The sequence below is a fragment of the Mesorhizobium sp. M0698 genome, from assembly GCF_040320455.1.
In the GTDB taxonomy this organism is placed as follows: Bacteria; Pseudomonadota; Alphaproteobacteria; order Rhizobiales; family Rhizobiaceae; genus Mesorhizobium.
In genome coordinates, this window is record NZ_JAMYPQ010000006.1 from 170,658 (window position 1) to 225,027 (window position 54,370).

The 54,370-nt window shown below is 63.2% G+C and carries 58 protein-coding genes and 1 pseudogene (1 of these 59 running past the window's edge); 29 read left to right on the top strand and 30 right to left on the bottom strand.

All coding sequences use genetic code 11. From position 1 onward, the window contains the following. Positions 1–74: 74 nt before the first annotated feature. A complete protein-coding gene (locus tag NKI16_RS15735) occupies positions 75–1,907 on the bottom strand; it encodes a DEAD/DEAH box helicase (protein WP_352782315.1) in 1,833 nt (610 codons plus the stop codon). 201 nt (positions 1,908–2,108) lie between these two features. Here NKI16_RS15735 and NKI16_RS15740 point away from each other — a divergent pair, with 201 nt between their 5' ends. After that, a complete protein-coding gene (locus tag NKI16_RS15740) occupies positions 2,109–2,258 on the top strand; it encodes a hypothetical protein (protein WP_352450216.1) in 150 nt (49 codons plus the stop codon). A gap of 106 nt (positions 2,259–2,364) precedes the next feature. Next, positions 2,365–3,399: an aspartate-semialdehyde dehydrogenase gene (locus NKI16_RS15745; protein ID WP_023680535.1), complete on the top strand. Its 1,035-nt coding sequence runs from the start codon at positions 2,365–2,367 to the stop codon at positions 3,397–3,399. 185 nt (positions 3,400–3,584) lie between these two features. Here NKI16_RS15745 and NKI16_RS15750 read toward each other — a convergent pair whose 3' ends face one another. Continuing rightward, positions 3,585–3,992: an ACT domain-containing protein gene (locus NKI16_RS15750; protein WP_352624817.1), complete on the bottom strand. Its 408-nt coding sequence runs from the start codon at positions 3,990–3,992 to the stop codon at positions 3,585–3,587. Positions 3,993–4,252: 260 nt separating this feature from the next. Here NKI16_RS15750 and NKI16_RS15755 point away from each other — a divergent pair, with 260 nt between their 5' ends. After that, positions 4,253–4,663 (top strand): DoxX family protein, encoded by a 411-nt coding sequence (locus NKI16_RS15755; protein ID WP_352541971.1) that lies wholly within the window; start codon positions 4,253–4,255, stop codon positions 4,661–4,663. Between the two features lie 191 nt (positions 4,664–4,854). After that, positions 4,855–5,118, top strand: coding sequence for a YMGG-like glycine zipper-containing protein (locus tag NKI16_RS15760; RefSeq protein WP_023680734.1), 264 nt, complete (start codon positions 4,855–4,857; stop codon positions 5,116–5,118). A 72-nt stretch (positions 5,119–5,190) separates the two neighbouring features. Here the strand turns inward: NKI16_RS15760 and rpsP are convergent, their stop codons facing one another. The 7 genes from rpsP to NKI16_RS15795 form a co-directional block, all read right to left on the bottom strand. Beyond that, a complete protein-coding gene (gene rpsP / locus NKI16_RS15765; protein ID WP_352593759.1) occupies positions 5,191–5,592 on the bottom strand; it encodes a 30S ribosomal protein S16 in 402 nt (133 codons plus the stop codon). Positions 5,593–5,642: 50 nt separating this feature from the next. Further along, the gene (locus NKI16_RS15770) at positions 5,643–5,969 is read right to left on the bottom strand and encodes a chorismate mutase (protein ID WP_352450211.1); all 327 of its coding nucleotides are present in this window, start codon (positions 5,967–5,969) and stop codon (positions 5,643–5,645) included. Between the two features lie 7 nt (positions 5,970–5,976). After that, complete coding sequence (gene ffh, locus NKI16_RS15775; RefSeq protein ID WP_352570044.1) at positions 5,977–7,578, bottom strand: signal recognition particle protein; 1,602 nt, start codon at positions 7,576–7,578, stop codon at positions 5,977–5,979. Positions 7,579–7,887: 309 nt separating this feature from the next. Then, positions 7,888–8,856 (bottom strand): CPBP family glutamic-type intramembrane protease, encoded by a 969-nt coding sequence (locus tag NKI16_RS15780; RefSeq protein ID WP_352782317.1) that lies wholly within the window; start codon positions 8,854–8,856, stop codon positions 7,888–7,890. Positions 8,857–9,007: 151 nt separating this feature from the next. Continuing rightward, complete coding sequence (locus NKI16_RS15785) at positions 9,008–9,610, bottom strand: DUF1236 domain-containing protein (protein ID WP_352782318.1); 603 nt, start codon at positions 9,608–9,610, stop codon at positions 9,008–9,010. A gap of 63 nt (positions 9,611–9,673) precedes the next feature. Continuing rightward, positions 9,674–10,768 carry a zinc-binding metallopeptidase family protein gene (locus tag NKI16_RS15790; protein WP_023680728.1) on the bottom strand — a complete coding sequence of 365 codons (1,095 nt, stop codon included), beginning with the start codon at positions 10,766–10,768 and terminating at the stop codon, positions 9,674–9,676. Between the two features lie 90 nt (positions 10,769–10,858). Continuing rightward, positions 10,859–12,106: a flavin monoamine oxidase family protein gene (locus NKI16_RS15795; protein WP_023680727.1), complete on the bottom strand. Its 1,248-nt coding sequence runs from the start codon at positions 12,104–12,106 to the stop codon at positions 10,859–10,861. A 185-nt stretch (positions 12,107–12,291) separates the two neighbouring features. On the opposite strand from NKI16_RS15795, the gene NKI16_RS15800 reads away from it, so the two are divergent. The 3 genes and pseudogenes from NKI16_RS15800 to NKI16_RS15810 all read left to right on the top strand — a co-directional run. Continuing rightward, entirely contained in the window at positions 12,292–13,092 is an 801-nt protein-coding gene (locus NKI16_RS15800; RefSeq protein WP_352782351.1) for a lytic murein transglycosylase, read from the top strand. A gap of 113 nt (positions 13,093–13,205) precedes the next feature. Further along, the gene (locus NKI16_RS15805) at positions 13,206–13,595 is read left to right on the top strand and encodes a DUF4279 domain-containing protein (protein ID WP_352840095.1); all 390 of its coding nucleotides are present in this window, start codon (positions 13,206–13,208) and stop codon (positions 13,593–13,595) included. 110 nt (positions 13,596–13,705) lie between these two features. Further along, a pseudogene (locus NKI16_RS15810) lies at positions 13,706–13,969 on the top strand (IS5 family transposase); the annotation flags it as partial. Between the two features lie 85 nt (positions 13,970–14,054). On the opposite strand, the gene NKI16_RS15815 reads toward NKI16_RS15810, so the two are convergent. Beyond that, on the bottom strand, positions 14,055–15,278 hold the full coding sequence (locus NKI16_RS15815; protein WP_352615496.1) for an argininosuccinate synthase: 1,224 nt from the start codon (positions 15,276–15,278) through the stop codon (positions 14,055–14,057). A 168-nt stretch (positions 15,279–15,446) separates the two neighbouring features. On the opposite strand from NKI16_RS15815, the gene NKI16_RS15820 reads away from it, so the two are divergent. Beyond that, entirely contained in the window at positions 15,447–16,088 is a 642-nt protein-coding gene (locus NKI16_RS15820; protein WP_023679833.1) for a LysE family translocator, read from the top strand. Here the strand turns inward: NKI16_RS15820 and NKI16_RS15825 are convergent. From NKI16_RS15825 to NKI16_RS15835, 3 genes are all read right to left on the bottom strand, one after another. Beyond that, positions 16,060–16,539, bottom strand: coding sequence for a hypothetical protein (locus NKI16_RS15825; protein ID WP_352708534.1), 480 nt, complete (start codon positions 16,537–16,539; stop codon positions 16,060–16,062). The genes NKI16_RS15820 and NKI16_RS15825 overlap by 29 nt on opposite strands. Then, entirely contained in the window at positions 16,536–17,768 is a 1,233-nt protein-coding gene (rlmN, locus tag NKI16_RS15830; protein WP_352782321.1) for a dual-specificity RNA methyltransferase RlmN, read from the bottom strand. Before rlmN ends, NKI16_RS15825 begins: the two co-directional genes overlap by 4 nt. Positions 17,769–18,071: 303 nt before the next feature. Then, entirely contained in the window at positions 18,072–18,578 is a 507-nt protein-coding gene (locus NKI16_RS15835) for an invasion associated locus B family protein (protein ID WP_023721899.1), read from the bottom strand. A 360-nt stretch (positions 18,579–18,938) separates the two neighbouring features. Here NKI16_RS15835 and NKI16_RS15840 point away from each other — a divergent pair, with 360 nt between their 5' ends. Beyond that, positions 18,939–19,547 (top strand): methyltransferase family protein, encoded by a 609-nt coding sequence (locus NKI16_RS15840; RefSeq protein WP_352840091.1) that lies wholly within the window; start codon positions 18,939–18,941, stop codon positions 19,545–19,547. Between the two features lie 45 nt (positions 19,548–19,592). Here NKI16_RS15840 and NKI16_RS15845 read toward each other — a convergent pair whose 3' ends face one another. The 4 genes from NKI16_RS15845 to NKI16_RS15860 all read right to left on the bottom strand — a co-directional run bounded on the left by NKI16_RS15845 (position 19,593) and on the right by NKI16_RS15860 (position 21,729). Next, a complete protein-coding gene (locus tag NKI16_RS15845; RefSeq protein WP_352782324.1) occupies positions 19,593–19,955 on the bottom strand; it encodes a YkvA family protein in 363 nt (120 codons plus the stop codon). A 92-nt stretch (positions 19,956–20,047) separates the two neighbouring features. After that, complete coding sequence (locus tag NKI16_RS15850) at positions 20,048–20,344, bottom strand: 4a-hydroxytetrahydrobiopterin dehydratase (protein WP_023679826.1); 297 nt, start codon at positions 20,342–20,344, stop codon at positions 20,048–20,050. Between the two features lie 6 nt (positions 20,345–20,350). Then, on the bottom strand, positions 20,351–20,947 hold the full coding sequence (thpR, locus tag NKI16_RS15855) for an RNA 2',3'-cyclic phosphodiesterase (protein WP_352456356.1): 597 nt from the start codon (positions 20,945–20,947) through the stop codon (positions 20,351–20,353). Positions 20,948–21,084: 137 nt separating this feature from the next. Beyond that, positions 21,085–21,729 carry an arylesterase gene (locus tag NKI16_RS15860; RefSeq protein ID WP_352593769.1) on the bottom strand — a complete coding sequence of 215 codons (645 nt, stop codon included), beginning with the start codon at positions 21,727–21,729 and terminating at the stop codon, positions 21,085–21,087. A gap of 107 nt (positions 21,730–21,836) precedes the next feature. Between NKI16_RS15860 and NKI16_RS15865 the strand changes: the two genes are divergently transcribed. The 4 genes from NKI16_RS15865 to NKI16_RS15880 all read left to right on the top strand — a co-directional run bounded on the left by NKI16_RS15865 (position 21,837) and on the right by NKI16_RS15880 (position 26,768). Beyond that, positions 21,837–22,547, top strand: a complete 711-nt coding sequence (locus NKI16_RS15865) for an ABC transporter ATP-binding protein (RefSeq protein WP_352456355.1) — start codon at positions 21,837–21,839, stop codon at positions 22,545–22,547. Continuing rightward, positions 22,547–25,096 (top strand): ABC transporter permease, encoded by a 2,550-nt coding sequence (locus NKI16_RS15870; RefSeq protein WP_352782325.1) that lies wholly within the window; start codon positions 22,547–22,549, stop codon positions 25,094–25,096. The genes NKI16_RS15865 and NKI16_RS15870 overlap by 1 nt, the downstream gene beginning before the upstream one ends. Before the next feature lie 218 nt (positions 25,097–25,314). Further along, positions 25,315–26,094: a Bax inhibitor-1/YccA family protein gene (locus tag NKI16_RS15875; protein WP_254817871.1), complete on the top strand. Its 780-nt coding sequence runs from the start codon at positions 25,315–25,317 to the stop codon at positions 26,092–26,094. 110 nt (positions 26,095–26,204) lie between these two features. After that, positions 26,205–26,768 carry a GNAT family N-acetyltransferase gene (locus NKI16_RS15880; protein ID WP_352570029.1) on the top strand — a complete coding sequence of 188 codons (564 nt, stop codon included), beginning with the start codon at positions 26,205–26,207 and terminating at the stop codon, positions 26,766–26,768. Positions 26,769–26,778: 10 nt separating this feature from the next. Here the strand turns inward: NKI16_RS15880 and NKI16_RS15885 are convergent, their stop codons facing one another. Together NKI16_RS15885 and NKI16_RS15890 are read right to left on the bottom strand one after the other, a co-directional pair. Then, positions 26,779–27,165: a DUF2794 domain-containing protein gene (locus tag NKI16_RS15885; protein WP_031212724.1), complete on the bottom strand. Its 387-nt coding sequence runs from the start codon at positions 27,163–27,165 to the stop codon at positions 26,779–26,781. A gap of 656 nt (positions 27,166–27,821) precedes the next feature. Beyond that, complete coding sequence (locus NKI16_RS15890) at positions 27,822–28,571, bottom strand: DUF1223 domain-containing protein (protein ID WP_352570028.1); 750 nt, start codon at positions 28,569–28,571, stop codon at positions 27,822–27,824. Positions 28,572–28,746: 175 nt separating this feature from the next. On the opposite strand from NKI16_RS15890, the gene NKI16_RS15895 reads away from it, so the two are divergent. After that, entirely contained in the window at positions 28,747–29,427 is a 681-nt protein-coding gene (locus NKI16_RS15895) for a ceramidase domain-containing protein (protein ID WP_352570026.1), read from the top strand. 85 nt (positions 29,428–29,512) lie between these two features. Here the strand turns inward: NKI16_RS15895 and acnA are convergent, their stop codons facing one another. Beyond that, positions 29,513–32,203 carry an aconitate hydratase AcnA gene (acnA, locus tag NKI16_RS15900; RefSeq protein ID WP_352570025.1) on the bottom strand — a complete coding sequence of 897 codons (2,691 nt, stop codon included), beginning with the start codon at positions 32,201–32,203 and terminating at the stop codon, positions 29,513–29,515. Positions 32,204–32,485: 282 nt separating this feature from the next. On the opposite strand from acnA, the gene ccmA reads away from it, so the two are divergent. The 4 genes from ccmA to NKI16_RS15920 all read left to right on the top strand — a co-directional run bounded on the left by ccmA (position 32,486) and on the right by NKI16_RS15920 (position 34,654). After that, positions 32,486–33,085: a heme ABC exporter ATP-binding protein CcmA gene (gene ccmA / locus NKI16_RS15905; protein ID WP_352782326.1), complete on the top strand. Its 600-nt coding sequence runs from the start codon at positions 32,486–32,488 to the stop codon at positions 33,083–33,085. A gap of 37 nt (positions 33,086–33,122) precedes the next feature. Beyond that, complete coding sequence (ccmB, locus tag NKI16_RS15910) at positions 33,123–33,788, top strand: heme exporter protein CcmB (RefSeq protein WP_023679814.1); 666 nt, start codon at positions 33,123–33,125, stop codon at positions 33,786–33,788. A 126-nt stretch (positions 33,789–33,914) separates the two neighbouring features. Then, positions 33,915–34,082 carry a heme exporter protein CcmD gene (gene ccmD, locus NKI16_RS15915; RefSeq protein WP_352456348.1) on the top strand — a complete coding sequence of 56 codons (168 nt, stop codon included), beginning with the start codon at positions 33,915–33,917 and terminating at the stop codon, positions 34,080–34,082. Next, positions 34,079–34,654, top strand: coding sequence for a DsbE family thiol:disulfide interchange protein (locus tag NKI16_RS15920; protein ID WP_352450188.1), 576 nt, complete (start codon positions 34,079–34,081; stop codon positions 34,652–34,654). The genes ccmD and NKI16_RS15920 overlap by 4 nt, the downstream gene beginning before the upstream one ends. An 88-nt stretch (positions 34,655–34,742) precedes the next feature. Here the strand turns inward: NKI16_RS15920 and NKI16_RS15925 are convergent, their stop codons facing one another. Beyond that, positions 34,743–34,910, bottom strand: coding sequence for a hypothetical protein (locus NKI16_RS15925; RefSeq protein WP_023721879.1), 168 nt, complete (start codon positions 34,908–34,910; stop codon positions 34,743–34,745). A 264-nt stretch (positions 34,911–35,174) separates the two neighbouring features. On the opposite strand from NKI16_RS15925, the gene NKI16_RS15930 reads away from it, so the two are divergent. Then, complete coding sequence (locus NKI16_RS15930; RefSeq protein WP_352570023.1) at positions 35,175–36,092, top strand: SMP-30/gluconolactonase/LRE family protein; 918 nt, start codon at positions 35,175–35,177, stop codon at positions 36,090–36,092. A 32-nt stretch (positions 36,093–36,124) separates the two neighbouring features. Continuing rightward, positions 36,125–36,334 carry a tautomerase family protein gene (locus NKI16_RS15935; RefSeq protein WP_023679809.1) on the top strand — a complete coding sequence of 70 codons (210 nt, stop codon included), beginning with the start codon at positions 36,125–36,127 and terminating at the stop codon, positions 36,332–36,334. A 106-nt stretch (positions 36,335–36,440) separates the two neighbouring features. Here the strand turns inward: NKI16_RS15935 and NKI16_RS15940 are convergent, their stop codons facing one another. From NKI16_RS15940 to NKI16_RS15970, 7 genes are all read right to left on the bottom strand, one after another. Continuing rightward, positions 36,441–36,974 carry an NADPH-dependent FMN reductase gene (locus NKI16_RS15940; protein ID WP_352570207.1) on the bottom strand — a complete coding sequence of 178 codons (534 nt, stop codon included), beginning with the start codon at positions 36,972–36,974 and terminating at the stop codon, positions 36,441–36,443. A 40-nt stretch (positions 36,975–37,014) separates the two neighbouring features. Continuing rightward, positions 37,015–37,635 (bottom strand): pyridoxamine 5'-phosphate oxidase family protein, encoded by a 621-nt coding sequence (locus tag NKI16_RS15945; protein WP_352570022.1) that lies wholly within the window; start codon positions 37,633–37,635, stop codon positions 37,015–37,017. A gap of 90 nt (positions 37,636–37,725) precedes the next feature. Continuing rightward, positions 37,726–38,391: a septation protein A gene (locus tag NKI16_RS15950; protein WP_023679806.1), complete on the bottom strand. Its 666-nt coding sequence runs from the start codon at positions 38,389–38,391 to the stop codon at positions 37,726–37,728. A 60-nt stretch (positions 38,392–38,451) separates the two neighbouring features. Then, positions 38,452–40,041 (bottom strand): signal recognition particle-docking protein FtsY, encoded by a 1,590-nt coding sequence (ftsY, locus tag NKI16_RS15955; RefSeq protein WP_352570019.1) that lies wholly within the window; start codon positions 40,039–40,041, stop codon positions 38,452–38,454. Positions 40,042–40,052: 11 nt separating this feature from the next. Beyond that, entirely contained in the window at positions 40,053–41,354 is a 1,302-nt protein-coding gene (gene mtaB / locus NKI16_RS15960; protein WP_031212717.1) for a tRNA (N(6)-L-threonylcarbamoyladenosine(37)-C(2))-methylthiotransferase MtaB, read from the bottom strand. After that, positions 41,354–42,238 carry a diaminopimelate epimerase gene (dapF, locus tag NKI16_RS15965; RefSeq protein WP_352570018.1) on the bottom strand — a complete coding sequence of 295 codons (885 nt, stop codon included), beginning with the start codon at positions 42,236–42,238 and terminating at the stop codon, positions 41,354–41,356. The genes mtaB and dapF overlap by 1 nt, the downstream gene beginning before the upstream one ends. Before the next feature lie 74 nt (positions 42,239–42,312). Then, complete coding sequence (locus tag NKI16_RS15970; RefSeq protein ID WP_031195454.1) at positions 42,313–42,474, bottom strand: DUF1328 family protein; 162 nt, start codon at positions 42,472–42,474, stop codon at positions 42,313–42,315. Positions 42,475–42,712: 238 nt separating this feature from the next. On the opposite strand from NKI16_RS15970, the gene NKI16_RS15975 reads away from it, so the two are divergent. Then, positions 42,713–43,972 carry a flavin-containing monooxygenase gene (locus tag NKI16_RS15975; protein ID WP_352570017.1) on the top strand — a complete coding sequence of 420 codons (1,260 nt, stop codon included), beginning with the start codon at positions 42,713–42,715 and terminating at the stop codon, positions 43,970–43,972. Here NKI16_RS15975 and NKI16_RS15980 read toward each other — a convergent pair. After that, positions 43,969–44,979: an MBL fold metallo-hydrolase gene (locus NKI16_RS15980; protein WP_352782327.1), complete on the bottom strand. Its 1,011-nt coding sequence runs from the start codon at positions 44,977–44,979 to the stop codon at positions 43,969–43,971. The two genes, NKI16_RS15975 and NKI16_RS15980, sit on opposite strands and share 4 nt — an antisense overlap. 303 nt (positions 44,980–45,282) lie before the next feature. Between NKI16_RS15980 and NKI16_RS15985 the strand changes: the two genes are divergently transcribed. Beyond that, a complete protein-coding gene (locus tag NKI16_RS15985; RefSeq protein WP_352593778.1) occupies positions 45,283–45,822 on the top strand; it encodes a protease inhibitor Inh/omp19 family protein in 540 nt (179 codons plus the stop codon). Between the two features lie 144 nt (positions 45,823–45,966). Then, a complete protein-coding gene (gene zapE, locus NKI16_RS15990; RefSeq protein WP_352923215.1) occupies positions 45,967–47,169 on the top strand; it encodes a cell division protein ZapE in 1,203 nt (400 codons plus the stop codon). A gap of 34 nt (positions 47,170–47,203) precedes the next feature. Here the strand turns inward: zapE and NKI16_RS15995 are convergent, their stop codons facing one another. After that, positions 47,204–47,503 (bottom strand): GNAT family N-acetyltransferase, encoded by a 300-nt coding sequence (locus NKI16_RS15995; protein WP_352782329.1) that lies wholly within the window; start codon positions 47,501–47,503, stop codon positions 47,204–47,206. A 362-nt stretch (positions 47,504–47,865) separates the two neighbouring features. Here NKI16_RS15995 and mdh point away from each other — a divergent pair, with 362 nt between their 5' ends. The 6 genes from mdh to NKI16_RS16025 form a co-directional block, all read left to right on the top strand. Then, positions 47,866–48,834: a malate dehydrogenase gene (mdh, locus tag NKI16_RS16000; RefSeq protein WP_023679796.1), complete on the top strand. Its 969-nt coding sequence runs from the start codon at positions 47,866–47,868 to the stop codon at positions 48,832–48,834. Positions 48,835–48,875: 41 nt separating this feature from the next. Then, positions 48,876–50,072, top strand: a complete 1,197-nt coding sequence (gene sucC, locus NKI16_RS16005; RefSeq protein WP_023679795.1) for an ADP-forming succinate--CoA ligase subunit beta — start codon at positions 48,876–48,878, stop codon at positions 50,070–50,072. Next, positions 50,072–50,563, top strand: a complete 492-nt coding sequence (locus tag NKI16_RS16010) for a hypothetical protein (RefSeq protein WP_352593781.1) — start codon at positions 50,072–50,074, stop codon at positions 50,561–50,563. Before sucC ends, NKI16_RS16010 begins: the two co-directional genes overlap by 1 nt. A 32-nt stretch (positions 50,564–50,595) precedes the next feature. Next, a complete protein-coding gene (locus NKI16_RS16015) occupies positions 50,596–50,967 on the top strand; it encodes a cupin domain-containing protein (RefSeq protein ID WP_023679793.1) in 372 nt (123 codons plus the stop codon). 49 nt (positions 50,968–51,016) lie between these two features. Then, entirely contained in the window at positions 51,017–51,928 is a 912-nt protein-coding gene (sucD, locus tag NKI16_RS16020; protein ID WP_023679792.1) for a succinate--CoA ligase subunit alpha, read from the top strand. 118 nt (positions 51,929–52,046) lie between these two features. Continuing rightward, positions 52,047–54,370, top strand: the 5' portion of a protein-coding gene (locus tag NKI16_RS16025; RefSeq protein ID WP_023679791.1) for a 2-oxoglutarate dehydrogenase E1 component. It continues 664 nt past the right edge of the window; 2,324 of the gene's 2,988 nt are visible here — the first part of the coding sequence; the start codon lies at positions 52,047–52,049; the stop codon falls past the right edge of the window.

Genomic DNA, 54,370 nt, shown 5'->3' on the forward strand with positions numbered 1-54,370 from the left:
CATTTCCCCGCCCCAGACTGTGCAAAGTTCCGGCAGACCGCAAGGGGCGTGCGGAAATGGAGAGTGCTGGCTATTTACCCCGGCCGTTTCTTCGATGTCTTGTGTTTCGCAGGTCCGCCTTCGAACTTCGCCTTGGCCGGTTTTCCGGCCCAGGGCTTCGCCTCGAATGCCGGGCGCTGGTCGGCCGGTGCGCGCTTCTCGAATTTGGGCGTGTTCTGATCGAAGGTGCGCTTGCCGCGGTGCGGCTTCTTTTCGGGCCGCGGTTCCTGGTAGCCGGCCCGCGACAAATCCGGCGTGCCGTCCAGCCGCTTGACCGCAATGTTGCCCTGCAGCTTGCGGTCGGGGCCGATCGCAGCGAGGAAACGCTCGGCCCAGTCCGCCGCGATCTGCACGAAGGTTTCCTCCGGCTGCATCTTGATGGCGCCGATCTCGCGCTTGGAAATGCCGCCTGTCCGGCACAGCATCGGGATCAGCCAGCGCGGCTCGGCATTCTGCCGGCGTCCGACCGACAGCGAGAACCAGACGCTGTCGCCGAAATCGTCGCGGCGGCTCGGTGCCTCGTCCCGGCGCGCAAATTTTTCGCCCGACGGCGTGAACGGTGCCACGTCGAGAAGATCCTCCGGCGCCGAGTGGCTGGAGCGGCACATCCGCACGAATGCGGCGGCAACCTGTTCGGGCCCGTGCTGATCGAGAAGCGCCTCGACGAAGCCGCGCTCCTCATCCTTCATAGGCTCGCTGAAGACCGGATCAGCGAGAATGCGCTCGTCGTCGCGCCGTATCACGTCGTCGGCCGACGGCGGGCTCGCCCAGGTTGCCGCAAGGCCGGCACTTTGCAGCAGCCGCTCGGTGCGCCTGCGGGCACTATTGGGCACGATCAGCGCGCTGACGCCCTTGCGTCCCGCACGACCCGTGCGTCCGCTTCGGTGCAGGAGCGTTTCCGGGTTGGTCGGCAGGTCGGCATGGATCACCAGCTCGAGATTGGGCAGGTCGATGCCGCGTGCCGCGACGTCGGTGGCGATGCAGACCTTGGCGCGGCCGTCGCGCATCGCCTGTAGCGCGTGGCTGCGCTCGTTCTGGCTAAGCTCGCCGGACAGCGCCACGACGGAAAAGTTGCGATTGTTGAAGCGCGCCGTCAAATGGTTCACGGCGGCGCGCGTGTTGCAGAACACCAGCGCGTTCTTGGCCTCGTAAAAGCGCAGCACGTTGATGATGGCGTTTTCGCGGTCCGCCTGGGCGACGCTCAGCGCCCGGTATTCGATGTCGAGATGCTGCTTTTCCTCGCCGGAGGCCGAGATGCGCACAGCATCGCGCTGGTAGCCCTTGGCCAGCGTGGCGATGGAGCGCGGCACGGTCGCGGAAAACATCAGCGTGCGGCGATCGGCGGGTGCGGCATCGAGGATGAATTCCAGATCCTCGCGAAAGCCGAGATCGAGCATCTCGTCGGCCTCGTCGAGCACCACTGCCTTGAGCGCCGACATGTCGAGCGAATTGCGGGTGATGTGGTCGCGCAGGCGGCCGGGCGTGCCCACGACGATATGGGCGCCGCGCTCCAGCGCGCGCCGTTCGGTGCGCATGTCCATGCCGCCGACGCAGGACGCCACCGTGGCGCCGGTCAGTTCGTAGAGCCATTCCAGCTCGCGCGTTACCTGCAGGGCCAGCTCCCGCGTCGGCGCCACGGCCAGCGCCAGGGGTGCCGCCGCGTGGGAAAAGCGCTCCGCGCCATCGAGAAGGGTCGGCGCCAAAGCCAGACCGAAGGCGACGGTCTTGCCGGAGCCGGTCTGGGCCGAAACCAGCGCATCGGCCTGGCCAAGCTCGAGAACGGCCTTCTGCACCGGCGTCAGCTCGACATAGCCGCGTTTTTCCAGCGCCTTTGCCAGCGCGGGAACAATAGCTTCGAAATTGGACATCTTGCTCTTTCGAAATTCGGATTCTGAATACCCGGCGACGGGTCAAATGTCGGCAAGCGCCACAGACGGGCGCCACGAGCCAGACGATGCTCGTTCGTACTTGGTGCCGCCGTCATTGTACAGGGCGGGCGGGTCGGCCTTGTTGCGATTGACTCTAGACGTAAACCGCGTAAAAGCCGGCACCGAACGGGATAGTTTTCGATGCGCGGCCTTTTGATGGCGCTTTCTGCCTTCGACATCCCCGGCCCCAATGCGAACCATTGGGCCGGGCGCGTCGCTGCGTCTCCTCGTTCCAGCAAAATCACGTTCTTGCTCAAAAAAACCGGCAAAACGACCACCAAAACGGTCTGATTCCCTTGGCCTAACCACCCTCTCCCGGGTCCGGCCCGGGGGTTGAAACCCGCATCGGCCGGCGGGTTTTCTCCAGAAAACGAGCGGAGAGGGACAGGAGATTTCGATGAGTTTCAAGGTTGCGATCGTCGGCGCCACGGGCAATGTGGGCCGGGAAATGCTCAACATACTCGAAGAGCGCGGCTTTCCGGTGAGCGAGGTGGTGGCGCTGGCCTCGCGGCGCAGCCAGGGCACGGAAGTGTCGTTCGGCGACCGCACGCTGAAGGTCAGAGCGCTCGACCAATATGATTTTTCAGATACCGACATCTGCATCATGTCGGCCGGCGGCAACGTCTCCAAGGAATGGTCGCCGAAGATCGGCAAGCAGGGCTGCGTCGTCATCGATAATTCGTCGGCCTTCCGCTACGACCAGGACGTGCCGCTGATCGTTCCGGAAGTGAACCCGGATGCGATCTCGCTGTTCACGCGCAAGAACATCATTGCCAACCCGAACTGCTCGACGGCGCAGTTGGTCGTGGCGCTGAAGCCGCTGCATGACGCGGCCACCATCAAGCGCGTCGTCGTCGCCACCTACCAGTCGGTCTCCGGCGCCGGCAAGGAAGGCATGGACGAATTGTTCACGCAGACGCGCGCGGTGTTTGTCGCCGACCAGGTCGACGTCAAGAAGTTCACCAAGCGTATCGCCTTCAACGTCATCCCGCATATCGACGTCTTCCTCGACGACGGCTTCACCAAGGAAGAGTGGAAGATGGTGGCCGAGACCAAGAAGATGCTCGACCCGAAGATCAAGCTGACGGCGACCTGCGTGCGCGTGCCGGTGTTCATCGGCCATTCGGAAGCGGTCAACATCGAGTTCGAGAAGCCGATCACCGCCGATGAGGCGCGCGAGATCCTGCGTGAGGCGCCGGGCTGCCAGGTCATCGACAAGCGCGAGGACGGCGGCTACATCACGCCGCTGGAATCGGCCGGCGAGGACGCCACGTTCATCTCGCGCATCCGCGAGGACTCGACCATCGACAACGGCCTGTCGATGTGGATCGTCTCCGACAATCTGCGCAAGGGCGCGGCACTCAATGCGGTGCAGATCGCGGAACTGCTGGTCGAGCGCGGGCTGATCCAGCCTAAGAAGAAGGCGGCATAGTTTCGCTCACGGGCCGCATCGCCGCTGTCGCGGCTGGCCCTCCGCGGGGGCGCCGGACGACCGGCGGCCCGCAGTCGCGGGCTCGGCCTTCGGCCGTTAGCGCCCTTCTCCCCGTTCACGGGGAGAAGGTGCCGGCAGGCGGATGAGGGGCACAGGCGTCTCAAATAGGCAGCAAGGCGACGGCGTCACAGCCGGTTCTCCTCCGCTAGGTCCAACAGCAACTCCAGCGCCTCCTCCGCCCGGTCGGCGGGCACGAACAGATGATCGTGGTAGAAGGCCGAGACCGGATTGACGCCGATGCCGGCGGTGGCCAGCCGCGCGGTGATGGCGGCGAGGAAGCCGACCGCTTCCAGCGACGAATGGATGTTCAGCGTCAGCATCCGGCAGCGGAACACGGTTTTCAGTCCAGCGGCCTTGGCATGGTCTTCAAGCACGATCAGCGTCGTGCCCTCGCGCTCGCGAAACAGCATCACCGGGTGGAGCCTGTCGGGAACGGGCGCATCGGGTGGCAACGTGGTGAAGACATGAACGCCGGCAAGCAATTCCGGCGTCATTGCCGCCAGCAACTGTTTCAGGTCGGTCTCTCCGGCCATCGGTTGCTTTCGTTGTGCGATCAGGCGGCGGCTGCCGTCGAGCGCTCGGAAGACACCTCTACGGTTTTCAATAACGCCCTCCACCTCACCCCGCAACGTGGACTTGGCCAGGTTCGTTGCCGGCTGAACTTGCACATCCAAGGTCGCCGTCCCCCGGAGCTGAAAAAGAGCTGGAGGCGTGTCGGATCGCCGTCATGGGCCGCGTCCTTGGTTCGATCTGGCGAAGGAGCCAGTGCTCACAACGACCGGAGGGAACATCAATGACCATGTCTCAGGCAGCACCCGTCTCACCGCGTGCCCTGTGGGCCGGCCGCGTGCTCAGCGCCGTCATCGTGCTGTTCATGATCTTCGACGGCGTCATCAAGCTACCGCCGCTCGAAATCGTCACCCAGACCATGGTGCAGCTCGGCTGGCCGGCCGATGCCAATGTCTCGCGCATGCTCGGCACCATTGGATTGGTCTCGACAGCGCTTTACGCGCTGCCACGCACCTCGGTGCTCGGCGCCATCCTGCTCACCGCCTATCTCGGCGGCGCCGTCGCCACGCATGTGCGTATCGGCAGCCCTTTGTTCTCGCACATACTGTTCGGCGTCTATCTCGGCGCCATCCTCTGGGGTGGCCTGTATCTGCGCGATCCAAGGGTGCGCGCGTTATTCCCGTTCAGCCAATAGCGGCGACATCGAAAGCCGTTCGATGCTGGCCACGCCGCCAGAGCGGGCGCGGTGTGCCGCCGCCTTTCTACTCTTTGGATCAAATCGAGCGCCGCCGGGCGGCAGCCGATCTTCTTCTTTGGATCAAATCGCCTGGTTGCGAGTTAGGGGGTGCAGCGGCGAGGACGGCACCCTGTTGGAGAGGAACGACAATGAAAAAGGTGATGATCTTGATGGCCTTGCTGGTCCCGCTCGGTGCCTGCTCCCGTACTGAGCAAGGCGCGGCAGTTGGTGGCCTGGGCGGTGCGGCGGTCGGCGCTGCTGTGGCCGGCAACCCGACCAAGGGCGCGGTGATCGGCGGTGCGGCCGGCGCTTTGGCCGGTGCACTGATCGGCCGTGCCAGCGAAAGCGGCCAATGCCGTTATCGCGATCGCAACGGTCGTGTCTACGTTGCGAGTTGCCCGGAAGGCTATTGATCGGGCCGCACCATATGGATGCAATAGCAAAACGGCGGGCAGGGCCCGCCGTTTCGTGGTTGTGGAGATGATTTATTCGGCGCTGGCGGCTTCCGCCTCGGCCGGCGCGGCTGCGGCGGCGGCAACGGCCGCGGCGGCATCTTCCTGCGCCTTCTTCAGCAAGGCTGCGCGCTCCTGCGCCTTCTTGCCGGGCTCGGCCTTGTTCGGGTTGGAGCGGGCTTCGCGCTTGGCGATGCCGGCTTCATCGAGGAAGCGCAGCACGCGGTCGGTCGGCTGGGCGCCATGCGACAGCCAATGCTTGACGCGCTCGGCGTCGACCTTGACGCGTTCGCCGTCCTTGGGCAGCAGCGGATTCCACGAGCCGAGCGACTCGATGAAACGGCCGTCGCGCGGCGAACGCGCGTCGGCGACGACGACATGGTAATAGGGACGCTTCTTCGAGCCCGCACGGGCCAATCGGATTTTCAGTGGCATTTCTTTTCTCCTAAAAGCTCTGATTCGGTTGATCGGTTGGTGGCTGGTCCTCAGCCGGTTTTCGCTACGCCGTTGGATGCGGCGATCTGCTCGTGATGGCGGATCACTTCGCGGACGACGAAGTTCAGGAATTTCTCCGCGAAATCCGGGTCGAGATGGGCGTCCTTCGCCAGTTGGCGAAGACGGGCGATCTGCTCCTGCTCGCGCGCCGGATCGGCAGGCGGCAGGCCATGTTCCGCCTTCAGCACGCCGACTGCCTTGGTGCAGCGGAAGCGCTCGGCCAGCATGTGGATCAGCGCCGCGTCGATATTGTCGATAGAGGCGCGATAATTGGCCAGCGCCGCACGCGCGTCCGCCATGTCCTTCTCTTCGTTCATGGCGCCCTCACTTCTTCTTGCCGAGGCCAGGCAGCCCGCCACCGCCCGGCAGGCCGGGAAGTTTCATGCCACCGGGCAGCCCAGGCAGGCCACCGCCACCGGGAAAACCACCGGGCAGGCCCTTCATGCCGCCGAGCCCGGCCGCCTGGGCCTGCTTCTGCAAGGCTTCGAGCTGCTTGGGGTCCACCTTGGAGAGGTCCGGCATCCCGCCGCCCATCATGCCGCCTGCGCCGCCAGGCATCATGCCGCCGAGCCCCATCTTGGAAGCGAGGCCGCCCATCATGCCGCGCATCAGGCCGCCGCCTTTGCCCTTGCCGCCCATCGCCTTCATCATGTCGGCCATGCCGCGATGCATCTTCAACAGTTTGTTGATTTCGGCCGCGTCGGTACCCGAGCCGGCGGCGATGCGCTTCTTGCGCGAGTGCTTCAGAATATCGGGGTTGGCGCGCTCGGCCTTGGTCATCGACGAGATGATGGCGAGCTGGCGACCGAACATCTTGTCGTCGAGCCCGGCGGCGGCCATCTGGTCCTTCATCTTGCCCATGCCGGGCATCATGCCCATGATGCCACCCATGCCACCCATTTTCGACATTTGCTGAAGCTGGCCGGCGAGGTCGTTCAGGTCGAACTTGCCCGACTGCATCTTCCTGGCCATCGCCGCGGCCTGTTCGGCGTCGATGTTCTCGGCCGCCTTTTCGACGAGGCTGACGATGTCGCCCATGCCGAGGATGCGGTCGGCGATGCGCTTGGGGTGGAATTCCTCCAGCGCGTCCATTTTTTCGCCGGTGCCGATCAGCTTGATCGGCTTACCGGTAACGGCGCGCATCGAGAGCGCCGCACCACCGCGGCCGTCGCCGTCCATGCGGGTCAGCACGAGGCCGGTGATGCCGACGCGCTCGTCGAAGCTTTTTGCCAGATTGACGGCGTCCTGGCCGGTCAGCGAATCGGCGACCAGCAGGATCTCGTGCGGCGACGACATCTTCTTGATGTCGGCCATCTCGACCATCAACGGCTCGTCGATATGGGTGCGGCCGGCGGTGTCGAGGATGACGACGTCATGGCCGCCGAGCTTGGCCGCCTGCACGGCGCGGCGGGCGATATCGACCGGCGTCTGGCCAGCGACGATCGGCAATGTGGCGATCTTGACCTGCTCGCCGAGCTGGCGGAGCTGCTCTTGCGCGGCGGGACGCCGCGTGTCGAGCGAGGCCATCAAGACTTTCTTGTTTTGACGGTCGGCGAGGCGCCTGGCGATCTTGGCCGAGGTCGTCGTCTTGCCGGAACCCTGCAAGCCGACCATCATGATGACGACCGGAGCCGGTGCATTGAGGTCGATGGCGACGCCCTCGGCGCCGAGCATCTCGACCAGCTCGTCATGGACGATCTTGACGACCATCTGGCCGGGCTTGATCGACTTGACCACGGCGGCGCCGACGGCCTTCTCGCGCACCTTGTCGGTGAAGGAACGCACCACTTCCAGCGCCACGTCGGCCTCGAGCAACGCACGGCGCACCTCGCGCAGCGCCGCCGAGACATCAGCCTCCGACAAGGCGCCGCGGCCGGTGAGGCCGTTCAGGATCGAACCAAGACGTTCCTGTAGCGATTCAAACATTCTTTTTCCTTTTCCCTGGCACCCGGATGATGCCCGAGAGGTAATGCGTTCGCGCCAACTGTCCAAGCAAAAGCCGGTCCGGGCAAAGCCCAAAGCCAAAAAGCACCCGGGGGCGCACAGCGCTGCCGGGTGTTGGCCTCCGGGATCGATTTACAGCACTTCACCTCAAAGAGGTTTCGGCGTCCCGGTCGGTTTGCTCGGAGGAATACTCGTCGCGGAATTCGCGGCGTGTAGACAGGAAATCGGCCGCAGAGTCAAGCTTTGGTCAAGCTTTGCGTCAAATAGCTCAGGACGACCAGGCAATGCACATCAGCGCACGCTGCCGGCGCGCGCCATATCCGGCTCGACCTTCAGCGGTGAGCGCGGATGCAAAAGCAGCAGAACGGTCAACAGGCTGCTGACGATGCCGATCGAAGCGATGAGGACGGCGTCTGAAGTCGTCCAGCCGGCGGCTTCGAGCGGCTTGGCGTTGAACAGGGCGAAGGAATTATAGCTTTGCTGGTGCGAAATCAGCAGGAAGCCGGTCAGATTGTTGCCGAGATGGGCGCCAAAGCCGGCACCGAGATTGCCGGTTGCATAGACCAGAAGCGTCAGCAGCAGCGCAAAGGCGGCGATCGAGGCCAGCACGCAGGCATTGATGGCAGCGCTCGAACCTAGGCTCCAGTGCAGGGAGGTGAACAGCAATCCCGGCAGCAGCGCCCAGATGAAAGGGTTCTGGAACCGGCTCGCCAGGCCCCAGAGCAGATAACCGCGAAACAGCATCTCCTCCGACGAGGTCTGCAGAAAGGTCAGGGCGGCGATCGGGATCAGGAACGAAAGCCACGCGGACAGGCCGATCGCGCCGCGCGCGATGTCGGGCTGCAAACCATAAAGCAGGATCTCCGAAAGCAGCGAGGTGATCAGCACCGCGGTCAGTCCTTTCAGGAACCCCGACCAAGAAATGCGCCGGCTGACGCCAATCAGGGCTGTCAGCTTCTCGCGATGGATCCAGCGCATGGCAGCCCAAAGGCCGAGCCAGATTCCGGCAAATGAAGCCAGCGCCGCGAGGATGCCCGCAGGAGAGGCCATGAAATCCTGCACCGCTCCTCCACCTGGCGGGGCGGTGCCAGACGATGCCTGCCAAACGGCAAAGGCATACGTGCCGCCGAACAGCACGGCGGCAGTGGTTCCGAGCCAGAACAGTATGACGACCACCGCTCCAAGCAGAAGCCGCGGCAAAGTGGTCTTGTTGTTGGCGGTGTGCCGGTACTGTTGGAAGGCGGTGGGGTCGATCGTCACGCGGGCTCGCTGGCTGGTGCTTCGGCTCGCAAGATCTAGAACATCGGCCCCAATGTGGAAACCGGTATTGCATCGGCAATGCCGGCCTGTGGCGATATCGAGGTTTGTGAGCGGCCGCCGCTACTGCAGGGCGACCGCCCTGTTTGTATCGTCAGCGCACGACGTACATGATGCGCCTTGTGTCCGGATCGATCAGCGCCGGCTGACCGTTCACGTAGACGTAGCGGTAGTCATAGTCCGGAATCTCGCGTAGCTCGACGGTGTCGGGCAACGTCGCGCCCGTGACCACCTCGCCCTCGAGATAGACCGGATCGAGCCGATGCGTACGGACATAGGTACGGATCTCGGCCGGCGGTCTCCGGATAGGCTCGATCGCCTCGCCGGCGACGATTGCTCCGGTATAGCTGTCGGAATACTCGACGCTATCGGCGGGCGGCGTCACGACGGCAATGTCGGCGCTGGCCGGACGCTGTGTCAGGACCACACGGCTGCCGCCGAAATCGGCCGTCACATAGTCGGAATAGACCCAGCCCTGGCCGTTAGCCTCGGCGATAGTGCACCATTTGCTGTTGACGATGCAGCCGTCGAGCGTCGCCGACTGGCCGGCCGCGAGCACGCCGATCACCGGATATTGCGGGCCGGGGCCGGCGCGTACATTGAGATCAGTGATGGCCGAGACGGCGGTGTCGGCCAATGCAGAGCCCGACATCGCTATGAGCGCTCCGGCCACCGCCGGAAACAATATGCGTTTCATGGTCTTCTCTCCGTTTCACAGTCCCTTGGCACGGAAAACGAAGCAAAGCCGCATGCGTTCCGGCTAAAAGGCTTCGGCCGGCTCACGATTTGTTCCAGTCGTTTTCGGCAGGTCGGTCAAAAGCTCGTGAACAAAAGCAAGTTTTTGCGCCGCCACGTCCGAGATGACGAAGGGATAGAGATCGGGCAGGCCCATGCAGCGGTTGATCGAGTTGGACGCCTCCGACAGCACCAGCCAGCGGTCGAGAATCCTTTCGAAAGGCTCTGGCCTGGAGGCGGGTTCCGATGGTGCCGGCTGCAGCTTGCCGCCGGTATCGGCGCGCGGCAGCTCGTTGGCTTCAACGGTTTCCAGCCGGCCGAGCGGGAAATTCAGGGCATGCACCATCTCCAGCGTGTCGGTGATGTGCATGTGATGCGCCCATGTCTCGGCCCAGTCCTCCCATGGGTGCGACGTCGCATAGGCCGAGATATGGCGCTGCTGCCAGTCGGGCGGCGCGCCATCGGCATAATAGGTCTTCAGCGCCTGTTCGTAGCCGGCGCGCTCGTCGCCGAACAAAGCGCGAAAACCGGCAAGCTTTTGCGAATCGTCGCGGATCAGGCGGTCCCAGTAATAATGGCCGAGCTCATGGCGGAAATGGCCGAGCAGTGTGCGGTAGTTCTCGCCCATCTCGACGCGCCGCCGTTCGCGCTCTGCCGAATCCGCCTCGGCGACGTTGAGCGTGATCCGGCCGTTGTCATGACCGGTCAGGATACGTTCGCCGCCCGGACCGCCGCCGATCGGATCGGCAAGAAAATCGAAAGCGAGACCGATCTCGTCGCCAACTTCCTGCTTGGGTGCGACCGGCAGGCCGAAGGCGAGCAGCGAATAGACGGCACGCTTCTTTGCCGCCTCGACACGGATCCAGCGGCGGCGGTTGCCGTCGACCGACAGATCCGGGATCAGCTGGTTCAGCGCACAGGCGCGGCAGAAGGCGTGGCCGGGCTCCGCCATCCAGTTGCAGGCGCATTCGTCGGCATTGGTGCAATGGAAGACGTCGGCGCCGGACAGCGCGAAGCGCGCATGCTCGGGATCGTAGAGCACGAGGCTGGCGCAGTTCAGGCATTGCGCGTTCTCGAAATAGAGACGGTGGCCGCAATGCGGGCAGTCGAAAAGCTTCATTGGCGTCTCAAATCATTCGAAATGCGGAGGACAATACGAGCAGGAGAACGCCAAACGCCTGTCAGCTGCCCACGTTCCTGCCGGCCGATGCTATTTTGCTGCAAGCTGGGCGACGACCTCCTTGGCCACTGCCTCGCCCGACAATCTGGCGCCGCCGCAGGTCTGCATCAGCGGACCGGCCAAATGCTCGCCGGCGAAGAAGATCTTTTCCGCCACGGGCTGCATCAGCGTGGCGCGCGCTTGCGAGCGGCCGGGCCGCGCCGCCGCATAGGCGCCGCGCACGAACCGCTCAGCGCCCCAATTGGTCATCATTGCGCGTCCGACATGCTTTCGTATGTCGCCGCCAAAGATGCCGCAGAGCCGGTCGACGACGAAGTCGATGCCAGCCGCCTCGCCCGCCGCCGACATCTCCCAAGCGAAATCGCCGCCGACGAAACCGACCATCAAATCGAGGTCGAAGGGAAAGCAGAGGAAGTAGATGTCGTGCCGGGCCAACCGCTCGATCAGCAAATCGTCGAACGGCTCCAGGCCGAGTCTTGTACCGGATATTTCGACCGGCAGCTTGGTCAGCATGCCCATCGGCAGGTCGAAGAAGGCGGCGAAATGCGCATCGGGGAGTGCAGGCGAGAACGCAATCTCCTCGAAGGCGAGCACTGCCGGGGAGGCAGTGACGATGACCGCCTTGGCGCAGATGGTACCGCGATCGGTGACGCAGGCTACGCCCGGCCCATCCCAGACGATCTTGCGCACCGGGGTCGACAGTTCCACCGGCACATCGGCACCGAAGCGGGCAACCAGCGTACCGAAGCCTTCCCTGGTGAAATAGTTCGGATCGAGATCGGCGGCGGCCTGAAAGTCGCGGATCGATATCTCGTCCTCGTCGGCGCCGAAATCCATCGGCCCGGCGAAGGTTGCGGCGGCGCGCGGCGCGTGTCCCTTGGCGAGCAATGCCGAAAGGCGGTCGTCGTCGCCTTCCCTCACCTGATGTGCCGCCACCAGTTCGAACAGCCTTGCGTCGGCCACCTTCATCGCCGCCTCCTCGGCTTCGCTTGCCTTTCGCTCACGGTAATAGAGATGATCGACATTCATGTCGTGGTGATGAAGCGTCCAGGCAGCGGCCTTCGCCTCGGGAAAGTAGGGATTGCGGTCCGCGGCATGCAGCCAGGCGCAGCCGATGTCGAACGGCACGCCGAAATGCTGGTCGCTGGTCCAGGCGCGGCCGCCAATGCGGTTCACCGCTTCCAACAATTTGAAGGAAAAACCGGCAGCGCGCAGGGTCTTGGAAGCCGAAAGCCCGGCTGAACCGGCGCCGATGATCACGACATCAACGTCTTCCATGCTTATTCTGTCCCCGCCACAATAATTACTTGATCGTAGGCAAATTCCCGGGCGTCCGCCAGTGTGGTGGATTTGAGGTTCCTGCTGTATTGAGTGCATCGGCGTGGCGCCGGGGCAGTGACAAGCAGGTGTTTCGCAGGCAAGTTCGCAATTGGGAACGTGATTCAGGCAACCAGGAGAGCAGCATGGCATTTCTTGCCAAGGGGAAGATGTTTGTAGTGGCCACGGTGGTGGCGGTGCTTGCGCTGGCGACGGGCGCGCAGGCGGCGGCCAGCTGTGGCAAGAACGGCGCCGGCTTCGAGGCATGGAAACCGGAGTTCGCCGCGGAGGCGAAGGCCGACGGTGTCGGCTCGAAGGGTCTGGCCGCTCTGGCTCGCGCAACCTATGCGACAAAGACGATCTCCGTCGACCGCGCCATCCATAAGGCTTTCAGCGGCTCGGTGGAAGCTTTCATGAAGCGCCGTGGCGCGTCCGCGATCATTGCCAGGGGCCGTGCGCTGAAGAAGGCCAATGCTGCGCTGTTCGACAAGATCGAACGGAATTACGGCGTGTCGCCGGGCGTGTTGCTCGCCATCTGGGGCATGGAGACCGGCTTCGGTTCCGCCATGGGCAGCCAGAATACGGTCTCCGCCATTTTAACGCTGGCCTATGACTGTCGCCGTCCGGAGTTCTTCTACCCGCATGCCATTGCGGCCCTGAAGCTGGTTGATCGCGGAGCGTTGAGCGCCTCGTCGGTCGGTGCCGCGCATGGCGAGATCGGCCACACGCAGTTCCTGCCCGGAAATGTTTTGACGTATGGTGTCGGAAACAAAAATCTGCGCGACAAGAGCACTGCGTTGGCTTCTACCGCCAACTTCCTCAAGGGTCATGGTTGGCGACCGGGCGCCAGCGCGCAGGCGAATATCGGCGCAATTGCTGGCTGGAATTCGGCGAGCGTCTATCAACAGGCCATCGCCCGCATGGCCACGGCGATCGATGCCGACTGACAGGATATAAACGCAAAAATGACTGGGCTCGGTTGGAAGCGCGAGGCGAGCATGAAGAGTCTCGCAACAGCGCAGGGCTTGCCTTGCCCTTTGGAACCTAGCTAGGACAGGCGATGATCTCGCTCTCGATCGTTGATTTCGATGCGGACCCCGAGGGGGTGACTGCGATCCTAAGCCTCGAACCGACACGCATAGTTCGCAAGGGCGACCCGATGCGTAACGGTTCCCCGCGCAAGAAGAATGGATGGAGCCTCGATGGTCCGCGGCAAAGGCTCCGGAGTGGGGCCGAGCACGAGAATGCGGTCAACTACCTGATCGAGCAGATGCGAGGTCGGGAGGAGGCCTTCGCACGGCTGCGGCAGGAAGTGCGGCCAAAGCAGATAACTATCTACGGCGGGTTCTATCAGCCCTACGACGGACAGTGCGGCATTTGGCTTGAGCCGTCTGCGATGAGGGTGCTCGCGGATTGCGGTGTTGGCTGGAGCCTCGACCTTTTTTGTTGAGGACGAAGCTCACCAACATGGAAATGAGGTGTGAGCAGGCGTCCTGTCCGCATTGGGTCGTTTGCCGACTGGCTGGTTCCAAATTTGAGCGGAGTCTGATTCATAAGGGCATGAGCCGATACGATCTGACCGACTTCGAATGGCGCGTCATCGAGCCGCTTTTGCCCAACAAGCCGCGAGGCGTGCCGCGTGTCGATGACCGTCGCGTGCTGAACGGCATCTTCTGGGTGCTGCGATCGGGTGCGCCATGGCGCGATCTGCCCGAGCGCTACGGCCCTCGCACCACTTGCTACAACCGCTTCGTTCGATGGCGGAAAGCAGGTGTCTGGGATCGGCTGATGGACGCCATTACCGAGGCCCATGACGGCACGGTGCAGGTAATGAGTCTACGTCCTAGTTTTCTCGGATCGTTTTCAGCTTTCACGAGATCGGTAGAGCGCCCAGCCCGCTGTTCGGATGTCAGCGCTGGCGGTTACGCGCCGCCAGTGTCCTCAGCCTGAGCGCGTTGAGGCGGATGAAGCCTTCGGCATCCTTCTGGTCGTAGGCGCCGCGGTCGTCCTCGAAGGTGACCAGCGCGTCGGAATAGAGCGTCTTCCTCGACTTGCGGCCGGTGACCATGACGTTGCCCTTGTAGAGCTTCAGCCGCACGGTGCCTTCGACGTCTTCCTGGCTCTTGTCGATCATTGCCTGCAGCATCAGGCGCTCGGGCGCGAACCAGAAGCCGTTGTAGATCAGCTCGGCATAGCGCGGCATGAACTCGTCCTTGAGGTGGGCCGCACCGCGGTCGAGCGTGATCGATTCGATCGCCCGATGGGCGGCGATCAGGATGGTGCCGCCGGGGGTCTCGTAGACGCCGCGCGATTTCATGCCGACGAAACGGTTCTCGACCAGGTCGAGCCTGCCGATGCCGTTGTCGCGGCCGAGATCGTTCAGCGCCGCCAGCATCGTTGCCGGCGACAGCTTCTTGCCGTTGAGCGCAACCGGGTCGCCCTTGAGGAATTCGATCTCGATCTCGGTGACCTCATCCGGCGCATCCATCGGCGAGATGGTGCGCTGGTGGACGAATTCCGGCGGCTCGCTCCACGGGTCTTCCAGCACCTTGCCCTCGGACGACGAATGCAGCAGGTTAGCGTCGACCGAGAAAGGCGCATCGCCCTTCTTGTCCTTCGGCACCGGGATCTGGTGCTGCTCGGCGAAGTTGATGAGATCGGTGCGCGACTTGAACGACCAGTCGCGCCAGGGCGCGATGACCTTGATGTCGGGGTTCAGCGCATAGGCGGAAAGCTCGAAACGCACCTGATCGTTACCCTTGCCGGTGGCGCCATGCGCGATCGCGTCGGCGCCGGTCTCTTTTGCGATCTCGACGAGATGTTTCGAAATCAGCGGCCGGGCGATCGAGGTGCCGAGCAGATAGGTGCCTTCATAGACGGCGTTGGCGCGGAACATCGGGAAGACGAAATCGGATACGAACTCCTCGCGGACATCGACGATGCGGATATCCTTGATGCCCATCATCTCGGCCTTGCGCCTGGCCGGCTCCAGTTCGCCACCCTGGCCGAGATCGGCGGTGAAGGTGACGACCTCGGCGCCGAGCTCGGTCTGCAGCCATTTCAGGATGATCGAGGTGTCAAGGCCGCCGGAATAGGCGAGCACGACTTTCTTGACGGCTTTTGCTTTCGACATGGTGGGCAGTTCCGCGACAGGGGTTCTTCGCGGGCGAGGTATCACGGCGTTTTAGGCCAGCGCAAGGGACGAACGATGCCTGGACCAGATGCTTCATCTCCAAGAGGCTGGCGAGGACACGGCTCTTGCGGTATGGCTGCGCCGTCTTTTGCCGCTACGAGACGAGCCATGTCCTTCATCCCCGACAGTACGACGCTTATCCAGTTCTCCATCGCCACCTTCATCCTGGCGATCACGCCCGGGCCTGACATGACGCTGTTCGTGTCGCGCACGCTGAGCCAGGGCCGTGCCACCGGCTTTGCCTCGATGGCCGGCGCCTTGTGCGGCACGCTGATCCACACCACGCTGGTGGTGGTCGGCGTCTCGGCGCTGATCGTCGCCTCGCCGATGGCGTTCTTCGTGCTGAAGATTTTCGGCGCCGGCTATCTGGTCTTCCTGGCATGGCAGGCGATCACAAAAGGGTCGGCGTTTTCACCGGAGAAGAAGAGCGGGCCGCAGATCTCGCTGTTCCGCAGCTGGGCGGCGGGGCTCGGGGTCAATCTGCTCAACCCGAAGATCATCCTGTTCTTCATGACCTTCCTGCCGCAATTCGTCTCCGCGCATGATCCCGACGCGCCGGGAAAGCTGTTCTTCCTCGGCGCGATGTTCGTCGTGCTGGCGATCCCGGTGACGGCGCCGATGGTGTTGGCGGCGGAAAAATTCTCGGCCGCGATGAAATCCAGCCCGCGTGTGACCCGCGTCGTCGACTATCTGTTTGCCGGAGTTTTTTCGGCCTTCGCGCTCAAGATCCTGACGGCCCAGGCGAAATAGGGCGTCCGATCCGACGCCAGCTTCCGGCCGAGCGCCCGGCGCTCAGCCAGTAGAAAATACCGCCGACCATACCGCAGCCGATCACCGCCAGCATGACGCTGGTGTTGGTGATCTCGAAATTGGCATCTTTTGTCTGGCGCACGAAGCCGAGGAAGACCGCCGCCACCGCTGCGCCCGCCAGCGCATAGAACAGCCAGTCGCGCCGGCCGAGAATCTCGGAGACGAGGATGGCGACGGCCGCCGGCATGAAGGCGAAATAGGCGACGAACAGTGCGACAAAGGGGACGGAAAACCACAGCGAGGCCTGCGCTACCGGCTGTGTCTCGTCCGTCATCAGCCCCAGAGACGCCAGGAACATGATGTTGAGGAAGGCGCTGGCAGCCAGCGATGCAACGCCGTAGCCGACAAGGATGACGGCGAAGCGGATCAGATAGGCGACGAGGCGGTTCACGCCTCGCCATGCCCCGCGATCATCATCGCTTCCAGCGCCAGCCGGTCGACCTTGCGCATGCGCTCGGAGTCCGACTTGAGCTGGCCGCAGGCGGCGAGGATGTCGCGGCCGCGTGGCGTGCGGATCGGCGAGGCATAGCCGGCATTGTTGATGTAGTCGGCGAATTTCTCGATCGTCTCCCAGTCCGAGCATTGATAGTTGGTACCAGGCCACGGATTGAACGGGATCAGATTGATCTTGGCCGGAATGCCTTTGAGCAGCTTGATCAGCGCCTTGGCGTCCTCGATCGAATCATTGACGTCCTTCAGCATCACATATTCGAAGGTGATCCGCTTGGCGTTGGACAGGCCGGGATAGGCACGGCAGGCAGCGATCAGTTCGTTGAGCGGATACTTCTTGTTGATCGGCACCAAAAGGTCGCGCAGATCGTCATTGGTGGCGTGCAGTGAGATCGCCAGCATGACGCCGATCTCTTCGCCGGTGCGGAAGATCTCCGGCACGACGCCGGAGGTCGACAGCGTGATGCGCCTCTTCGACAGGGAAAGCCCGTCGCCGTCGGATGCAATCAGCAGCGCCTTCTTCACCGCCTCGAAATTGTAGAGCGGCTCACCCATGCCCATCATCACGACGTTGGACACTTTCCTGCCCTCGGCCGGCACGATGGCGCCGTCGGGCGTGTCGCGGTCGGGGAAATCGCCGAGCCGGTCGCGGGCAGTCAAAAGCTGGGCGAGGATTTCCTCGGCGGTCAGGTTGCGCACCAGCTTTTGTGTGCCGGTGTGGCAGAAGGAGCAGGTCAGGGTGCAGCCGACCTGCGAGGAGATGCAGAGCGTGCCGCGGCCCTCTTCGGGAATGTAGACGGTCTCGATCTCGACCGGCCGGCCAGCGCCGCGCGGCGGAAAGCGGAACAGCCATTTGCGCGTGCCGTCGGTGGAAATCTGCTCCTCGACGATCTCGGGCCTGGCAACGGTGAAATGCCTGTCAAGCGCGGCGCGCAGATCCTTGGAAATGTTGAACATGCCGGCAAAGTCGGAAACGCCACGCACATAGATCCAATGCCAGAGCTGTTGGGCGCGCATTTTCGCCTGGCGCTCCGGCACGATGCCGGCAGCGACAAGGGCGGCCCCAAGTTCGGCTCGCGTCAAGCCGATCAGCGACGGTTTTTCAGGCGTCGTGCGGGTGCGCAACGCGTCACGCGCGCCTTCGGCGGTAAGATCGAATGAAAGGGTCATTGTTGCGCCAATATAAGCGATTTGCGGCCGAATACAGCATCGTGCCCGAAATGAAGCGCGGCGCATAGCACAGCTTGATGGCGGAGTCATGCCGGTGGTCTTCCCTTCTCCCCTTGTGGGAGAAGGTGGCCGAGCGTAGCTCGGTCGGATGAGGGGTGTTCCAGCTTGGCATCACCTGCACCCCTCAACCGTCTTGGCGCTGCGCGCCAATCCACCTTCTCCCACAAGGGGAGAAGGAAAGACCGCACGAACGCTGGTTCTTTACGTCGCTGTGTTAGGTGGTGAACGTCACGGACGAGGACTTTACTTGCACTTGGCGATCGAGGCCAGCGCCGCCGAGATGCCCTTCAGCGAGAAGACGTAGGTGGTGGTGTTGCCGCGGCCGGACTTGGCCGACACCTTCATGTCGGTGCCGGTCTTCATCGCGGCGATCAGCACCGGCTCCTCGGCGGCGTTCTCGACCCAGGCCGACTTGCCGCGCGTGAACATCGAAAAAGACTTCTTGTCGATGGTGACGGTGGCCTTGGAACCTTCCTGGAAGGTATAGCCGGCGATGAATTGCGGCTCGTAGGACACCTGCTGCCCCGGCCGCTGGCTGACGAAGAAGAACATGTCGCCGTGATCGAGCGTCGGCGGCTGCTTGTCGGTTGGCACCGTCAGGACATAGCAGACCTTGCCGCCGCCCGACGCCTGATAGCTGTAGGTGCCCCAGGCATTATGCTGGCCGATCTTGGTTGCCGACTGCGCCAGCGCGGGCGCTGTCAGGGCCACCAGGGCCAGGCTGGAAACTATAGCAATCAATCCGCGCATCGCTTTTCCCGTATTCCACTGGTGCGGCGGCAGGCCGGCTCGGCGTCCCGCCCGTCGCTTCATTTTGATTTAATCTGGGTTACCAAACGGTGAATTTCCCCTGAGAAAAGGATGTTCACGCCAGGAAACCGCCGCCGTCTTCGCGCTGCCGCTCGAAAAAGCAGCTGTCGCAATGTCCCTGCCGCGACTTGGAGGCCACGAAAACGGCAAGAGTTTGACTTTTCAAGCAGCTAGGTCTTGCGGCGATTCCGCTTTTCTGAGGTACGTGACGAATTTCCCTGCAGGCGGTACCATGTCTGCGTTCGCCGCCACGGCGCTCGGCCAGGGTGCCCTCCCTGGCGGCTTACGGGAGATTTGGCCATGGCCATTTCCGAGACAGTCCTGATCCTCGCGGGCGGCACAGCCGTCCTGGCGATTGTGTTCGGCATTCGTGTCGCCATGCGGCGGGCGGCCGGTGGCGCGGTGCGCCGGTCGGATGCCGGGGAGACGGCGGGCGGATCGGGCGCGCCCGACGTGCCCGGGGTCATTGCGCTGCCGCCTTTGATCTTTCTCGGTTTCCTGGTGGCGGCAACCGTGCTCGAGGTGCTCGTTCCGCTCCCGGTCATGGCCGGGCAGGCGCTCGCCCGCTATCTGGCTGGTGCTGTGCTCGCGGTGTGCGGCTTCGTGTTCATCTTTATGGCGGCGGGCCGCTTTCAGGCCGCTGGCACCAACATACCACCGACCTTGCCGACGACGGCGCTGGTCGTCGACGGCATCTATCGGCGGACCAGGAATCCGTTCTATCTGGGAACGACCCTCGTCTATCTGGGCCTCGGCGTCGCGGCCGGAAGTCTTTGGGCTATTGCGCTCGTCGTCCCCCTGCTGTGGGTGATCAATACCGGCGTTATTGCGCCGGAAGAGCGCTATCTCGAGCGGAAGTTCGGAGATGCCTATCGCGCCTACAAGGCGCGGGTGCGGCGGTGGGTTTGACGGCCGGAAAGTCGGTTCTCACGCGATTTTTTGCGCCGCACCGGCTCAGCTCTTGTTGGCGATGGCCTGCCTGGCGGCGAGCCGGTGCGCCGGCGTGATGTGGGCGCTGACGGCGGTAATCGCGGCGGTCAGCACGGCGATGTCGTCGGTGAAGCCTAGCCCAAGGATGAAATCGGGGATGACGTCTGTCGGCAGCACGAAATAGCCGAGCGCAGCAAGCAAGGTGCCCTTGGCGCGAAGCGGCGTCTTCTTGTCCATGGCACAGTAATAGGCGGCGACCACCTCTTCCATGAACGGGATCTGCCGGGCGGCCTTCTTCGCCGTACGCCAGAACTTTTCGCGCACTTCGCTCTCGTTGCCCGGCTTGCTGCCGAGGCCGAAGAAATCAAAACCGGATTTTTGCGCCATCAACCTCTCCTTGCGGCCGTCGCGTGACTTCACGCGTGACCGCGAGGCAAAATGTGGTGAAAGCCGAACCTCGCTGCAAGGTGCAGATAGGCTCAGCCGCCGAAATAGCGGTTCATTTTCCTGGCCAGATCGAAATCCAGCGCGGTCAGGCCGCCGGCGTCGTGCGTGTTGAGGGTCACGTTTACCGTCTTATAGACGTTCGACCAGTCGGGATGGTGGTCCATCTTCTCCGCGGCCAGGGCAACGCGGGTCATGAAGGCAAAGGCTTCGGAGAAATTCTTGAAGGTGAAGCTGCGGGTGATCGAGCCACCATCCTTGGCCAGCGACCAGCCGTCGAGGCCGGCAAGTTCGGCGCGGATCGCCTCTTTTGCTAGTTTCTCCCTGGCCATGTCCGTCTACCGCATGATCCGCGAAGCGTCGGCGGCGCCGACCAAACGGCTGGCGACGCGGTTGTCAGCACCTGAAAGCGGCCAGGCCTCCTCGACGACGTAAGGCCCGCCGCCGACCGAATCGCGCGACGACATCAGCACGAAGCGGCCGATCCGGAACGGCAGCGTCGAAAAATTGCCGCGCGCCGACAGATACTGGGCGACATCGAGCGGGCTCGAATTGCGCAGGCGGGCCAGCGTCACATGCGGCATGAACTTGCGCGGGTCGGCCGGGATGCCGAGCCGCTGGCAGATGCGCTCGATCTCGGCCTGCAATGCGGAAAGATCGGGCGAAGCGGCGACCCCGGCCCACACCGCATGCGGCTTCTTCTGGCCGAAGGCGCCGACGCCGGACAGCGTCAGCGGGAAGGACGGGCGGTGAACACGGTCAAGCGCATTGGCGATTTCGTCGGCGACATGGCCCTCGACATCGCCGATGAAGCGCAGCGTCAGATGATAGTTTTCGACGTCGATCCAGCGGGCTCCGGGCAGGCCGCCCCTGAGCAGGGACAGCGAAAGAGCGGCATCACGCGGTATCTCGAGGGCGGTAAAAAGACGCGGCATGGCAAGCCTCCTGTCCTCGAATCGAACTCTTGCCCCTAGCGAATCATCGATATCCAAACGGGGCAAGGGGTTTGTTGGTCGCAGGCCTGCCTAAAAGCTTCCCCTGCGGAAGGTGTTGCGACGGCGAACCCTCGCCTTCAGGAATTGCCCCGGACCGCTTCAATGGTCTTCTCCACACTGGGCAGGATACCCTCGACGATGCGGTCGACGCCTCGGGCGTTTGGATGAAGGCCGTCCTCGAGTTGCAGGACGGATTGACCGGCGATGCCCTCGAGAAAGAAAGGATAGAGCGGCACGCCATATTTTTCAGCCAATCGCGGAAAGGTCGCGTCGAAGGCGTTCTGGTAGTCGGCGCCGAGATTGGGCGCCGCGCGCATTCCGGCCAGCAACACAGCGATCTTGCGCTGCTGCAGCTTTGCCAGCATGGCGTCTAGGTTCTTTTCCGCTATGGCGGGCGAAACGCCGCGCAGCATGTCATTGGCGCCGAGCTCCAGGATGACCAGCTGCGTGCCGTCCGGCACCGACCAGTCGAGCCGCGACAGGCCGCCGCTCGTCGTATCGCCGGAGACGCCGGCGTTGGCGACCGTGACATCGTAGCCCTTGGCGCGCAGCGCCGCCTGCAGCTTCTCGGTGAAGCCCTGACCTGGCCCGAGGCCATAACCCGCCATCAAGCTGTCGCCGAAACCGACAATGGTGAACGGTTCGGCGCGCGCCGACGAAATGGCGCCGCAAATGGCGAGGAAAAGGGCGAAGGCTGCGGCAAAGGTGTGTTTGAAAGCCATGCGGCAGGCCCCATATGACCAGGAACATCTGTTGGCGAAGGCAGGTTTTCGTCTTTGTCGAGCATCGGATGCACTAGCCTTCATCCCCCATATAGGACGATTTGATTTTGGAAGAAGCCGTCATTTCGCTGAAAGACGTATCGCTGACGCTCGGCGAAGGTGCATCCTCGGTCCATGTGCTGAAGGGCGTCAGCCTCGATGTGGCGGGCGGCGAAGCGACAGGCATCGTTGGACCTTCAGGTTCGGGAAAGTCGACATTGCTGATGGTTTTGGCCGGACTTGAAAGGGTCGATTCGGGCACGGTCCGAATTGCCGGCGAGCTGCTCAACGGCAAAAGCGAAGATCAGATCGCATCGTTTCGGGGACGAAACATCGGCATCGTGTTCCAGTCTTTCCATCTCATCCCCAATATGACGGCGCTGGAAAACGTTGCGGTCCCGCTGGAGCTTGCCGGCCATGTCGATCCATTCGGCGTGGCGGCGCGCGAGCTGGCGGCGGTCGGTCTCAGCGATCGCGTCACCCATTACCCCGGCGAATTGTCTGGCGGCGAGCAGCAGCGCGTGGCGATCGCCCGGGCGCTGGCGCCGTCGCCGCGCATCCTGATCGCCGACGAGCCGACCGGCAATCTCGACCAGGCAACGGGGCGGCACGTCGCCGACCTGCTGTTTGCCAAGGCGGCCGAACGCGGCATGACGCTGGTGCTGGTCACGCATGACCCTGTACTCGCGGCGCGCTGCTCGCGCCAGGTGTCGATGCGGTCGGGGCTGATCGAAGACGCGCCTAAGCCGGCCACCAGGGCTGGCAAGGTGACCGCATGATGCCGCTGGCGCAAACGCTGAGGCTCGCCTTTCGGTTTTCGCTGCGCGAAATGCGTGGCGGGCTGTCCGGCTTCCTGATCTTCCTTGCCTGCATCGCGCTCGGCGTCGCTGCGATCGGCGGCGTCAATTCGGTGGCGCAGGCTATTTCCGCCGGTGTTGCCGACCAGGGCCAGACGCTGCTCGGCGGTGATCTCCGCTTCCAGCTCAACCAGCGCGATCCGACCAGAGCCGAACGCAGCTTCCTCGACCGGCTTGGCACGGTTTCGCACAGCGCCAATATGCGCTCGATGGCGAGGCTCGAGGACGGCTCCGACCAGGCGCTGGTCGAGGCCAAGGCGGTCGACGGCGCCTATCCGCTCTATGGTGCGCTGGAGACCGAGCCGGTGCTGTCGCGAGAGGATCTGTTCGGCGAAAAATCCGGCGTCTTCGGCGCCGCCGCCCCGGACCTCTTGTTCGAGCGGCTGAACCTTGGCATCGGTGACCGGCTAAAGCTCGGCAGCGCGACATTCGAGCTGCGCGCCAGGCTGGTCAACGAGCCGGATGCAGTGTCGGATGGCTTCGGTTTTGCGCCGCGGCTGATGGTGTCGACCGACGGGCTTGCCGCTTCCGGCCTGATCCAGCCGGGCAGCCTGGTCGAGAACGCCTATAAGGTCCGCCTGCCCGGCGGCACCACTGAGGCACAGATCAAGGCGATCCAGGAGCAGGCGGCAAACCAGTTCCCGCAGGCCGGCTGGTCGATCCGCACCCGCAGCAACGCAGCGCCGGCGCTGTCCTCGAATATCGAGCGGTTTTCGCAATTCCTGACGCTGGTTGGGTTGACGGCGCTGGTGGTCGGCGGCGTCGGCGTGGCCAATGCCGTGCGTGCCTATCTCGACGGCAAGCGCGGCGTCATCGCCACCTTCAAGAGCCTGGGGGCTTCGGGCGGGTTCGTCTTTGCCGTCTATCTGGTGCAGATCCTGATGATCGCAGCACTCGGCATCACGCTAGGCCTTGTGCTTGGCGCGCTGATGCCGTTCGCGGCCAGCGCGGCACTCCAATCGGTCATTCCAGTGCCGGCGGAAGGTGGGTTCTATCCCCGCGCCCTCGGCATGGCAGCGCTGTTCGGGCTGCTGGTGACGCTGGCTTTCGCCTTGCTGCCGCTCGGCCGCGCCCGCGACGTGCCGGCAACGGCGCTGTTTCGCGAAATGGGTTTCGAGGGCCGCGGTTTTCCCCGCCCGCTCTATATCGCCGCGGCATTGGGCATCGCGCTGCTGCTCGCGGTACTGGCGATCCTGTTTTCCGGCGACCGCCGTATTGCCTCGATCTTCGTTGGCGCCACGATCTTTTCGTTCCTGGTGCTGCGTGTGGTCGGCTCGCTGGTGCAGTGGGCGGCGAAGAAAGGCCCGCGCGTGCGCTCGACCGCGCTCAGGCTCGCCATCGGCAACATCCATCGGCCTGGCGCCTTGACGCCGTCCGTGGTGCTGTCGTTGGGACTCGGGCTGACGCTGCTGGTGACGCTGGCGCTGATCGACGGCAATCTGAGGCGGCAGATCTCGGGCAGCCTGCCGGAAAGGGCACCGAACTTCTTCTACGTCGATATCCAGAGCGGTGACGTCGATGCCTTCTCCGCGCTGGTCGGCAAAGAGGCACCGCAAGGCAAGCTGATCAAGGTGCCGATGCTGCGCGGCCGGGTGATGGCGCTCAACGGCGTCGATGTCGACAAGGTCAAGGTTCCGGCCGAAGGCGCCTGGGTACTGCGCGGCGATCGCGGCCTGACCTATGACGCAAAGCTGCCGGAGAATGCGACGCTGACCGAGGGCAGCTGGTGGCCGGAGAACTATGCCGGCGAGCCGCTGGTCTCGTTTTCCGCCGAGGAAGGCAAAGAGATCGGGCTGAAGCTCGGCGACACCATCACCGTCAACGTGCTCGGCCGCAACATCACGGCCAAGATCGCCAATTTCCGCCAGGTCGAATGGGAAACCATGGGCATCAATTTCGTCATGGTGTTCTCGCCCAACACATTCGCTGGTGCGCCGCATGGCTGGTTGGCGACGCTGACCGAGACGAATGCGTCGGCAGCCGACGATGCGCATCTTCTCAACGCCGTCACGCGTGCCTTTCCCGCGGTGACGACGGTCAGGGTCAAGGACGCGCTCGAAATCGTCAACCGGCTGGTGGCGCAGCTCGGCACAGCAATCAGGGCAGCAGCGGGCGTGGCGTTGATCGCCTCGGTGCTGGTGCTGGCCGGGGCGCTCGCCGCCGGCAACCGGGCTCGCATTCACGACGCGGTGGTGCTGAAGACCCTGGGTGCGACCAGGAAAACGCTGATCGCCGCGTTTTCGCTGGAATACATGCTGATCGGCCTTGCCACTGCGATCTTCGCGCTGGCGGCGGGCGGTGTGGCGGCGTGGTTCGTCGTCGCGCGCATCATGACGCTGCCATCGCACTTCATGCCCGAAGTGGCGGTGGCGACCATCGGCTTTTCGCTGGTGGTCACGGTCGGCATCGGCCTTGCCGGCACGTGGCGGGTGTTGGGCCACAAGGCGGCGCCGGTGCTGCGGAATCTTTGAGCCAGAGCCGTTTTTGATTAAATCTCGGTAATGTTCCGGGCGGGAAGGCCAATAAAACCGTATCTCTGGCACTTCACGGAGCATTACGCTTGGTTACGGTCTTGTCCTTTACGCCAAGAACCATCATATTTCGGCGCAGGCATGCTGGAGCCCCGCCAGCGGCGCCTGGGTTCAAAGGACCTGACACCGGACGGGGCAGAAGCAATATGAGGATTTCCATGGCTGATCCCGTTCGCAATTATCAGACGCGCGCCGTGCCCGGCGCCGGCGTCGATGCTGCCATCGACCAGGGCCTGCGGGCCTACATGATCAAGGTCTACAATCTGATGGGGCTTGGCCTCCTCATCACCGGCCTTGCCGCGGTCGGCACAATCATGCTGGCCACCACCAGCGATCCCGCCTCGGCCGTCGCGACGTTGCCAAGCGGCGAGATGCTGACCTCGTTCGGCTACGCGATCTTTGGTTCGCCGCTGAAATGGCTGGTGATCTTTGCCCCGCTGGCAGCGGTGATGTTCCTGTCGTTCCGAGTCCAGTCGATGAGCGTTTCGGCCGCGCAGACGACGTTCTGGGTCTACGCCGGCCTCGTCGGCCTGTCGCTGTCGTCGATCTTCCTGGTCTACACCACCGCCAGTATCTCGCAGACCTTCTTCGCCACCGCCGCCGCCTTTGGCGGGCTGTCGCTCTACGGCTACACGACCAAGCGCGATCTCTCGGCGTTCGGGTCGTTCCTGGTCATGGGCCTGGTCGGCCTGATCATCGCGATGGTGATCAACATCTTCCTGCAGTCGTCGGCGCTTTCCTTCGCCGTTTCGGCGATCGGCGTGCTGATCTTCGCGGGCCTCACCGCCTACGACACGCAGAACATCAAGGAGATGTACTTCGAGGGCGACGAGACTGATGTCGCCGGCCGCAAGGCGATTATGGGCGCATTGAGGCTCTATCTCGACTTCATCAACCTGTTTATGTTCCTGTTGCAGTTCATGGGCGACCGTCGCTAAATACGGTTTTCCTGGACCAGCGAGTTTGGAAAGGGCGGCCCAATGGCCGCCCTTTTCTTTTGTGCCGGCTTTTGCTGTGATATAGGGCAGATGAACGACGTGCCTAAATTATGAGCAGCATCACCTTGCGGGCCGCGACGTCGGCCGATCTCGACCGGATCACGGAAATCTATGCCGACGCGGTAACGAATGGCACGGCGAGCTATGAACTCGAACCGCCAAGCCGCACCGAGATGGGCGCGCGCTTCGACAGCCTGATGGCGGGTGGCTTTCCCTATCTCGTTGCGGAAAAGACCGGCGCCGTGCTCGGCTATGCCTATGCCGGGGCGTTCCGGCCACGCCCGGCCTACCGCTTCGTCGTTGAGGATTCCGTCTATGTCGCGCCCGAGGCCAAAGGGCAAGGCGTCGGGCTGCTCTTGATGCAAGGGCTGATCGAGGCGGCCAAGGTGGCGGGTTTTCGCCAGATCATCGCGGTGATCGGCGACGGCCGGCCCGACAGCGCCTCGGTACGGCTGCACGAGAAGCTCGGCTTTCGTCATTCCGGCCGCCTGGAAGGCTCCGGCTACAAGCACGGGCGTTGGCTGGACACGGTGTTCATGCAGCTGCCGATCAATGGCGGGGCGTCCATCCCGCCTGATCCGCAATCGCTGCCCGAGCGGAAGTTCCAACAGTAAAAATAAAGGGTTACGCCTCGACCAGCTTCAGTGTTCGGTCGAACACGCCAAGCACCCGGCCGAGCTCCTGGCCGCGCTTGAGGATGCGCCCGCCGGCGGCGATGACGGCGAACGCGCCTTGCCGGCGCGCCAGCTTCGGATCCTTGACGATCTGGAAAAGCGGCACTTCGCTGGTGCGGCGGAAGACGGAAAAAACGGCGCGGTCGGCGAGATGGTCGATGGCATAGTCGCGCCACTCGTTGGCGGCAACCATACGGCCGTAGAGCCTGAGGATCTGGTCCAGTTCGCGCCGGTCGAACCGCACCGGCTGGTCGAGGCGTTCGCGTCTTGCCTCATGCAGCGGGATCAATATTGCGGATGCGTCCCCATCCTCCGTCCCGCTGCTGCGATCAGTCATGCCTGGATCCTCGCAATGAATCGTACGCCGACCAAAGTTGGCGCTTTCGTTGCCGAATTGCAAGGCCCGGCCGGGCAAGGCCAGCACCGCGCGGTTTCTCCAGCGTCCAGTCACGTTTGCGAAACGCCTGTTGGAATTGGTGATGCTTCGCCACAATCCTGCCTTTTTTTATCCGTGCTCATGCCCCAATGTCCGACGAATTTACCGGTGTTGCCTGAGACGGTTCGGTCCGGCACCGGCTCGTAAACCCCAAGCCCCCCGCCCACGGGTCTGCGTCGGATCGAACCAACCTCGGTTTTTCCTTGGAAAGATCGGGTGCGACGATCCCAAAACCTAAATGACCGGCGTCAGAAGCAAGCTGACGCCGGTTTTTTATTGGCCGGCCGGTGGGATCGCCTCCGAAGCGGGGGGCACGTTAAGATGGCCATGCAGGGGCCCTAATTGCGTTATGACCGTCGGTCTGCGCAGCCCCTCATTGCCCTGCCGGGCATTTCTCCCCGTATAGCGACGGGGAGAAAGACGCAGACGGCTGCGGTTTTGCCAATCACCAGCGTTGCACGAAGAACGCCGATACCGCGGCCAGTTTCCCTTCTCCCCGTCACTATACCGGGTAGAAGGTGCCGGCAGGCGGATGAGGGGCAGCGCGACGTTTCGGTTCAAGGCTTGCGGATAAAGGCTGCACCCAGGATCGGACCGGGCATGCCGTCCTTGCCAACTGATTGCAGCAGCACGGCGCAGCCACCCTTCTTGGCGATCTCGCTCATCGGCAGTTCGTAGCGCTGCGCCTTGCCGTGCCACATGCCGGCGGTCTGGATGGTGGAGACGGCGTTCCAGTAGGTCATGCTGCGGCCGCTGTTTTCGCCCTTGCCGATCTTTATCGTCTGTGGCGGGTTGAAATAGACGATGACGACATGCGCGTCGGTGGGGCCGGTCACGGCGTCGCCGGCATCGATCATGACGCGATCGCTGGTCCGGCTGACCTTGATGCCGACGCGCATGCCTTCGCCGACCCTCTCCATGCGGGCCAGCGCGCCGTCGACTTCCTTGCGGCTGGCGCCGTTGACATGGCTGCGGCCGTTTATGACGGCTTGCGGGGTGTAGACGGAACGACTGCCGAAGGCGCGCATATACTCGTATTGCCGCTCGGTATTTTCCTTGCGGCTCAGCGTGTCCTGCCAGCCGAGGTAATCCCAATAATCGACATGATAGGCGAGCGCGACGATGTCCTCCTTGGCGGCAAGCTCGGCGAAGAATTCGTCGGCCGGCGGACAGGAGTTGCATCCCTGGCTGGTGAAGAGCTCGACGACGCCTAATGGCTTGTCGGTTGGCTCGGCAAGGACCCTGCCGGCCAACGCCGAGAGGGCCAGCGCAAGGGCCGCAAGCCGCAATGGTCTTCGAGATGGCATGGCCGTTCCGATCCCGCCGGTGACGCCGGCTTTGTTCTGGTTGTCGAAATATGTGGCAGAACGGGCAGTCAACGGGAAGTCACGTTGCGGTGAAATTTTGCCGTTGCAACCACTGGCAAGGGCGCAATAGGTGGACTTGCACTACACGATGGAAGCGATTCGGGCGGCAATCAGCATGTGGCAATCTCTCCTGGCGCCGGTCGACCTCTATTGCGAACGGATGGGGCCGGAATTCTGGGCCGAACCGCTCAATGCGCTGAGCAATCTGGCTTTTTTTGCCGCCGGGCTATGGGGTGTCTGGCAGGTGCGCAAGCGCGGCACCGGCACCTTCGCCGAAGTGCTGGCCTGGTGGGTGGTGGCGATCGGCGTCGGCTCGTCGCTGTTCCACACCTTTGCCACAAGGGCAATGATCCTGGCCGACGTGCTGCCCATTGCAGGGTTCACGCTGGCCTACACGCTGTTCAACCTGCGACGTTTTCTCGGCATGAAATGGGGCAGGGCGATCGCCATCTTCGTCGCCTTTTACGCCGTTGCCGGGCTGGTGACCTTTGCCGTGCCCGACTGGCTGCGCCAGGCGTCGAACGGGACGACCGGCTATCTGCCTCCGTTTCTGGCGCTCGCCTTCTTCGGCGCCTGGGTGGCGGCCAGCGGCAATCGCGCCGGCTGGTACAATCTGGCGGGTTCGGCGATCTTCGTCGTGTCGGTCATCTGCAGGATGATCGATCCGCTGGTCTGCGGCGGCTTTCCGCTCGGCACGCATTTCCTGTGGCACATATTCAACGGGCTGATGCTCGGCGTGCTGCTGGCGGCGACAGCGCGGTTTGGAAAGCCGGGAATTGGGGGAATAGGGCAGTAGGGCAGTAGGGCAGTAGGGCAGTAGGGGAATAAGTCGCTTCTCCTTGCTTCACCCTACTGCCCTACTCCCTTATTGCCCTACTCACTTAAGCGGCCAGATCGCGCAGCACGTATTGCAGGATGCCGCCGTTCTTGAAGTAGTCGAGCTCGTCCAGCGTATCGATGCGGCAGATGATCGGAACCTCTTTGACGCTGCCGTCGCCGTAGGTGATCCTGGCGATCATCTTCTGCCGCGGCTTGATGTTGCTCAGTCCGTCGATCTCGACCAGTTCGTCGCCCTTGAGGTTGAGCGAGGCCCATGAGGTGCCTTCCTCGAAGACGAAGGGGATCACGCCCATGCCGACCAAATTGGAGCGGTGGATGCGCTCGAAGGACTGGGCGATGACCGCGCGGACGCCCAGCAAATTGGTGCCCTTGGCCGCCCAGTCACGCGACGAGCCGTTGCCATATTCGACGCCGGCGAAGATGACCAGCGGCACGCCTTCCTTCTTGTAGCGCATCGCGGCGTCGTAGATCGATTCCTCTTCTTTCGAGGGGTAATGGATGGTGTAGCCGCCCTCGCGGCCGTTCTCGCCCAGCATATGGTTGCGGATGCGGATATTGGCGAAGGTGCCGCGCATCATCACCTCGTGGTTGCCCCGGCGCGTGCCGTACTGGTTGAAATCGGCGACGCCGACGCCGTGGTCGGTAAGATACTTGCCGGCCGGCGAGGCCGCCTTGATCGAACCGGCCGGCGAAATGTGGTCGGTGGTGATCTTGTCGCCGAACAGGCCGAGCACACGCGCGCCCTTGATATCGCCGATCTTGCCGAAGCCTGACTTCATGCCGGCGAAATAGGGTGGGTTCTGCACATAGGTCGAATTGTCGTCCCAGGCATAGGTCTGGCCTTCCGGCGCCTTGACATTCTGCCAGTACTCGTCGCCCTTGAAGACGTCGGCATACTTGCGGGCAAACAATTCGCGCGTGACGTTCTTCTCGATGAATTCCTGGATCTCGACCGAACTTGGCCAGATGTCTTTGAGATAGACCGGACTGCCGTTGCGATCGTCGCCGAGCGGCTCGGTGGTCAGATCTTTGGTCACGGTCCCGGCCAGCGCGTGGGCGACGACCAGCGGCGGCGAGGCGAGATAGTTCGCCTGCACGTCGGGCGAGACGCGGCCTTCGAAATTGCGGTTGCCGGACAAGACTGCCGCAGCAATCAAGCCCTTATCGTTGATGGTCTTGGAGATCGGCGCCGGCAACGGGCCGGAATTGCCGATGCAGGTGGTGCAGCCGAAGCCGACCAGGTTGAAGCCGATCTGGTCGAGCTCCTTCTGCAGGCCGGATTTCTCGAGATATTCGGCGACGACCTGGCTGCCCGGCGCCAATGAGGTCTTGACCCACGGCTTCTGCTTGAGGCCGAGCCGGTTGGCGTTGCGCGCCAACAGCCCGGCGCCGATCAGCACGCTCGGGTTCGAGGTGTTGGTGCAGGAGGTGATGGCGGCGATGACCACATCGCCGTGGCCAAGATCGTAGTCCGTGCTCTCGACGGCATAGCGCTTGTCGATTTCGGCGGCCTTCCTGTATTCGGTCTCCATGGCCTTGGCGAAGCCGGCCGGAATGTCTTCAAGTGCGACCCGGCCTTCAGGCCGCTTCGGGCCGGCCATCGACGGGACGACACTGCCGAGATCGAGCTCCAGCAGGTCGGTGAAGACCGGATCGGCAGAGCCGGCATCGCGCCACAAGCCTTGCGCCTTCGAATAAGCCTCGACCAGGGCGATGCGGCTTTCGTCGCGACCGGACATGGTGAGATAGCGGATGGTTTCGCTGTCGACCGGGAAGAAGCCGCAGGTGGCGCCATATTCCGGCGCCATGTTGCCGATGGTGGCGCGGTCGGCCAGCGTCATGTTGGACAGGCCCGGCCCGAAGAATTCGACGAACTTGCCGACGACGCCCTTCTTGCGCAGCATCTGGGTGACGGTGAGCACCAGGTCGGTGGCGGTGACGCCTTCCCTCAGCCTGCCGGTGAGCCGGAAGCCGATGACTTCAGGCAGCAGCATGGAGACCGGCTGGCCAAGCATCGCGGCCTCGGCCTCGATGCCGCCGACGCCCCAGCCGAGAACGCCGAGGCCGTTGATCATCGTGGTATGTGAATCGGTGCCGACGCAGGTGTCGGGATAGGCGGTGGTCTCGCCGTCTTCGCTGTTGGTCCACACGACCTGACCGAGATATTCGAGATTGACCTGATGGCAGATGCCGGTGCCGGGCGGCACGACGCGGAAATTGCGGAACGCCTGCTGGCCCCATTTCAGGAATTTGTAGCGTTCCTCGTTGCGCTCATATTCAAGCTCGACATTGCGGGCGAAAGCCAGTGGCGTGCCGAATTCGTCGACGATGACCGAGTGGTCGATGACCAGATCGACCGGCACCAGCGGATTGATCTTTTGCGGGTCGCCGCCGAGCGAGGCCATGGCGTCGCGCATGGCGGCAAGGTCGACCACGGCTGGAACGCCGGTGAAATCCTGCATCAGCACGCGAGCCGGGCGATAGGCGATCTCGACGCCGGCGGTGCCCCGGTCAGTCAGCCAGCCGGCGACCGCCTGGATGCTCTCCTTGGTAACGGAACGGCCGTCCTCGTTGCGCAGCAGATTCTCCAGCAGCACCTTCATCGAATAGGGCAATTGGGCAATACCGGTGAGGCCGTTCTTTTCGGCCTCGACAAGGTCATAGTAGATGTACTCGGTGCCGCTGGCGGTCAGCGTGCGGCGGCAATTGAAACTGTCGAGTGATTTGGACACGTGCGATCCCTAACTGTCGGTTGCCGGAAGGGAACGGACGCCAGTGGGCATGCAAATCACGCGCAAAGGTGCGGGTACGGCCATTTCCGCTATCCGTTCCCAAGCGTCCGGGCCGTTCAAGGCGGCACGCGCGCTGGTTCGGCGCAAATTCGGTTCCCGTGCCGACCGCTGGCACGGATGATGCGGATATAGAGAATTTTCTGGAATAGTTCTAGACACGGAATCGCCATTTTTGCTGCGGCGCACCGAAGCCGCGCCTGAACGTTCGGCGAAGGGGAACGGATGCGGCTGATCGCGGAAAATCTTGGCGGCGAACGCGGCGGCGAGACGGTATTTTCCGGCATCGAATTCGCCTTGGGGGATGGCCAGGCGCTGGTCGTCACCGGGCCGAACGGCGCCGGCAAATCGACGCTGCTCAGGATCGTCGCCGGACTGTTGCCGGTGGCGGCAGGCCGTGTGCGGTTCGAAGGTGGTGGCGAGGACTTTCCGTCGGCCGCCTCGGCCTGTCACTATCTCGGCCACCTCAACGCGATGAAGAGGGCGCTGAGCGTTACGGAAAACCTGTGCTTCTGGCGCGATTTTTCGGGCGCCGGTTCCGCGGGTGTTGAAGAGGCACTGGAAACCGTCGGGCTGGGCGGCATCGGCCATCTGCCGTTCGGCTATCTCTCGACCGGGCAACGCCGCCGCGCGGCGATTGCAAAACTGCTGGTAAGCCACCGGCCATTGTGGCTGCTCGATGAGCCGACGGCAGGACTGGACAAGGCTTCGGAGGAGAGATTCGGCGAATTGATGGGGAAGCACCTCGAGAGTGGGGGAATCGTGGTTGCGGCGACGCATTTGCCGCTGGGGATCGAGGGAAAGGAATTGAGGATGACCGGCTGATGTTGGCATTCCTTCACAGGCGAAAGCATCTCACATCATGCTAGCCCTCTTCCTGCGCGACATCCGGCTGAGTATCCGCGCCGGCGGCGGGGCGCTTACCGGCGTGATTTTCTTTCTCGCCGTTATCGCGACCATCCCCTTCGGCGTCGGTCCCGAGCTGAAGCTGCTGGCCCGCATCGGCCCGGCGATCCTGTGGATCGCCGCCTTGCTGGCCTGCCTGCTCGGCCTCGACCGGCTGTTCCAGGCCGACCGCGAGGACGGCTCGCTCGATCTTCTGGTGCTTGGCAACGACCGGCACATGCTGGCCTTGACCGTTCTGACGAAATGCCTGGCGCATTGGGCGGGAAGCGTGCTGCCGCTGGTCATCGCCGCTCCCTTGCTCGGCCTGTTCATGAACATGGAGCCGGCCGGCATCGGCGCCACGGCGTTGACGCTTCTGGTAGGCACGCCGGCGATCACCTTCATCGGTGCTGCCGGTGCAGCGGTGGCAGTGGCGTTGCCGCGTGGCGGGCTGCTGATCTCGGTGCTCGTGCTGCCGCTGACCATTCCCGTGCTGATCTTCGGCGTATCGGCAAGCTATGGCGCGGTGGCGGACCCCGATCCATTCCTGCAGCCCTTCCTCATTCTTGCCGCGCTGACCTTGTTTCTTGCCGTGCTCGGCCCTGTGGCGGCGGCGCTGGCGCTACGGCACGGAACGGATTGATGCGTTGGCTTCAGCTCATGCCTGCGGCGCGGCGAACAATTGCGGAGCCGATGGCGCAGCGTTAAGAGAAGACATGTTGGAACGGCGTGAGACGGACCGGTTGGAAAGCGCCGCGGAGCGAAAAGCATGAGCGTACATGCGCTTTATGTCACCGCCGCCTATGCGATCACGGCCGTGGTGCTGGGCGGGCTGATCGGCTGGATTCTGCTCGACCAGCGCGGCCGCAAGCGAGAGCTTGCCGAGCTGGAGGCATCCGGCGTGCGCCGGCGCTCCGATAAGGCAGTAAAATCATGAGCACGGAAACCCAAACACCGGCGCGCCGCCGCCTGATCGTGCTGCTGCCGCTGCTGGTCTTTCTCGGGCTGGCGGGATTGTTCCTGGCGCAGCTTTTGTCCGGGCGCGACGTGTCGGAAGTGCCGTCAGCGCTGATCGGCCTGCCGGCGCCGCAGACCAACCTGCCGGCGCTCGAAGGCACCAATTTGCCGGGCCTCGATTCAAAACAGTTCGCCGGCAAGGTGACGCTGGTCAACGTCTTCGCGTCCTGGTGCGCGCCGTGCCGCGAAGAGCATCCGGTGCTGCTGGCGCTGTCGCAGGACAGACGCTTCGTCATGGCCGCGCTGAACTACAAGGACCAGCCGGAAAACGCCCGTCGGTTCCTTGGCGATCTCGGCAACCCATTCCAGGCGATCGGCGTCGACCAGGCCGGACGCACGGCGATCGACTGGGGTGTCTACGGCGTGCCGGAGACCTTCGTCATCGGCAAGGATGGCAAGATCGCCTATAAGCATGTAGGACCGCTGACGCCGGACTCGGCGCGGACGCTGCTGTTGCCCGAAATCGAGAAGGCGCTGGCCATGCCGGGCTGATGGCCCGCCGTTTCGTCATGCTAGGGTCTTTGCTCCGCTTTGCGTCGCTACGCCCAAGGATGACGAACGTGATAGGTCGACCGAAGACTCAGCCGTAGATCTGCTTGTGGACCTGGTAGAGCATTTCTGAGCGGTCGGCGCGCATGTCGGCGAGGTCACGGCTGCTGAAGCTGTCTATTTCGGCGACGAGGCGGTTGTAATGCCGGCGCTTGGCGATGCTGGCGCGAGCGCGGCTCATGAGGCTGTCGATGATCATAGCGAGTTTCCTTTTTGCGCCGCGTTTCGCGGCCAGTTGTTCCTCCCTTGATCGATACGGAGCATGACATAGTTATGGTGCATTGCAAAAATAAGATGTTGCAATGCACCATTGCGCTGGGCGCATAGCCGGTTAGCGGGATGTGACCTGCCGTCCGGGCCAGCATTCGCTTCCATAATGCCTCTGACGCATCATCGATCTTGCCATATCGATCGTGGGCTGGCTTGATCGCGCCTTGCCAAGCGACTGCTACCGGGAGGAACCATGGCCAGCGAATTCTACGAAGTTCTCGATCCGCGCTTTTCGCGGCTGTTCAACGGCAATGCACAGGTCGACAGGCTGTTTACCGGCTGCCGATGGGCGGAAGGACCGGCCTGGTTCGCGGCCGGGCGCTATGTGGTTTGGTCCGACATCCCGAACAATCGCATGCTGCGTTACGACGAGACCGACGGCAGCGTCAGCGTGTTCCGTCAGCCGTCCGGCAATTCCAACGGCAACACGGTCGACCGGCAAGGCCGGCTGGTTACTTGCGAGCATTCCGGCCGCCGCGTCAGCCGCACCGAGCATGACGGGTCGGTAGTCACCATCGCCGACAAATGGCGCGGCAAGCGGCTGAACTCGCCCAATGACGCGGTGGTCAAGTCCGACGGCTCGATCTGGTTCACCGACCCGAGCTACGGCATCGATACCGATTACGAGGGCGACAAGGCCGAAAGCGAGATCGGCGCCTGCCATGTCTACCGGGTCGATCCCGGCACCAGCGAGACCGAGGCGGTGATCACCGACATGGTCAGGCCCAACGGGCTCGCCTTCTCGCTCGACGAAAGCAAGCTCTATGTCGCCGACACCGGCCGCACCCATGGCGCGCAAAACCCGGCGCACATCCGGGTGTTCAATGTCGACCAGGGCGGCAAGACGGTCTCAGGCGAAAAGGTCTTTGCCGACTGCACCGCCGGCCTGTTCGACGGTTTCAGGCTGGATGCGGACGGCCGCATCTGGACCAGTGCCGCCGACGGGGTCCATTGCTACGATCCGGACGGGACGCTGATCGGCAAGGTCAAGGTACCGGAAGTCGTCGCCAATTGCGTGTTCGGCGGCAACAAGCTGAACTGCCTCTACATCGCCGGCACCACATCCCTCTACATGGTCCGGCTCATGGTCAACGGCGCCAAAACCTACTGAGCGGCCGCCAAGCATATGCAAGGGAGGGAACCATGCCATTCGTGAATATCCGCCTGGTCAAGGAGGTGATTGCCGATGACCCGGCCGGCAAAAAGGCCGCGATCGCCGCCCAAGTGACAGCGGCCATCACCAGCGTCACCGGCCTGACCAACAATGATGTCTGGGTGGTTTTCGAGGAGGTCGCTGCACGCGACTGGTTCGTCGGCGAGACCGACGTCGAGACGCGGAGGGGCAAGGGATAGTTCCCGGCACAGATTGGCCGCAGCTCCTAGCGTCGTCATCCCAGGGCGGAGCAGGAGCGAAGCTCCGTCGCGGAGACCCTGGGATGACGAAAGCACGGTCCGGCGTTCACCGCGAGCGGATGAACTCCGCGAAGGCGGATAGGGCATCGCGCATCGTCAGCCGGTTTTCAGGCTGCGATAAGATATCCTCCACCTCCAGCAGCTTCTTGCCGAGCAGCGCTATTTCGAGCGCTGCTTCCTCATGGAGCGCAAAAGACATTGTCCGCATGATCTCGACCAGTGCGGCGCGGGCAAACAGCGAGCGCGGCGAGGCATGCACCAGCATGGCTGGCTTGCCAACGGCGGCATCGCGCGACACCAGCCAGTCAAGCGCGTTCTTCAGGCCGCCTGGCACACCGTGGGCATATTCCGGGCAGGAGACGATGACGCCGTCGGCGGCGGTGACCGCATCGATCAGCGCCGCTGCTTGCGGCGGCGTTCGCTCGCCTTCGTCGTCGGGGTTGAAGATCGGCAGCCGACCAAGCCCGTCATAGACGGAGACGTGACAGTCCGGCGGCGCGTTTTGCGCGAGTGCCGCGACCAGGGCCGAATTGGTCGAGGCGGCGCGCAGGCTGCCGGAGATGGCGAGGATGTTCAGCAAAGGAATGGAGACCGGCTTGGGCGATTCGTTGCCGATCACGCTACCACATGGTCTTCCTGTATTCATCGTCCAGCCAGCGGTCGGTCGCCTCGGCCGAATCGGCGAGCGCCAGCTGGTCGCGCAGGATCTGGCCGAGCGTCGGCAGCGTCGCGCGGTCGTACCAGCTCTCCGGCTTCCACAGTTCGGAGCGCATGAAGGCCTTGGCGCAATGCATATAGGCGGCCTTGACCGTTACCACGACGACGCTTTGCGGTGCCTTGCCGTCGACCGCCAGCCGCTCACGCAATGCCGCATCGACGGTGATGCGGGCATCGCCATTGACACGCAGCGTTTCGTTCATGCCGGGAATGAGGAAGAGCAGCCCGATCGAGGGATTGAGAAGGATGTTCTCCAGCGTGTCGAGCCGGTTGTTGCCGGGACGGTCGGGGATGGCGATGGTCTTCTCGTCGAGCACTGTTACGAAGCCCGGCCTGTCGCCCTTGGGCGTCACATCGGCATTGCCGGCGCCGTCGGACGAGCCGATCAGCACGAAAGGGCTCTTGCCGATGAAGGAACGGCAGTGGCCGTCCAATGCCTTCAGTTCCTTGCGGATCGAGCCGTCAGTCGGCCGAGGCGTCTTGTAGATCGTCCTCAACTCGTCGCGTGTGGTGATGAATTCCATGCCCCTCTCCTCTTATTCTGACGCAATTCCCTAGGGAAAGCGCTACGCGCTTTTCCCGGGAAAACCGCTACACACTTTCCTGGAATTGCTCTATTTGCCGGCCTTCTCTTCCTTGCCGGTCTTGTCCTCGAGCGAATGGCGCAGGATCAACGGCATTTGGCTTAACGTGAAGACAAGGGTAATGGGAATCGTGCCCCAGACCTTGAAATAAAGCCAGGCTTCCTCAGAAAAGTTGCGCCACACGACCTCGTTCAGCGCAGCCAGAAAAAGGAAGAAGAGCCCCCATCGGAAAGTGAGCTTGCGCCAGCCTTCGGCGTCGAGATTGAAGGCGGAATCAAAGACATAGCCCAACAGCGATCTGCCAAACGCCAACCCGCCAAGCAACGTGATGCCGAACAGGCTGTTGATGATTGTCGGCTTCATGAAAGCGAAGGTCTTGTCCTGCAGCCACAGCGCCAGCGCGCCAAACACAAACACCACGATGGCCGAGACCAACGGCATGATCGGCCAGCTGCGCGTCAAAATCCACGAAACGCTGAGCGATAGCGCCGTCGCCACCATAAAGAACGCTGTGGCAATCAGGATAGGCTCGCCGATATGGCCGAGGATCGGAAACTTCCCGACAAGCCACGCACCGCGGATGGTGGTGAAAAAGAACACCAGGCCAGGCCCGAGTTCGAGCAGGAATTTCAGGCCGGGGTTCAATGCCTTGCGGCGCGGATCGGACAGGTCGCGTTCGAGGATGGGTGGGCTCATAGGGTCCTTCTTACGCATGATTCAATCCAAAAAGCCTGCAACTTTTTGGGATCATGCTCGTCAAGCCACGCCAGCGATCGCCCTGGCGAATTCGCTTGCGGAAAAGGGTTCGAGGTCGTCGACCTGTTCGCCGACGCCGATGAAATAGACCGGCAATTTATGCTTTGCCGCGATCGCCACCAGAATACCGCCGCGCGCCGTGCCGTCCAGCTTGGTCATCACCAGGCCGTTGACGCCGGCGACATTGCGGAAGATCTCGACCTGGTTGAGCGCATTCTGGCCGGTGGTGGCATCGACCGTCTGCAGCACGGTGTGCGGCGCTTCCGGATCGAGCTTGCCCAGCACCCGGACGATCTTTTCCAGTTCCGCCATTAGTTCGGTCTTGTTCTGCAGCCGCCCGGCGGTGTCGATGATCAGCACGTCGGAGCCGGCCTCCTTCGCGCGCTCGAATGCATCGTAGGCGAGGCCGGCGGCATCGGCGCCGAGCTTCGAGGCAATGACCGGCGAGTTGGTACGCTCGCCCCAGATCTTCAGCTGCTCGATCGCGGCTGCGCGAAAGGTGTCGCCGGCGGCGAGCATCACCGAGAGACCGCCATCGGTGAGCTTCGCCGCCAGCTTGCCGATGGTCGTGGTCTTCCCCGTGCCGTTGACGCCGACCACCAGGATAACATGCGGCTTGTGGCTGAGGTCGAGCTCCAACGGCATGGCGACGTGGGTCAGCACCTTCTCAACCTCGGCCGCCATGATGGTCCGGACTTCGGTGTCGGAGACGTCCTTGCCGTAGCGGCTGGCGGAGAGCGCGTCGGTAACGCGCAAAGCCGTCTCCATGCCGAGATCGGCGCGGATCAGCACATCCTCCAGGTCCTGCAGCGTGTCCTCGTCAAGTTTCCGCTTGGTGAAGACGCCGGCGATGTTGCCCGACAACTCCTTGGAAGAGCGGGCAAGCCCGTCTCGCATGCGCTGGAACCAGGAGCGCCTCGGCGCCGGTTCGGGCGCCTTCTGCGGCTCGGCTTTCTGCTCGACCTTCTTGGTCACGGTGACTTTGCCGGGGGCGGGCTTTGGCTCCGGCGATGGTTGCGGAACGGCTTCTGGCTCGGGCGTTACCTCCCCCTCGATGGGAGGGTGGGGCGCCGGCACGACCTCCGGTTCGGGCGCGATCTCGGTCAAGATCGGTTTCGTCTCGGCCGGCGCTGGCTGGCGGATCGGGGGCGGTATTTCGGCGGGCGGGACTTCGCGCGCTGGCGCTGCTGAGGGAGCCTCGGTGGGCACTACCGGCACTTCGACGGGTGCAGGTTCTGGCTGGGAGGGGACGATTTCTGGCTGCTGCGGCTCGGCCCGGATCTCCTCCGGTTCCTCAGCAGGCGTTTCCGGCTCGGGTGGAACGGTCGGCGGCGGCTCAGGCTTCTGCGATTCCGGCGCCGGTTGGGGTGCCGGAGGCAACTCTGGTTCGACTGGCGGTGGAGGTACGGCTTCGACTTCGGGTCGCGACTCTTCGCGTTTCAAAAACTCCGGGACGGCCTGCTCGGCGGCCGGTTTCAGCGCCTCCAGTTCGTCCCATTTGATCGGCGGCAGCGGTGCGGTCTCGTCGGGCCGCTCCTCGACGACTTCCTTCTTGCCGAACGAAAATATCTTCTTGAAAAAACCAGCCATGTCTTGCGCTCTCAGGCGGCGCGGGCGGCAAGCGGCGCGGCGATCAGTCGGATACCGTCATGGCCGGCGATATCAGCCTCGACGATGTCGCCCGGAGCGCCGGCAGAGACCGCGGCCAGCGTAAACCCTTCGGTGCGGCCAAGGCCGTCACGCTCGACCAGGATCGACTGATGCGTTCCAGCGAGCGAGGCAAGATGGCGGCGATAGGCGGCCTCGCCGGCGGCGCGCAGGCGTGCCGCGCGTTGCTTGACGACGTCGCGGCGGAGCTGCGGCATGCGCGCGGCGGGCGTGCCCTGGCGCGGCGAAAACGGGAAGACGTGGAGATGCGTCAGGCCGCATTCCTCGACGATCTCCAGCGAGTTTTCGAACATGGCGTCCGTCTCGGTCGGGAAGCCGGCGATGATGTCGGCGCCGAAAACAATGCCGGGGCGCAGTTTGCGCACATCCTCGCAAAAGCGGATCGACTGGTCGCGGCTGTGCCGGCGCTTCATCCGCTTCAGGATCATGTCGTCACCCGATTGCAGCGATAGATGCAGATGCGGCATCAGCCTCGGCTCGGTGGCGATGGCGTCCAGCAGATCGTCGTCGGCTTCGATCGAGTCGATGGAGGAAAGCCGCAGGCGTTTCACGTCTGGCACCTGCTTCAGGATGGTCTTGACCAATTTGCCGAGCTTCGGTGCGCCCGGCAGATCGGCGCCGAAACTGGTCATGTCGACGCCCGTCAGCACGATCTCGGCATAACCATTGCCGACGAGTCGCTTGATCTGCTCGACCACGGCGCCCATAGGCACCGAGCGCGAATTGCCGCGACCGTAGGGAATGATGCAGAAGGTACAGCGGTGGTCGCAGCCGTTCTGCACCTGGACAAAAGCGCGCGCCCGGCCCTCGATGGCGTCGACCATGTGGGCGGCCGTCTCGCGCACCGAAAAGATATCGTTGACGCGCGCCTTCTCAGTGTCGTTGACGCCGAAATCCGGCAGCGCGCGATAGGAATGCGCCTTCAGCTTTTCCTCATTGCCGAGGACGAGATCGACCTCGTCCATGGCGACGAAATCCTGCGGGCCGGTCTGCGCGGCGCAGCCGGTAACGATGATGCGGGCAGCCGGGTTCTCACGGCGGGCTTTTCTGATCGACTGCTTGGCCTGGCGTACAGCCTCGCCGGTGACGGCGCAGGTGTTGAAGATGATGGCACCGCCTTCGAGCCCGCCGAGGCCCGCACTTTCGGCTTCACGCCGCATCACCTCGGATTCATAGGTGTTCAGCCGGCAGCCGAAGGTGACGACCTCGATACCCTTGTTGCCAAGAGGAGCCATCAGGCGGCGCTTTCGGTGTCGCGCGCCCACGCCCCGGTCGACGGATCGAAGCTGCCGGAAAATTCCCATTCGGCGGCACCGGTCAGGATGACGTGGTCGTCGTCGCGCCACAAAACATGCAGCGAGCCGTCGCCGGGCGTCATCAGCGTGACGCCGCGGCCGGTACGCCGGGTGCGGGACGCGGCGACCACAGCGGCGCAAGCAGCCGTGCCGCAGGCCTTGGTCAGGCCGGCGCCGCGCTCCCAGGTGCGGATGACCATGGTCTCCGGCGAAGTCACCTGCGCGATGGTGATGTTGGCGCGCTCGGGGAAGATCGGATGGTTTTCGAGCAGCGGGCCGAAGCGCTCGAGCTCGTACGACCAGACGTCGCGGTCGACCCAGAAGATGGCGTGCGGATTGCCCATCGAGACGACCGAGGGCGAATGCAGCACCGGGGCATCGATCGGGCCGATCTGCAGCTCGATCATGCGGGTGTCGCGGAATTCCTCGGCCAGCGGGATGTCCTGCCAGCCAAAGCGCGGCCTGCCCATGTCGACCGAGATCATTCCGTCGGCATGTTCCTCGGCATTGAGGATGCCGGCGACTGTTTCAAAGGCAAATGTCTTCTGGCCGGTCTCGGCGGCGAGCGCCTGGACGACACAACGCATGCCGTTGCCGCAGGCCTGCGCCCTGGTTCCGTCGGAATTCAAGATGTCGATGAAAAAGGCGGTGCCCGGCGTCCTGGGGTCGTGGATTGCCATGATCTGGTCGAACCTGGTCGCCGCATCGGCATTAAGCGCGACGGCTGCCGCAGGCGTCACGCGATCGGCACGGCCACGCATATCGGCAACGATGATTTCGTTGCCGATGCCGTTCATCTTGGCGAAAGGGGCCGCGCTTGCCATCGATCGAAAGGTCTCTTGCCGGTTTGGCGCCTATATGGCGGATAGCGGCAGAAATTACCAGCGCGGCGTGATTTTCAGGTCACCGCGAAGACGCCAAGCACGATCAGCAGGAAGATGATCAGCACGATGCCGATGAGGATGCGGGCGCCGGTGGCGGCGGCTCCGGCCAGTGCCGGCATGCCGAGCAGGCTCGCCGCGGCCGCGATAATCAAAAGAATGATGATCCACCTGATCATGAGATTACCTCGCAGCCGACAGGTTTGAACACGTACAAACGCTTCAGCGAGGCCTTGGGTTCCGCCGGCGGTGGCTGGGGCGGGTCGGAGAACCCGGCTGGGATATGCAGCTACGGATGCAATGTGTCATAGTATTGAATGATCCAAACGACGTGTTCGCTGGCACATGAGCTGCGGCCGGCGGATAGGAAAGTCGGGACTTGCATATTTGAGTCTCGACGGCTTGGTAAAATTTCCAATGACCGAGCGTTGGGACACAATCATTATTGGTGGCGGCCAGGCGGGGCTCGCCATGAGCTACTATCTTCAACAACATGAACGTGAGCATGTTGTGTTGGAACGCGCTCGTATTGCCGAACGCTGGCGGACGGAGCGTTGGGATTCGCTCCGATTTCAATTCATCAACCAGGCAATAGAGCTTCCTGGGCTTTCTTATCAGGGCCCCGAACCGGAGGGGTTCGCCCATCACACCGCTGTCACGCGATTCATCGAGCACTATGCGGCCAAAATTGCAGCTCCGGTTCGCCAGGGTGTCGAGGTCACGAGGCTCCGGCACAGGGATACCGGCGATTATGCATTGGAGACAAACACCGGCAGCATGAGAGCCCGCAACGTCGTAGTGGCGACGGGCCCGTTCCAGCGTTCGATGGTACCGGCGGCCGCAAGGGATTTGCCTCGATCCGTTTACCAGGTTCACGCCTCGAACTACCGCAGCCCCGACGAACTTCCCCCCGGAGCGGTGCTGGTGGTGGGCAGCGGCGCATCTGGAAGCCAGATAGCCGATGAGCTCCAGCAATCCGGGCGCAATGTCTATCTTTCGGTCAGCCCCCATCGTCGGGTGCCTCGGCGCTATCGCGGCAAGGATGTTTTGTGGTGGTTCGACAAAATGGGACGTTTCGAGATCACCATCGACAGTTTCCCGGAGCAGCGGTATCCCCCCTCGACGGTCGTAACCGGTGTCAACGGCGGTTACGATATGAACGTCCGCCGTTTTGCCCGCGATGGCGGAACGGTGCTGGGACGTGTGCTCGGATGCGCCGATGGAAAACTGTTGGTGGCCGCTGATGCCTTCCAGATATTAGCTGAAGCCGACAAATCCTATGACGATTTTGTTTCCGCTGCGGAGGCGTTGGCAGAGAAACGTGAAGTCTCGGACCATATCAGCGATGGCAATGAACATTCAGTAACCCCAATCCTGGCGGAAGTCGGCGGTGCCCGGTCAATGGATATCAGCAGCGAGAACGTCAGCTCGGTTATCTGGGGGACGGGATACCTCTTCGACTACAACTGGATAGATTTGCCAATTTTCGATTCGCGCGGTGCACCCGTTCAACAGCGTGGCGTGACGGCTTTTCCTGGCCTGTATTTTCTTGGCCTCCATTGGATGCATACCTTTGGCTCCGGCCTTCTCTCATATGTAGGCCGCGACGCCGCCCACATAGCCAGGTGTATGGAAGCCTTGGGGTCGCCTGCGCCGTCAGGCCGGTCGCCGGGCTAGACCGCCGGCACGTCCCAGACTTCGCCCGGCCGCAAGGCGCGAAAACGTTGCCGCGGCAGGCCGGCAGCATCGAGCGCTTCGCCGAGCTTTCTGGGCGGCTCATCGATCGGCTCGTTGGTGAGCCGGAACGTGCCCCAGTGACAGCCGGCGGCATAGGCGGCGTTGCACAAAAGCATGCCTTGCACCGCCTCCTCCGGATCCTGGTGATGTGGCGCCATGAACCAGCGCGGCTCGTAGGCGCCGATCGGCAGGATGGCGAGGCGGAACCCGCCGTGCTTTTGCGCCATCAGCCGGTAATTGATGCCACCGTGGAAGCCGGTATCGCCGGCGAAATAGATCTTTGCGTCGGGTGTCTCGACGACGAAACCCGCCCACAGCGCCATGCGCCGGTCGCGAGTACCGCGGGCCGACCAGTGGTGCACCGGCTCGACATAGACGGCGACGCGATCGCCGATATCGACCCGGTCGCCCCAGTCATGCGCGGAAAGCCGCATACGGGGCACGGCAGCGCCGATGATCGTGTCGTTGCCGAGCGGCGTCAGCAGCAGCGGGTCGTGTCTTGTCTTCAGGCGCTTCAGCGTGGCGAGGTCGAGATGGTCGTAATGGTTGTGGCTGACCAGCACGAGGTCGATCGGCGGCAAATGCGAAAAGGCGATGCCCGGCGGATTGACGCGTTTCGGACCGGCGAAGGAGAGCGGCGAGACACGCCGCGACCAGACCGGGTCGGTCAGGATGTTCAGGCCGGCTGTCTGGACGAGCAGCGAGGAATGACCGACCATGGTGAGGCGGAGCGCCGCACCATCGATGCGCTCGACCGGTCTTGCCGGTGGAAACGGGCTCGGATCCGCCGCCGGCCATTTCGAGCGCTCGCGGCTCAATTGCCATTTCAACAGATCGGCAAAGCGACCCGGCGGCCGTCCGTTGGGATTGAAGAACAAGGTGCCGTCGAAATGATCGCTGGGCGGCCCGCTGTAATAGCGGTTGGCGGCTCTCTTTCTCGCGGCCAAGAAATCGGCTCCCTGCAGTTTGCTGATCCCAAGAGATAATGCCGGAGCCGGCCCGCACAAGCATTTGAGGTGAACGCCAAGGATTTGGCGCCAGCGCGCCGTATCGAATCAACCGGAGGTGTCGGCCAAACGGCCAAGGCGTAACGCAATTCAGGCAATGTGCATTTTGCGACAAATTTGCAACATTACCGGCGCAAACCGTATTTTAACCATATCGGGTTGAAATTTCGCCACCTTCGCCATCTTGGTGAGGGGGACATTGCGCGGACGGCACCCCCAGCCCGATCCGACGGAGGTTGAAGAATGAAAATTTCGAAAACCGGCCTGCTGGCCGTATCGCTGGCCGCGCTCGTTGCGAGCGGCTGTTCAACCTCACGGTTCACATCAATGGACGAGCAGCAGCCGGCGCCGCTGGAAGCTGCGCCCGCCGGCAAGGTGACTGCAAACCAGCTGCCGCCACCGGCGACACCCGGCCCGGCCGACCCGTCGAAATTTCCTACCGCGCCGCAGAACACCCAGGTCGCCTCGCTGCCGCCGGACGGGACGGCGCCGGCCGGTGCGGCCGACCTTACCGCGTCCAGCGTCGCCGGCGTGTGGAAGGCAAGCGTGTCCGGCCAGAGCTGTCAGGTGGCGACGCCGCAGACCAAATTCGGTTCGGGCTACCGCGCCGGACCGCTGCATTGCCCGGCGCCGCTCGATGGCATCAAATCCTGGAACGTCGCCGGCAAACAGCTGACGCTCTTTGACGAGAATGGCGGCACGCTGGCACGGCTCTATTCTTCGGGCGGCGAGAAATTCGACGGCCAGACTTCCAACGGCCTGCCGATCTCGCTTACAAGGTAAGTGAACGGCCCCCCATTGTTACGCAATTCCGGACGGAAAACCGTTACACACTTTTCCTGGAATTGCCTCTTTTGTTTTTTACGCAATTCCGGACAGAAAACCGCTACACACTTTTCTTGGAATTGCTCCGGAACGACGTGACCAATGCATCTGCGTGACGGCCTCCAGACCCATGCGACCGTCAAGCAGCGCTATGACCATCTGGTCGAGACGGGCGCCATCGGGCGCGATCCGGCGCAGGAGCGGATCGCCGCTGCGCTCGACCGGCTGATCGAAGAGATATCGGCAAAGCGGCTGGCGCAGAAATCAAGCGCGCTGGGGTGGTTGTTCGCCCGCAAGCGCGAGGTGCACGAGGCGGTCAAGGGCCTTTATATCCATGGCGGCGTCGGCCGCGGCAAGACCATGCTGATGGACATGTTTTTCGAGCTGCTGCCGGTGCGGCGCAAGCGCCGGGTGCATTCCAACGACTTCATGGCCGACGTGCAGGACCGCATCCAGAAGCACCGGCAGGCTCGCAAGAACGGCACGGCCAAGGAGGACGACCCGATCCCGCCGGTGGCGCGCGCGCTGGCCGAGGAAGCCTGGGTGCTATGCTTCGACGAGTTCTCCGTCACCGACATCGCCGATGCGATGATCCTGTCAAGGTTGTTTTCGGCGTTGTTTGCCAATGGCGTGGTGCTGGTTGCCACTTCCAACGTCGCGCCGCAGGATCTCTACCGCGACGGCCTGAACCGTCAGTTGTTTTTGCCGTTTGTCGCTATCCTGGAGCGCCACGCGCAGGTGCTGGCGCTTGACGCCGACAAGGATTACCGCCTCGACAAGCTCAGCCGCATGCCGGTCTACGTCACCCCGGCCGATGCCGCCGCCGACCATGCGCTCGACGACGCGTGGGCGGTGATGACGCATGGCAGGCCGACGGCCGAGACGATGCTGACGGTGAAGGGCCGGCACGTCGTAGTGCCGCGTGCTGCCGGCGAGGCGGCGCGTTTTTCCTTCGCCGATCTCTGCGAGAGGCCGCTCGGCGCCCGCGACTATCTTGCCATTGCCAGCCGTTTCTCGACCATCTTCATCGACCATGTGCCGGTGCTCGGCGAAGGCAAGCGCAACGAAGCCAAGCGCTTCATCCTGCTGGTCGATACGCTCTACGATCATCATGTACGGCTGGTGATGAGCGCCGCGGCACCGCCGGCGCAGCTCTATACGGCCAAGCGCGGCAACGAAGTCTTCGAGTTCGAGCGCACCGCATCGCGGCTGATCGAGATGCAGAGCCACGACTGGCTGGAGGACTGGGCGGAGAGGCAGAGGGCGCAGGGATCATCGACCGAGGCACGGCAGGCTCAGGCGTGAGGGATAGTACAGAAGGGGCCGCTGCCGCCGGCGCCTATAACCGATAAACATACATGACGAACCCCTCCGCCGGCCCCTGCGGCTCTTTTCGCGACTCGTAAAGTGCGCGAGCAGCAACATTGTCCGGCTCGGTGCCGACCCACGCCTCCTCACAGCCATGCTCGCGACCGAGTGCGAACATGGCGCCGAGCATCCTCGTCGCAATGCCCTGGCGTTGAAAGGCCGGCGCCACGCCGACCTCGTCTATGTAGAGTTCGCTCACCTTGTCCGGGTGGCGGTGGATGACGGCTGCGCATTGGCCAACGACGATGCCGTCGGCGAGGGCCACGACCATGAAATGACAGGGCTCCGCGAGATAAGGCGGAGAGCCGATCCGGCCTGACCGGCTCGTCGAAGACTTCATCGGCAACCCGCATCACAAGGGCGTCATCGTCAGGAAACAGCCTTCTGATTTCCAGTGCCATTGTGTAGAATTCCTCTAGCCGGCTTCAGAATTTTGACGTTTACGTAATTCCCATTGTTTCTAACCGATTGAAATTACTCACTCCAAAATAATCGTTTGAATTTTTGTGCGGCCGGGGCTATTGCGTGCGGCGAATTTCGCGGTTCCGCAGCATTCCGGCCTCTTCCTCCGACGCCGTCATCAAATCGTCAAGGATTTGGGCGCCGTCATAGTCAAAGGGAAAATATCCTGACATGGCACGCAACAAGATAGCGCTCATCGGCTCGGGCATGATCGGCGGCACCCTCGCCCACATGGTCGGCCTCAAGGATCTCGGCGACGTCGTGCTGTTCGATATCGCCGAAGGCATCCCGCAAGGCAAGGGGCTGGACATCGCGCAGTCGTCGCCAGTCGATGGGTTCGACTCCAGGCTGACCGGCGTCAACGACTATGCCGGCATCGAGGGCGCCGATGTCTGCATCGTCACCGCCGGCGTGCCGCGCAAGCCCGGCATGAGCCGCGACGATCTTCTAGGCATCAATCTGAAGGTGATGGAGCAGGTCGGCGCCGGCCTCAAGAAATACGCGCCGAAAGCCTTCGTCATCTGCATCACCAATCCGCTCGACGCCATGGTCTGGGCGCTGCAGAAGTTTTCCGGCCTGCCCAAGAGCCATGTCGTCGGCATGGCCGGCGTGCTCGACAGTTCGCGCTTCCGTTATTTCCTGGCCGAGGAATTCAAGGTCTCGGTCGAGGACGTCACTGCCTTCGTGCTCGGCGGCCACGGCGATTCCATGGTGCCGATGATCCGCTATTCGACGGTTGCCGGCATCCCGCTGCCCGACCTCATCAAGATGGGCTGGACCTCGAGGGAGCGGCTCGACCAGATCGTGCAGCGCACCCGCGACGGCGGCGCCGAGATCGTCGGCCTGCTCAAGACCGGCTCTGCCTTTTATGCGCCGGCAGCTTCGGCCATTGCCATGGCCGAAGCCTATCTCAAGGACAAGAAGCGGGTGCTGCCCTGTGCTGCCTATCTCTCCGGCCAATATGGCGTCAAGAACACCTATGTCGGCGTTCCCGTGGTGATCGGCGCCGGCGGCGTCGAGCGGATCATCGAGATCGAGCTCGCGAAGAACGAGCAGAAGATGTTCGACAATTCGGTCGCGGCGGTGCAGGGCCTGTGCGACGCCTGCGTCAAGATCGCTCCGCATCTCGCGGCCAAGTAAGCCGGTAACCAAGCCCGCCAAGCAAGCTGGAGACATAGCGCATGAACATCCATGAGTATCAGGGCAAGGCGCTGCTGAAAGGCTTTGGCGCACCCGTGGCCGAGGGCGTGCCGGTGTTCAAGGCGAGCGAGGCGGAAGCTGCCGCCAAGGCGCTGCCCGGCCCACTCTATGTGGTCAAGAGCCAGATCCATGCCGGCGGCCGCGGCAAGGGCAAGTTCAAGGAGCTCGGGCCCGATGCCAAGGGCGGTGTCAGGCTGGCGAAGTCGGTGGCCGAGGTCGTCGCCAACGCCAAGGAGATGCTCGGCCATACGCTGGTCACCAAGCAGACCGGCCCGGCCGGCAAGCAGGTCAACCGGCTCTATATCGAGGACGGCGCCGACATCGAGCGCGAGCTCTATCTGTCGATCCTGGTCGACCGCTCGGTCGGGCGCGTCGCCTTCGTCGTCTCGACCGAGGGCGGCATGGACATCGAGGCGGTCGCCCACGACACGCCGGAAAAGATCATTACCGTCGCCATCGACCCGGAAAAGGGCGTGACGGCCGACGATGTGAAGAAGCTCAACGCCGCACTGAGACTCGACGGCGACGCCGCCAAGGATGGCGCGACGCTGTTTCCGATCCTCTACAAGGCGTTTGTCGAGAAGGACATGAGCCTGCTCGAGGTCAACCCTTTGATCGTCATGAAGAACGGCCGGCTGCGCGTGCTCGACGCAAAAGTGTCGTTCGACAACAATGCGCTGTTCCGTCACCCGGACGTGCTCGAATTGCGCGACACCACCGAAGAGGACGAGAAAGAGATCGAGGCGTCGAAATACGACCTCGCCTATGTCGCGCTCGACGGCAATATCGGCTGCATGGTCAACGGCGCCGGCCTTGCCATGGCAACGATGGACATCATCAAGCTCTATGGCGCCGAGCCCGCCAATTTCCTCGACGTCGGCGGCGGTGCGTCGAAAGAAAAGGTGACGGCGGCGTTCAAGATCATCACCAAGGATCCGGCGGTCAAAGGCATCCTGATCAACATCTTCGGCGGTATCATGAAGTGCGACATCATCGCCGAGGGCGTCATCGCAGCAGTCAAGGAGGTCGGCCTGCAAGTGCCGCTGGTGGTGCGGCTGGAAGGCACCAATGCCGAGCTCGGCAAGAAGATCATCAACGACAGCGGGCTGAACGTGGTGTCGGCCGATGACCTCGATGACGCAGCCAAGAAGATTGTCGCGGCGGTGAAGGGCGACTGATGCATCGGTTGCTGGCCATAGCGCTCTGCGGCATGGCTTTTTGGGCCAGCGCTGCTGCGGCCGCGGATAGTTCGAAGTCGCCCGCCTGGATCGGCAAGAGGGTCAATCTCTTCATGAACTTATGTCCGGCAACGGCGCCCAGCTTCGGCCGGTTCAACGCGGTTGCCCGGCAAAGCGGGTTCAAGGCCGGATCCGACGGGCTGCAAGTCTACAAGGCTACGGAAATCGTTGCCTCAATCAAGAGTTCGAACGGTCGCTGCGACTGCCTGGTCTCCTTCGGCACCAACGATCCGAAGCTGGCCGCCAACATGATCCTGAAAAGGCTTCTGACCAAATATGGCAGCAGTTTCCAAGCCGATGATGACCCCAAGTCCCTTGGTGAATTGAGAACATCTAACGGCAATTTATCGGTGCAGATCGTGACGATCCGGCGCGCCGGGGGCCGATGGATCGGTGCTGTCGTTCACGGAAACCAAAAATGCCCAGCTTGAAAACAGAACTTCAGGGTCAAGGTCGATAGGTGATGCCTCCGCACAAGATAAACCTCGTCGAGGCGGCGGATCAGAAGATCAAGAAGGTCTTCGATCCGCATATCGCCGGCGACGTGAACGACAGCCAGGTCAAGATCGCCAAGTTCGGCGACGTCTTCGACTGGCACGCGCATGACAATGAGGACGAGGCGTTCCTGGTGCTGCGCGGGCGCATCGCCATCGATTTCCGCGACGGCACGGTGGAGCTTTCCAGCGGCGAGTTCATTGTCGTGCCGCGCGCCGTCGAGCACCGGCCGCGCTCGCTAAGCGAGGAGCCGGTGGTGCTGATGTTCGAGCCGGCAACGACGCTCAACACCGGCAATGCCAAAAGCGACCTTACCGTCGCCGAGCTGAAGCGGTTGTGACCATGAGCGCGCGGCCTTCCCCGATCAACGGTTTTTGAAAAGGACCACCATGTCCATTCTCGTCGATAAGAACACCAAGGTGCTGGTGCAGGGCCTGACCGGCAAGACCGGCACGTTCCACACTGAACAGGCGCTGGCCTATCACGGCACGAAAATGGTCGGCGGCATCCACCCCAAGAAGGGCGGCGAAACCTGGACCGGCGCCAAGGGCGAGGCACTGCCGATCTTCGCCACCGTAGCCGAAGGCAAGGCCAGGACCGGCGCCAACGCTTCGGTCGTCTACGTGCCGCCGGCGGGTGCTGCCGAAGCGATCCTGGAAGCGATCGAGGCCGAGATCCCGCTGATCGTCTGCATCACCGAGGGCATACCGGTGATGGACATGATCAAGGTCAAGGCGAGGCTCGACCGTTCGACGTCGCGGCTGATCGGGCCGAACTGCCCGGGCGTGCTGACCCCCGACGAATGCAAGATAGGCATCATGCCCGGCAACATCTTCCGCAAGGGCTCGGTCGGCGTTGTTTCCCGCTCGGGAACGCTTACCTATGAGGCGGTGTTCCAGACCACCAATGTCGGCCTCGGCCAGACCACCGCCGTCGGCATCGGCGGCGATCCGGTCAAAGGCACCGAGTTCATCGACGTGCTGGAGATGTTCCTCGCCGACGACGAGACCAAGTCGATCATCATGATCGGTGAAATCGGCGGTTCGGCCGAGGAAGACGCCGCGCAGTTCCTCAAGGACGAGGCAAAGCGCGGCCGCAGCAAGCCGATGGCCGGCTTCATCGCCGGGCGCACCGCGCCGGCGGGCCGCACCATGGGCCATGCGGGCGCGGTCATCTCCGGCGGCAAGGGCGGCGCGGAAGACAAGATCGCGGCGATGGAATCGGCCGGCATCAAGGTTTCGCCATCGCCGGCCCGGCTGGGTACGACGCTGGTCGAGGCGATCAAGGGAATAGGGGAGTAAGGGAGTACGGGAATAGGGGAGTAAGGAACAAGACGAGGGCATTTGCCCTACTCCCTTACTCCCCTATTCCCTTACTCCCCTCCAACAAAGGAGACGAAGCAAAGGCTTCGACAGTGACATGGCAAGACAAGATCAGGCCAACGACCAGTTTTCGCTTACCTCTTTCCTCTATGGCGGCAATGCAGATTACATCGACGCGCTCTATGCCGCCTATGAGGACGATCCCGCGTCGGTCGATCCCGAATGGCAGGACTTCTTCGCGGCGCTGAAGGACGACGCCGGCGACGTACGCAGGAATGCCAAGGGCGCGTCATGGGCCAAGCCCTCCTGGCCGATGCAGGCTAATGGCGAGCTTGTCTCGGCGCTGGACGGCAATTGGGGCCTCATCGAAAAGCACATCGAAAAGAAGGTCAAGGACAGGGCAGCCGGCAACGGCGCAGCCCTTTCCGACGCCGACGTGCATCAGGCGACGCGCGATTCCGTCCGCGCCATCATGATGATCCGCGCCTTCCGCATGCGCGGCCACCTGCACGCCAATCTCGATCCGCTTGGCATTGCCAAGCCGCTCGAGGATTATAACGAGCTGTCGCCGGAGAATTACGGCTTCACCGAAGCCGACTACGACCGGCCGATCTTCCTCGACAATGTGCTCGGGCTGGAATTCGGCACCATCCGGCAGATGCTCGACATCCTGACCCGGACCTATTGCTCGACGCTCGGTGTCGAATTCATGCATATTTCCGATCCCGAGGAGAAGGCCTGGATCCAGGCGCGCATCGAGGGCACCGACAAGGAGATCTCCTTCACCGCCGCCGGCAAGAAGGCGATCCTGCAGAAGCTGGTCGAGGCGGAAGGCTTCGAGCAATTCATCGACGTCAAGTACAAGGGCACCAAGCGCTTCGGCCTCGATGGCGGCGAGTCGCTGATCCCGGCGCTGGAGCAGATCATCAAGCGCGGCGGCCAGCTCGGCATGAAGGAGATCGTGCTCGGCATGGCGCATCGCGGCCGGCTGAACGTGCTGTCGCAGGTGATGGCCAAGCCGCACCGCGCCATTTTCCACGAGTTCAAGGGCGGCTCGGCCGCGCCCGACGAGGTCGAGGGCTCGGGCGACGTGAAGTACCATCTCGGTGCCTCGTCGGATCGCGAGTTCGACGGCAACAAGGTGCATCTGTCGCTGACCGCCAATCCTTCGCATCTGGAAATCGTCGACCCGGTGGTGATGGGCAAGGCGCGCGCCAAGCAGGACTATCTGTTCGGCCGCAGCCGCGAGGAGATCGTGCCGCTGGAAGAGCGCGCCAAGGTGCTGCCGCTGCTGTTGCATGGCGATGCCGCTTTTGCCGGCCAGGGCGTGATTGCCGAAATCCTCGGCCTGTCGGGCCTGCGCGGTCACCGCGTCGCCGGCACGCTGCATTTCATCATCAACAACCAGATCGGCTTCACCACCAACCCGCGCTTCTCGCGCTCGTCGCCTTATCCGTCGGATGTGGCCAAGATGATCGAGGCGCCGATCTTCCACGTCAACGGCGACGATCCGGAAGCGGTGGTCCATGCCACCAAGGTGGCGATCGAATTCCGCATGAAGTTCCACAAGCCGGTGGTGGTGGACATGTTCTGCTATCGCCGCTTCGGCCATAATGAGGGCGACGAGCCGGCCTTCACCCAGCCGATCATGTATCGCAAGATCCGCAACCAGAAGACGACCATGCAGATCTATGCCGACCGGCTGATCGCGGAAGGCCACATCACCCAGGCCGAGCTCGAAAAGGTGAAGGCCGATTGGCGGGCGCATCTCGAGCAGGAATTCGAGGTCGGCCAGCACTACAAGCCGAACAAGGCGGATTGGCTGGACGGCGCCTGGTCCGGCCTGCGCTCGGCCGACAACCAGGACGAACAGCGGCGCGGCAAGACCGCGGTGCCGGTCAAGACGCTGAAGGAGATCGGCAAGAAGCTAACCGAGGTGCCGAAGGATTTCGAGGCGCACAGGACGATCATCCGCTTCCTCGACAACCGCCGCCAGGCGATCGAGTCGGGCGAAGGCATCGACTGGTCTACGGCCGAGGCGCTGGCCTTCGGCGCCATCCTGCTCGACGGCAATCCGATCCGGCTGTCCGGCCAGGATTCGGAGCGCGGCACGTTCTCGCAACGCCATTCCGTGCTCTACGACCAGCGCGACGAGACACGCTACATACCGCTTAACAATCTGTCGGCGGCGCAGGCCGGCTTCGAGGTCATCAACTCGATGCTGTCGGAAGAGGCCGTGCTCGGCTTCGAATATGGCTACTCGCTGGCCGAGCCGAAGGCGCTGACGCTGTGGGAAGCGCAGTTCGGCGACTTCGCCAACGGCGCCCAGGTGGTCTTCGACCAGTTCATCTCGTCGGGCGAGCGCAAATGGCTCAGAATGTCGGGCCTCGTCTGCCTGCTGCCGCACGGCTATGAAGGCCA

Excerpts from the sequence above, each read along its gene's own strand:
- NKI16_RS15835 (WP_023721899.1), bottom strand. The coding sequence starts at position 18,578 with ATGCGCGGATTGATTGCTATAGTTTCCAGCCTGGCCCTGGTGGCCCTG.
- NKI16_RS15860 (WP_352593769.1), bottom strand. The coding sequence starts at position 21,729 with ATGGCTTTCAAACACACCTTTGCCGCAGCCTTCGCCCTTTTCCTCGCC.
- ccmB (WP_023679814.1), top strand. The coding sequence starts at position 33,123 with ATGCTAGCCCTCTTCCTGCGCGACATCCGGCTGAGTATCCGCGCCGGC.
- NKI16_RS15735 (WP_352782315.1), bottom strand. The coding sequence starts at position 1,907 with ATGTCCAATTTCGAAGCTATTGTTCCCGCGCTGGCAAAGGCGCTGGAA.
- NKI16_RS15950 (WP_023679806.1), bottom strand. The coding sequence starts at position 38,391 with ATGAGCCCACCCATCCTCGAACGCGACCTGTCCGATCCGCGCCGCAAG.
- NKI16_RS15880 (WP_352570029.1), top strand. The coding sequence starts at position 26,205 with ATGAGCAGCATCACCTTGCGGGCCGCGACGTCGGCCGATCTCGACCGG.
- NKI16_RS15995 (WP_352782329.1), bottom strand. The coding sequence starts at position 47,503 with ATGGTCGTGGCCCTCGCCGACGGCATCGTCGTTGGCCAATGCGCAGCC.
- NKI16_RS15785 (WP_352782318.1), bottom strand. The coding sequence starts at position 9,610 with ATGAAACGCATATTGTTTCCGGCGGTGGCCGGAGCGCTCATAGCGATG.
- NKI16_RS15790 (WP_023680728.1), bottom strand. The coding sequence starts at position 10,768 with ATGAAGCTTTTCGACTGCCCGCATTGCGGCCACCGTCTCTATTTCGAG.
- NKI16_RS15985 (WP_352593778.1), top strand. The coding sequence starts at position 45,283 with ATGAAAATTTCGAAAACCGGCCTGCTGGCCGTATCGCTGGCCGCGCTC.
- NKI16_RS15970 (WP_031195454.1), bottom strand. The coding sequence starts at position 42,474 with ATGATCAGGTGGATCATCATTCTTTTGATTATCGCGGCCGCGGCGAGC.
- NKI16_RS15800 (WP_352782351.1), top strand. The coding sequence starts at position 12,292 with ATGGCATTTCTTGCCAAGGGGAAGATGTTTGTAGTGGCCACGGTGGTG.
- NKI16_RS15945 (WP_352570022.1), bottom strand. The coding sequence starts at position 37,635 with ATGGAATTCATCACCACACGCGACGAGTTGAGGACGATCTACAAGACG.
- NKI16_RS15840 (WP_352840091.1), top strand. The coding sequence starts at position 18,939 with ATGGCCATTTCCGAGACAGTCCTGATCCTCGCGGGCGGCACAGCCGTC.
- NKI16_RS15795 (WP_023680727.1), bottom strand. The coding sequence starts at position 12,106 with ATGGAAGACGTTGATGTCGTGATCATCGGCGCCGGTTCAGCCGGGCTT.
- NKI16_RS15745 (WP_023680535.1), top strand. The coding sequence starts at position 2,365 with ATGAGTTTCAAGGTTGCGATCGTCGGCGCCACGGGCAATGTGGGCCGG.
- NKI16_RS15850 (WP_023679826.1), bottom strand. The coding sequence starts at position 20,344 with ATGGCCAGGGAGAAACTAGCAAAAGAGGCGATCCGCGCCGAACTTGCC.
- NKI16_RS15740 (WP_352450216.1), top strand. The coding sequence starts at position 2,109 with ATGCGCGGCCTTTTGATGGCGCTTTCTGCCTTCGACATCCCCGGCCCC.
- NKI16_RS15930 (WP_352570023.1), top strand. The coding sequence starts at position 35,175 with ATGGCCAGCGAATTCTACGAAGTTCTCGATCCGCGCTTTTCGCGGCTG.
- ccmD (WP_352456348.1), top strand. The coding sequence starts at position 33,915 with ATGAGCGTACATGCGCTTTATGTCACCGCCGCCTATGCGATCACGGCC.
- sucD (WP_023679792.1), top strand. The coding sequence starts at position 51,017 with ATGTCCATTCTCGTCGATAAGAACACCAAGGTGCTGGTGCAGGGCCTG.
- mtaB (WP_031212717.1), bottom strand. The coding sequence starts at position 41,354 with ATGGCTCCTCTTGGCAACAAGGGTATCGAGGTCGTCACCTTCGGCTGC.
- NKI16_RS16015 (WP_023679793.1), top strand. The coding sequence starts at position 50,596 with ATGCCTCCGCACAAGATAAACCTCGTCGAGGCGGCGGATCAGAAGATC.
- NKI16_RS15845 (WP_352782324.1), bottom strand. The coding sequence starts at position 19,955 with ATGGCGCAAAAATCCGGTTTTGATTTCTTCGGCCTCGGCAGCAAGCCG.
- NKI16_RS15920 (WP_352450188.1), top strand. The coding sequence starts at position 34,079 with ATGAGCACGGAAACCCAAACACCGGCGCGCCGCCGCCTGATCGTGCTG.
- NKI16_RS15815 (WP_352615496.1), bottom strand. The coding sequence starts at position 15,278 with ATGTCGAAAGCAAAAGCCGTCAAGAAAGTCGTGCTCGCCTATTCCGGC.
- NKI16_RS15885 (WP_031212724.1), bottom strand. The coding sequence starts at position 27,165 with ATGACTGATCGCAGCAGCGGGACGGAGGATGGGGACGCATCCGCAATA.
- NKI16_RS15770 (WP_352450211.1), bottom strand. The coding sequence starts at position 5,969 with ATGAACGAAGAGAAGGACATGGCGGACGCGCGTGCGGCGCTGGCCAAT.
- rlmN (WP_352782321.1), bottom strand. The coding sequence starts at position 17,768 with ATGACCCTTTCATTCGATCTTACCGCCGAAGGCGCGCGTGACGCGTTG.
- NKI16_RS15875 (WP_254817871.1), top strand. The coding sequence starts at position 25,315 with ATGGCTGATCCCGTTCGCAATTATCAGACGCGCGCCGTGCCCGGCGCC.
- NKI16_RS15890 (WP_352570028.1), bottom strand. The coding sequence starts at position 28,571 with ATGCCATCTCGAAGACCATTGCGGCTTGCGGCCCTTGCGCTGGCCCTC.
- NKI16_RS15895 (WP_352570026.1), top strand. The coding sequence starts at position 28,747 with ATGTGGCAATCTCTCCTGGCGCCGGTCGACCTCTATTGCGAACGGATG.
- NKI16_RS15870 (WP_352782325.1), top strand. The coding sequence starts at position 22,547 with ATGCCGCTGGCGCAAACGCTGAGGCTCGCCTTTCGGTTTTCGCTGCGC.
- NKI16_RS15975 (WP_352570017.1), top strand. The coding sequence starts at position 42,713 with ATGACCGAGCGTTGGGACACAATCATTATTGGTGGCGGCCAGGCGGGG.
- NKI16_RS15935 (WP_023679809.1), top strand. The coding sequence starts at position 36,125 with ATGCCATTCGTGAATATCCGCCTGGTCAAGGAGGTGATTGCCGATGAC.
- NKI16_RS15820 (WP_023679833.1), top strand. The coding sequence starts at position 15,447 with ATGTCCTTCATCCCCGACAGTACGACGCTTATCCAGTTCTCCATCGCC.
- mdh (WP_023679796.1), top strand. The coding sequence starts at position 47,866 with ATGGCACGCAACAAGATAGCGCTCATCGGCTCGGGCATGATCGGCGGC.
- thpR (WP_352456356.1), bottom strand. The coding sequence starts at position 20,947 with ATGCCGCGTCTTTTTACCGCCCTCGAGATACCGCGTGATGCCGCTCTT.
- NKI16_RS16010 (WP_352593781.1), top strand. The coding sequence starts at position 50,072 with ATGCATCGGTTGCTGGCCATAGCGCTCTGCGGCATGGCTTTTTGGGCC.
- NKI16_RS15925 (WP_023721879.1), bottom strand. The coding sequence starts at position 34,910 with ATGATCATCGACAGCCTCATGAGCCGCGCTCGCGCCAGCATCGCCAAG.
- NKI16_RS15755 (WP_352541971.1), top strand. The coding sequence starts at position 4,253 with ATGACCATGTCTCAGGCAGCACCCGTCTCACCGCGTGCCCTGTGGGCC.
- ccmA (WP_352782326.1), top strand. The coding sequence starts at position 32,486 with ATGCGGCTGATCGCGGAAAATCTTGGCGGCGAACGCGGCGGCGAGACG.
- ffh (WP_352570044.1), bottom strand. The coding sequence starts at position 7,578 with ATGTTTGAATCGCTACAGGAACGTCTTGGTTCGATCCTGAACGGCCTC.
- zapE (WP_352923215.1), top strand. The coding sequence starts at position 45,967 with ATGCATCTGCGTGACGGCCTCCAGACCCATGCGACCGTCAAGCAGCGC.
- rpsP (WP_352593759.1), bottom strand. The coding sequence starts at position 5,592 with ATGCCACTGAAAATCCGATTGGCCCGTGCGGGCTCGAAGAAGCGTCCC.
- NKI16_RS15805 (WP_352840095.1), top strand. The coding sequence starts at position 13,206 with ATGATCTCGCTCTCGATCGTTGATTTCGATGCGGACCCCGAGGGGGTG.
- NKI16_RS15760 (WP_023680734.1), top strand. The coding sequence starts at position 4,855 with ATGAAAAAGGTGATGATCTTGATGGCCTTGCTGGTCCCGCTCGGTGCC.
- NKI16_RS15750 (WP_352624817.1), bottom strand. The coding sequence starts at position 3,992 with ATGGCCGGAGAGACCGACCTGAAACAGTTGCTGGCGGCAATGACGCCG.
- ftsY (WP_352570019.1), bottom strand. The coding sequence starts at position 40,041 with ATGGCTGGTTTTTTCAAGAAGATATTTTCGTTCGGCAAGAAGGAAGTC.
- dapF (WP_352570018.1), bottom strand. The coding sequence starts at position 42,238 with ATGGCAAGCGCGGCCCCTTTCGCCAAGATGAACGGCATCGGCAACGAA.
- sucC (WP_023679795.1), top strand. The coding sequence starts at position 48,876 with ATGAACATCCATGAGTATCAGGGCAAGGCGCTGCTGAAAGGCTTTGGC.